The following is a 57,671-nucleotide window of genomic DNA, read 5'->3' as shown; positions in this document are numbered from 1 at the left end:
AAGATGGGTTTGGTACAATGATGCAAAGTTTTTTGGCAGATATGTATAAAGGGAAACGCATTAAAATGTCCTGCTATTTAAAAACGGAAAAAGTAAATAAATGTGGTGCTTGGTGTCGTGTTGATAATGGTTCAGGAGATGTGATTCAATTTGATAATATGGATAACCGTTCCATTATAGGAACATCTGACTGGAACTATTATTCCATTGTACTAGATGTACCTCCTGAGAGTGCTTCTATTCATTTTGGCGTACTTTTAGCAGGTCAAGGAAAAGTATGGGCAGATGGTTTTAAATTTGAAGAGGTCGATGAATCTGTACCAACAACAAATATGTTAGGGTTGGAAACATTACCACAGCAACCGATTAATTTAGGGTTTGATGAATAGTATTTTTAGAAAAGTGTCACGTAATATTACTACTATTTTAGGTACCCTGAGTAAAAGTTATCTAGTTAACAATTTTAAATGATTAGATATAACACGCCTGTATGTGGAAAGCTCAAATACAGGCGTATTGATTTTGTATGAAAGCCACAATCGATTAGTTTAACCCCGCAATAAAGCTTTCAATCTCTTCCTGCGTCTTACGATCCTTACTAACAAAACGGCCAATTTCTTCGCCTTTTTTATATGCAACGAAGCTTGGAATACCAAATACATCTAGCTCTATACAAAGATCGATAAATGCATCACGGTCCACTTTCACAAACGTATAGTTTGTAAATTTTTCTTCTACTTCTGGCATAAATGGATCGATAAAACGGCAATCTCCACACCAATCGGCTGAAAAGACAAATAGCGTGGCATCCCCATTTTTTAATTGTTGAAACTGCTCTACTGACTGTAAATTCTCCATTATAACACCTCCTCCATCGCTGTATTTTTTATCATATCATATTGCATCATCATGAATAGCATACTTTAAATTCAAAGCCTTGTAAACTTATATGGATTTATGTATTATGAATCAATAAAGACTCGAAAATAACGACATTCAAATGAGGAAGTGACGGGAATGGCCAATAAAATATATCAGTCAATTTTAGAGCTTGTAGGTAATACACCGATTGTGAAACTGAATCAGCTTGTTGATGAACAGTGTGCAGAAGTGCTAGTGAAACTAGAGTATTTTAATCCTAGTGGCAGTGTCAAAGATCGTGCGGCGTATTCTTTAGTGGAAGTTGCTGAAAAACAGGGGTTAATCAAGCAAGGCGCAACCATTATTGAGCCAACGAGTGGGAATACAGGGATCGGATTAGCTATGAATGCCGCAGCGAAAGGATATAAAGCGATTTTTGTTATGCCTGACAATATGACAAAGGAACGTATTGCCATATTAAAAGCGTATGGTGCACAAGTTGTATTAACACCGGCTGCAGAAAAAATGCCTGGTGCGGTGAAAAAAGCGCTTGAACTGCAAAGTCAGATTGCCAATAGCTTTATTCCACAGCAATTTGAGAATCTAGCCAATCCATCTATTCATCGAGTGACGACGGCTCCTGAGATTTTGGCGCAAACAGAAGGAAGATTAGATGTCTTTGTTGCTACGGCAGGAACGGGTGGTACGATTACAGGCACAGGTGAGGTATTAAAAGAACATTTACCGAATTTAGAAGTCATTGTTGTGGAACCGAAAGGCTCTCCTGTACTTTCAGGGGGACAACCCGGTCCTCATAAACTGGTAGGCACGAGTCCGGGGTTTGTGCCAGCTATTTTAAATACAGCCATTTATGATGAAATTGTTCAAGTAGAGGACGAAAATGCGTTACAAACAACGCGAGATTTAGCGAGGTTGGAAGGGATTTTGGTAGGCCCATCATCCGGTGCTGCGGTATGGACAGCGATTCAAAAAGCACGAGCATTAGGACCAGGTAAACGTGTTCTATGTATCGCACCAGATAACGGCGAGCGTTATTTAAGTATGGAAGGGCTGTTTGGAGAATAAGGATAGGCTGCTATGCATTCGGCTCAGGGGTTCAGCAGAATGCATAGCATATAAATTTATAATCCCGCTATCATCATTTCTGGATCATCTGTAAAGATTGCTTCTACCCCAAGTGATCGTAGTTCTTTTGCAATAGCTATATCGTTCACTGTAAATGTGCGTATCGTTGATCCGTTTGCGATGGCTGCTTGGATGATGTGACGGTATGCATGGAAGTAATAGATATGAAGTGCATCACTACGTAGTGCTTTTACATAGTCTTCAATATTTGTCACAAGCGAAGCAAATAGCACCCCTGTTTGAATTGATGGCTGCAATTGATGGAAGCGCTGAATACTTTCATGATTAAAGGAAGAAACAATCACCCTGTCATGCATCCCGAAAGCATCGATTTCATCTGCAATGAGCTGCTCAATCCCTTCATACTCAAAAATATCGGATTTTATCTCAATATTTAATACGTGATGTGTATGTTGAAAAAGCGTTAATACTTCTCTCAACGTCGGTATGTTCTCTCCAGCAAATTGCTCTCCAAACCATTTTCCGTAATCATATTGCTTTAGCTGTGCCAGTGTCATCTCTTTTACAAATCCTGTTCCAGTAGATGTACGATCAATCGTTTCATCATGAATGACGACTAATTGCTTGTCAGCTGTTAAATGAACATCAAACTCTACACCAAAAACAGGTAGTGCAGCTGCCTTTTGAAAAGCGATACACGTATTTTCTGGGTACTGCTTACTGCATCCTCTATGTGCAAATATCTTCATGTTCCTTTTCCTACTTTCCTCTAAAAGTTAGTAAAAAATCTACATTAATAAGAATATATATAATTAAATGCATAAACAACACAATTTACAGTAAATTGACAATAGGTTAACGATATCTTGAAAGTTGGCTTTTATAATGACAGTACAGCATATTGTTAGCCACTCATAAAGGAGGGAGCTGAACGTGCATGCAACGAGTACGATTGGAAAACATTAAGAAATCTTACGACAAACAGACAGAAGTATTAAGCGAGATAACTATTGAAATAGAGCCTGGTGAATTTTTTGTGTTAGTTGGCCCATCTGGTTGTGGGAAAAGCACTATGTTACGAATTATAGCTGGACTAGAAAATATTACATCAGGTAACTTGATTTTTGGTGAGGATGTTGTGAATGACATTCATCCGAGTAAGCGTGGGATTACGATGGTGTTTCAAAACTATGCATTATACCCACATATGAGTGTAGAGGAAAATATCGGCTTTGGCTTACAAGTGAAAAAATTAGAGAAGGGCGTTCGAAAACAAAAAATTGAAGAAGTAGCTGCGATGCTTGGTTTAAGTGATTACTTAAAACGAAAACCGCGTCAGCTATCAGGTGGTCAGCGTCAGCGTGTAGCACTTGCTCGCGCGATTGTAAATGAACAACCTATTTGTTTAATGGATGAGCCATTGTCTAACTTAGATGCTAAATTACGCGCCCATATGCGGTCAGAGCTACGCCGTTTACAAAAGAAGTTAGGCTTTACGATGATTTATGTGACACATGATCAAGTAGAGGCGATGACGATGGGAGACCGCATGATGATTTTAGATAAAGGCTATGCACAGCAAATTGGTACACCGATGGATATTTACAATTATCCTGAAAATATATTCGTTGCGACATTTATTGGTTCTCCGCCGATGAACTTAAAGCAAGCATCTGTTCACGTAGCTGAGTGTTCTATTCAGCTAAGTTCAGCATTATCTATTGCCATTAGTGAAACCATGTCTAAAAAAATACCGAGTAGTGTCATCTTTGGCATTCGCCCAGAGCATTTAATACAGCCCGTAGAAGGGGGGACAATCTATAAGGCACCGATTGTAAATGTAGCACTATTAGGAAATGAAACACTTATTTCGATTGATGTAGACAGTGAAGAATGGATTTGTAAGTGGGGAGGTCAATGGAATTATAAAATTGGACAGTTACTTGAATTTTCTATTAACGAAGAGGAAGTTTGCTTGTTTGATACGGAGACAGAGAAAATCGTCCAAAAAGGGCTAATAGAGCGTAAGGTGGTGGAATAAATGAACCTATGGAAACGTTCTATTAATGTCAGAGTAGGGCTGCTTTATTTACTTCCATCCATTGTACTTTTTGGCATGTTCGTCTACTATCCAATGGCAAAAACCATTTACTTAAGCTTTTTCTTAACAAATCAAAATGGTGTGCCGGTGTATTTTAATGGCATTGAAAATTACACGTACATTTTTACGTCAGATGAATTTCGAAATAGTATGAAGGCAACGTTATTATTTGTTGCTTATACAGTACCAGTAAGTGTAGTACTCGCGCTAATCATGGCGGTTTTAGCAAATGAAAAATTAAAAGGAATCGGCCTTTACCGAACGATTTTCTCATCAACTATGGGCATTTCTGTCGCAGCATCTGCGGTTGTTTGGCTCTTTTTATTTCATCCTTCAGTCGGTGCCTTTAACAACATTTTAAAAGCGATGCATTTACCGACTGTTCAGTGGTTACTTGATCCAGATCGGGCGTTGTTATCGGTTTCACTGACGACGATCTGGATGAACTTAGGCTTTAACTTTTTAGTTATTTTAGGTGGTTTACAAAATATCGATGACAGCTTGTATGAAAGTGCAACAATCGATGGAGCGGGCTACTTTACAAAACTACGTCGCATCACCATTCCGCTTTTATCTCCCACATTATTTTTTATCATTACCATTTCGTTAATTAATGCATTCCAAAGCTTTGGTCAAATCGATATTTTAACAAAAGGTGGACCAATCCAATCAACAAATTTAGTCGTGTACTCCATTTATAAAGAAGCGTTCGTAAACTATCAATTTGGCACAGCTAGTGCACAAGCGATTGTATTATTTATCGTTGTACTCATTGTGACGATCCTACAGTTTAAGTTTGGAGAGAGGAAGGTACATTACCAATGAGCATGCCTCTTTCTCAAAAAATATTATTTTACATTTTACTAACGATTTTTGCGGTAATGGTGTTCTTTCCTGTGGGGTATGCGTTTTTAATTTCCTTTATGACGCCGCAAGAAGTGTTAACAGGCAGCATTTTCCCAAATAGTTTTTCATTTAGTAATTATGAACAAGCATTTCAACGATTACCGTTAATCAAATATTTACTAAACAGCTTTGTCGTGTCGACGCTTGTGATGATTGGACAAATTTTAGTTTGTGCAATGGCAGCCTACGTGTTTGTATTTATCCCGTTTCGAGGGAGTAATGTGATCTTCTTTCTATTTATTTCAACAATGATGATTCCATGGGAAGCGACGATGATTCCGAACTTTTTAATGATTCAAGGGTTTGGTTGGACAAATACGTATATGGCATTAACATTTCCGTTCTTTGCTTCTGCATTTGGCACGTTTTTATTGAGGCAACATTTTAAGACAATCCCGTATGAACTGTATGAGGCAGCACAAATTGGCGGAGTGGGGAAGCTGAAATTTTTCTGGAAAGTTGTCTTGCCGATGTCCAAAACAAGTGTTGTGACATTAGGGGCGTATAGCTTTTTGACAACGTGGAATATGTATTTATGGCCATTACTGACAACGACAAATGACAAAGTACGAACCGTGCAAATCGGTATTCGTCAATTGCAATCCAATGAAAGTGCAACGGATTGGGGCGTGGTCATGGCAGGCGTCATGATTATTATTTTACCTACGCTAATCCTACTGTTTTTAGGACAAAAGCAATTACAAAAAGGATTAACGCAAGGTGCCATTAAATAATAAAAGGGGTTTAGGTGAATGTTCAATATGAAAAAGTGGTTCTTACTAGGATTCATGTTCCTATTTGTACTCATTATTAGTGCATGTAGTAACGATGAGACAACAACAGGAGAAGAGGATACAGCAGACACAACGGAGACTACAAACAATGATGCTACGGTAAGCGATGAAAAAGTGAAAATTGAATTTTGGCATGCGATGAGCGGGGCCAACCAGGCGGCTATTGACAAGGCAGTAGCAGACTACAATGCTTCACAAAATCAATATGAAGTTGAGGCGTTATTCCAAGGTTCTTATGAAGAGTCTTTAACAAAATTACGCAGTGTCGGTGGGACATCTGATGCGCCAGCGATTATGCAAGTATTTGAAGTCGGGACAAAATATATGATTGAAAGTGGCTACATTGAGCCAGTACAAACATTTATTGATCAAGACAACTACGATGTTAGTCAATTAGAAGAAAATATTTTAAATTACTACACGGTAGATGGTCAATTATATTCCATGCCATTTAACTCATCAACACCAGTCATGTTGTATAACAAAGATGCATTTAAAAAAGCTGGCTTAGATCCAGAAAATCCACCGCAAACATTTGAAGAAGTTATTGCAGCAGCTAGCAAATTATCAAATGGTGATATGAAGGGCTTTGCGATTTTGTTATACGGTTGGTTCTTTGAGGAGATGCTTGCAACACAAGATGGCTTATATGTAGATGCTGACAATGGTCGTACAGGTCAAGCAACACAGGCGCTCTTTAATGGGGAAGAAGGTTTACGTGTATTTGAATTTTTAAAAGAAATGAACGATGCGGGTACGTTAGGAAACTTTGGTTCTGTATGGGATGATATTCGTACAGCATTCGTTTCAGGTCAAGTAGCGATGTATTTAGATTCATCAGCAGGAATTGCCGATATCGCAAAAAATGCACCGTTTGAAGTAGGGGCAGCGTATATTCCGTATTCAGAGAAAGCGGACCGTAACGGGGTAATTATCGGTGGTGCTTCATTATGGATGATGAACGGTATTTCGAAAGAAGAACAAGCGGGTGCGTGGGACTTTATGAAATTTTTACAAACACCAGAAGTGCAAGCGCAGTGGCATGTATCAACAGGGTATTTTGCTATCAACCCAGCAGCATATGAGCAGGATATTGTAAAAGAGCGTTGGACAGAGTATCCTCAACTTCAAGTAACAGTGAATCAATTACAAGATACAAAGCCTTCAACGGCAACACAAGGTGCGCTCATCTCTGTATTCCCAGAGTCACGTGAGCATGTTGTCACAGCGATTGAAGAATTATATCAAGGCGGCGACCCACAAGCGGTTTTAGATAAGGCAGCTGAATCAACAAATCGTGCCATTGAAATTGCCAATAAAACAAGTGGGAACTAATAAGTAAGGAATAAAAACGACAGCAGCTTCACGCTGTCGTTTTTATTCTTATTTCATCAAAAGGGGTGGTTGGATCAATAAAAATCTTGTACCCTGTAAAAATCCTCCAAATTAATGAACCAGAACTGCTTTATTTTAAATAGACGGATAATTTTATGTTCTAATCGTCAACGATTGATCAATACTGTAATGAAGCATTGTGATTTTGATAGTAAGGAGTGGATGACATGAGCTATGCTTCGTCGTTAAAAAGAAATGAAGTATTCAACCTATTAAAAAGTAAAACATTCGATGTACTCATTATCGGTGGTGGCATTACCGGAGTCGGGATTGCATTGGATGCGGCTAGTCGAGGGCTACAAGTAGCATTAATTGAAATGTGCGATTTGGCAAGTGGTACTTCAAGTCGTTCGACAAAATTAGTACACGGCGGATTGCGTTATTTGAAGCAATTCGAAATAAAAGAAGTAGCGGATTTAGGCAAAGAGCGGGCAATCGTTTATGAAATTGGTCCACATGTTACAACGCCTGTTCGTATGCTGCTTCCTTTTCATAAAGGGGGGACATTTGGGAAATGGTCCACGTCTCTTGGGTTACAAGTATATGATTTCTTAGCGGGTGTGAAAAAATCAGAGCGCCGAAAAATGTTAACGGTGCAAGAAACATTACAAAACGAGCCACTTATTAAAAAAGAAGGCTTACTTGGCGGTGGCATGTATGTGGAGTATCGGACAGATGATGCACGTCTTACGATCGAAGTAGCAAAAAAAGCAATAGAACAGGGAGCCGTGATAGCAACCTACACAAAAGTAACAGACTTTTTATATGATGCCCACCAAAAAATTTGTGGCATTGTAACGCAAAATACGCTAGCTAATGAATCCCTTCATATTAGAGCAAAAGTGGTAATCAATGCGACTGGTCCATGGGTAGATACGATTCGTCAATTAGAACAGCAACCTTTACATAAGCATTTAGTACAATCAAAGGGTGTCCACATTGTGTTCGATGAGTCTGTCTTTCCGCTCAAGCAAGCTGTTTACTTTGATACGCAGGATGGACGAATGGTTTTTGCCATTCCGCGAGAGGGCAAAACGTATGTTGGGACAACGGATACGTTTTATGATGGTGATTTAAGCAATATTACGATTGACCAAGCAGACCGAGCTTATTTAATGAAAGCAATTCGTTATATGTTTCCCGCTTTACAAATAACAGAGGGTGATATTGAATCGAGCTGGGCAGGAGTGAGACCGCTAATTCACGAGGAAGGAAAAAAGCCATCCGAAATTTCTCGAAAAGATGAAGTTTGGGTATCGCCAAGCGGGCTACTCACCATTGCAGGGGGGAAGCTGACAGGGTACCGAAAAATGGCTGAAATGATTGTCGATCAAGTTGTTACGAAAATAACGGATAAAAAGCTACGACCGTGTGTAACGAAAAAGCTGCCGATTTCTGGTGGAGAAGTGGGCGGTTCTAAGTACTTTGAACAGTATGCTGCGAATAAGGCAAAAATAGGTGCTGCATACGGCCTTTCACTTGAAGAAAGTATGAAGCTAGCGCGGCATTACGGCTCCAATGTAGAACGAGTATATGCTTATTTACAAATAGAACATAAGATTTTACCACGCCTGCTTTACGCTCAATTACACTACGGGATCGAGCATGAACTTGTCGTGCACCCGCTAGATTTTTTTATGCGCCGCACGTCCTATTTATTTTTTGATATCGATACGGTTAAGACGTATAAGAAAGCAATCTTAGATGAAATGGAAAGACTATTGCATTGGTCAGCTGAAGCACGTGCTCTTTATGAAAAAGAGCTACATGCTGAAATAACACGCGCTACGACTGGAAAATAAGCCACATTAATATAGCAGTTCATATAAAACATCTGGGCGGTCTGTAATAATACCGTCTATTTGTTGCTCGATTAATTTTTTCATATGGCGCGGATTGTTGACCGTGTAGACATGTACTTTTAGCTGTTCTGCATGTGCTAAGTGAATAAGAGCTTCTGTGACCGCTTGTTGGTGAATGATAATACCATTTGCATATTGTCGTACTTGCTGCAACTTTTCGCGTGTCAGTTCATGCGTTCCTTCCTTTGTGAATAGTTGGAACAGCTGAATTGAGTGGTTTTGCTCCCGTAATAACCGTAAGCTTTTTGCTGAAAAAGACTGAATGATTAATGATTTATCGTGGAGGCGTCCTGCTGCTTGCAATTCTTTTAAAAGCATCTCCTCCACACCATCACGTCGATTTTTTGTTTCGATATACAGTGGTGTTGTCGGATAGTGGGTGAGTACCTCTTGCAATGTCAAAATAGAAGAGCTCCCCAGTTCATTCGCTCGTTTTAGTTGTTTTAGCTCCGTTGCGGTATAATCTGGAATGGTCCGCCCATCGCCGTATGAAGGAACTTTATCATGTTCGATGACTAATACATGATCTTTTGTCATTTGCGTATCAAATTCTAAATAATCTGCCCCCTGTGTTAAGGCTAAATCATATGCCTCAAAGCTATGCTCAGGTGCATAATAAGATGCTCCGCGATGTGCAATAATGAAAGGCTTATGTGTCGAGGAGTCTCCGAAATTTAAAGTAAAAAGCGTTGTAGCAATGATTACTGCTAAAAGAACATACCATCTTTTCATCTTTTCATCTCCCTTTCTATTAGCTTACCCTGAAACGATCATTTGTTAAATTGCTGTTTAAATCGGCTATAATAAATAACGTGAAGGAGGCATTCAGTATGATTACTATTGGATTAACTGGTTGGGGAGACCATCCGATGCTGTATTCAGATGTGACATCTGCTCAGGATAAATTATTTGATTATAGCGGACATTTTCCAATTGTTGAAGTCGATACATCATTTTATGCGATTCCAAATAACCGACACGTAGAAAAGTGGTGTAGTGAGACACCGCATAATTTTCAGTTTGTTTTAAAAGCATATCAAGGGATGACAGGGCATCAGCGCGACGATTTGCCATATGAAACACGTAATGATATGTTTAACGCTTTTATAGAATGTGCACAATGCTTCCAAAAGCACGGTAAACTGGCGGTGGTACTTGTTCAATTTCCCCCATGGTTTGATTGTACAGCAAAAAATGTGCAATACATGCGTTATGTAAAGCAACAATTGGTGCATTTACCAATTGCCGTCGAATTTCGCAATCAAACGTGGTACGCTAAAGATATGAAGCATAAAACACTTCAGTTTTTACGTGAGAACGCATTCATTCATACAGTTTGTGATGAGCCACAAGCAGGAGCGGGTTCTGTCCCCCTTGTACCAATCGCAACAGCAGATAAAGCACTTCTTCGTATACATGGTCGGAATATTCATGGTTGGCGCAATGCTGGAAATGCACAAAATTGGCGTAAAGTCCGCTTTTTGTATGATTACAACGAGGAAGAGCTGCAAGGCTTAGCGGCCCATATTCGAGCGCTACAGCAGCAAGCAAAAGACGTCTATGTGTTGTTCAATAATAACTCGGGTGGTCATGCGGCAATGAATGCGAAGCGACTGCAAGAGCTGCTGAGTATTGAATTTGAAGGTTTAGCACCGAAACAAATGAACATGTTTGAAGGAGAGTTTTAATGGAATTTTTATTGCTATTTGTCATCGCCACGGTTTCAGGGGTTATTGGTGCACTAGTAGGACTTGGCGGCGGTGTTATATTAGTTCCTGCTACATTATTCGTTGGCATGAATCTCGGGCTCATTCCAAATATTACACCACAAACGGTTGTAGGTCTTTCTGTCATTATGATGATTTTTATCGGAATGGCTTCCACTATGTCGTATATGAAATCCGGGACAGTCGATTTTAAAACGGGATTCATCTTTTTTGCGGGAAGTATCCCGGGAACCATTTTAGGAGCATGGGTTAATAAAGGGCTTGATTTGCCTTCATTTAATTTATATTTTGGTATTTTGCTTATTATTATCGCTACCATTTTAATTTTTCGTGATAAATTAAAACCAGTTAAATGGTTCGTGGAGCATGGGACAAAGTTTGAGTATATTGACGCGCAAGGCGAAAAACATATATATGGATATCCGATTTGGTTTGCACTTGTTTTAACTTTTGCCGTTGGGTTTATGTCAGGCTTATTTGGTATTGGTGGCGGTTCCATGATTGTACCAGCCATGCTCATTTTATTTTTGTTTCCCCCACATGTGGCGGTATCAACAAGTATGTTTTTAGTGTTCCTAACTGCCTTAGTGAACTCGGCTAGTCATATTGCGCTCGGCAATGTGCCGTGGCTGTATACACTCGCAGTCATTCCAGGTGGATACATAGGTGCCAAAATAGGTGCTACATTAAATAAAAAATTAAAATCAGAGCAATTGGTGTTTTCATTGCGGATCGTTTTATTATTACTTGGCATTCGTTCTATTTTAGATGCATTACTGTAGAAAGAGGTGATGGTGGTGCTCGAAAAGATTCATATTTTTCATACGAACGATTTACATAGCCATTTTGAATATTGGTTACGTATGCAGACCTTTATAAAAGAGCAGCGTCAGCTTCTAGCAAGCAAGGGTGAGGTTAGCTTTTTAGTGGACATTGGGGATCATCTGGATCGTTCGAATATTTATACAGAGGCAACGCTTGGGAAAGGCAATATTCAGCTTTTAAATGAGGCAGAGTACGATGTTGTGACCATCGGCAATAATGAGGGGATTACGCTGTCATTTGAGGAGTTATCGGCTCTTTATGAGACAGCTCAATTTGATGTTGTAGTGGCGAATCTTAACGCCATCAGAGGGGACAATCCTGATTGGTTAAAGCCCTATAGCATTTTAACGACTGTTTACGGTACTAAAATTGCTGTGATTGGTGCTACAGCGCAATTTGATGTATTTTATCGTACATTGAATTGGGAAGTAACAGAGCCACGTAAGGCGCTTATTTTACTCGTGCAACAGTTAAGAAAAGAAGTTGATATCATTGTATGCTTATCACATTTAGGGATTACAGATGACGAATTGCTTGCGAAAGAATGTCCAGATTTTGATGTCATTTTTGGTGCACATACACATCATGTTTTTCCACAAGGAAAGCATGTCAATGGTGTGTTATTAACAGGTGGAGGAAAGTTCGGTCAGTATACAGGACATTTAACAATTTTGTATGACCACGATAAGAAGCACATTGAATCGATGGAGGAAGAGTTAATTGAGAACGGACAACTGACGATGGTGCCAGGAGAAGCTGAATTTTTATATAGTTTAGTAAAAAAGGGAGAAGCATTATTGTCGGAACCTGTTACGCAATTATCAAAAACATACTATAAAGAATGGTTCCATCATTCGTCCTTATCTCGGTTATTTGCCGAAGCGGTTTTTGATTATACAGATGCAGATTGTGTCATGTTTAATGCAGGGATTTTTGTTGAAGATTTGAAAAAAGGGTACGTTAGTACATTTGATATGCATAAAATTTTGCCACATCCGATTAACCTTTGCTTAATGGAATTAACAGGAGCGGAATTAAAGGAAATGTATATGCAGGCGCAAAATGAAGAATGGCCACAATTACAGTTAAAAGGTCTCGGTTTTCGCGGGGTTGTGTTCGGAAAATTATTGATGTATAACATCAGTATGAATAAGCGCAGAAAATTATTTATTGCGGGTCAACAAGTAGAACCAACCAAAACGTACAAACTCGCAACGCTTGATTTATTTACATTTGGCTACTTCTTCCCTACATTTAAATACGCTAAAAAACATTATTATTTACCCACTTTCCTACGTGACATTTTTTTGTCTTATTTACAAAACAAAAAATAACATGTTTTCAGCTACTTTCCTATTTATAGAAAGGGTATTATAATTTAGTTAACGTAATTACAAAGATGGGAGTTTATCAAGTTAATGCGATTAATATCAATCAATGTACTCAGATCTGGGATGATTGTCGGTAGAACGATTTGGAACGAAGCAGGTCACCCATTGCTCCAAAAGGGAGTGGTCGTAACAGATCGAATTCTACTTCGATTAAAACAATTGAATATAAAATATGTTTATATTGAAGATAGCATATCATACGGTATTGAAATTGAAGAAACGGTAAGACCAGCTGTACGCAATAAAGTTGTCAATCAAATTACACAGTCATTCCAGTCTGTAAAAGGAGCAAAACGCGAGCAAGCTTCTTTTGTATTAGAGCAACAATCAAAAGCGATTGGTACAATTGTGGAAGATTTATTAAGCTCCATCTTAGATAGTGAAGAAATTTTAACGGTTTTAACAGATGCTTACTTGTATGATGAATACTTATATCAACACTCATTTCAAGTCACGTTATATTCATTAGCCATAGCGAAAGAAATGGGTTATTCTTATGAGGATTTACGCTTAATCGGTATTGGGGCGATGTTGCATGATGTAGGGAAGCTGTTAATTCCGACTGATGTTTTATTGAAGCCGGGTCGCCTCACAAATGAAGAATTTGAAGTGATGAAAAATCACGCGCGTTATGGCTTTGATTTACTACGAAATTTGCATTCTGTTTCGTTGCTTGTTGCGCACTGTGCATTCCAGCATCACGAACGAATTGACGGTAGCGGCTATCCGCGTGGCCTTGTTGATTTTGAGATTCATCCATTTGCGAAAATTATAGGGGTAGCAGATGTATTTGATGCAGTAACATCGAATCGTGTGTACCGAGAGAAATTATTACCTTCTCAAGGGATGGCTATCATTGAAGCTGGAAGTGGAACTATTTTCAGCCCACGTGTAGTAGAAGCATTGCGCAAGAGCGTAGTCCATTATCCAAATGGCACGATTTTGCTATTAGCAGATGGTCGACGTGGTGTAGTATTTAAGCAAAATACAGAGCAACCAGACCGTCCGTTTATACGTATTTTTGAAGAAGACGATGAGATTTTGAATGCAACATATGAAATCAATTTAGCTGAAATGCCAAGTCTCTTAATTGATAAAGTAGAGATGGATTACATAACACCTGTCGAATAGTCATTTCTCCCTTCTCATATTGTAGAGGAGGGGGATTTTTTTGTTTGCTAAACGGCGTAAGATGAAATTTAAGAGGAGAAAAAAAGCTTCTGCCAAACTAACGATGCTATTTGTCAGTTTAGTTGTAATGGTCATTATGTCTTTGTATTATTTAAATAGTCGCATTATGCCGACGTATTTACAATATGCCGAGGTACAAACAGAAAAGGTTGCTTCTTATGTTGTCAGCAAAGCGATTAATTCTCGCACTTCAAGTGTACTCGATGTAAATGATATTATTGTAGATCTTCCACCGGGTACAAGCGATAGTATGGTTACGACTAAGCTTAACACAGATATTATCAATCAAGTGCGAGCTGAGACGACAGCGCTTGTGAAAGAGTATTTAGAGCAAGCGGAGAACGGTGATTTATCACGTTTACCAAGCCTTGAAAATGTAGAGTATGATGTGGGGAGAATGGAAGCGGGGGATGGAATCGTATTTTTCGTGCCGATGGGGCAAGCGCTGAATTTACCCCTCCTCGGGAATTTAGGCCCGACTATTCCAATTCGCTTTCATATCATTGGCAATGTGCATAGTGGTGTAGAATCAACAATTCGCGAATTTGGGATTAATAATGCCTATGTAGAGGTTAGTATACATTTAGAAGTAAATGTACAGATTATTATTCCGTTCGCCAGTAAATCCACTAGGGTAGAACAATATATTCCAGTTGCAATTGGTTTAATACGGGGGACAGTGCCACATATTTATACAGATGGAGGGGAAGGCGTACAGCCATCTTTAGAGGTTCCTATACCGTATGATTAATATGGAAATAGTAGGATTATTTGAAAAGCTGGTTGTTGGGTGAGGTCATATATGTTACATTGACATCAGTAATGCAATATACAAAAATTTTGGGATATCAATAAGGGGCGGAAGTTCATGACATCTTGTAAACCAACGAACAACAAAGAAGAGCACTTACGAAAGCCAGAGTGGTTAAAGATAAAATTAAATACAAACGATGAATATAAAGCGCTGAAAAAGTTAATGCGTGAAAATAATCTGCATACGGTGTGCGAGGAAGCACGTTGCCCAAATATTCATGAATGCTGGGGAGAGCGCCGTACAGCAACGATGATGATTTTAGGTTCTGTTTGTACACGTGCATGCCGTTTCTGTGCAGTCAAAACAGGATTACCAACAGAATTAGATTTAGCAGAACCAGAACGTGTAGCCGATTCGGTTGCCATTATGAATTTAAAACATGTTGTCATTACAATGGTAGCACGCGATGATTTAAAGGATGGCGGATCAGGTGTACTTGCCGAAACTATTCGTGCCATTCGCCGAAAATCACCATTGACATCGATCGAAGTACTTCCGTCTGATTTAGGTGGCGTAGAGGAAAACTTACAACTACTAATGGATGCGAAACCAGATATTTTAAATCATAATATTGAAACGGTTCGTCGTTTAACACCGAGAGTACGTGCAAAAGCAAAATATGACCGTTCACTTGAGTTTTTACGTAAAGCAAAGGAAATGCAACCAGATATTCCAACAAAATCTTCTCTAATGATTGGCCTTGGTGAAACATGGGATGAAATCATTGAAGTAATGGATGATTTACGTGCAAATAATGTAGATATTATGACGATTGGTCAATATTTACAGCCGACCAAAAAGCATTTACCGGTAAAAAAATATTACTCGCCGCTTGAATTTGGTAAGCTACGTAAGATTGCGATGTCTAAAGGGTTCTCACATTGTGAGGCAGGACCATTAGTGCGTAGTAGCTATCATGCGGATGAACAAGTAAACGCAGCAGCGAAAGAGCGTCTACTACACGATTCGCAAACGAGTTGATTTCAAGCTGTACTTTGCTTTAACATGGTAATAGATTGGTGGTGTATTCATGATACTAGCAGAAGGCTATGCATATGAACTCATTGAAAATGTACGAGAGGGCTTTAAAGAAGAGGTTTTTATAGAGCGTTACTCGGATATTTTAGTGAAATATGATTATATCGTAGGTGATTGGGGATATGGTCAACTTCGACTAAAAGGATTCTTTGATGATAAAAATCAAAAAGCAACATTTGATACAAAAATTAGTACGCTTCAAGATTATTTATTTGAATACTGTAATTTTGGCTGTGCCTATTTTATCGTGAAAAAAGTAGGGAAGGCACCAAATGTTATGCCTACACAGGAAGAAGTAAATCAGCCTATCGAATAATCGAATCGAAAAGTGTACGTTTCGATTCGTAAAGAAAAGACACATCTCGACCACAATAGGTTGAGATGTGTCTTTTTAACTTAATAATTCACGTAAGTAGTCTCGTAAATCTGACGCTTCTTCTTCAGTTCGATTGTACACATGTTCTAAGTAACCAGGTTCTTCGACATCGTCTGGTCCAATAATGGCAAAGCGACCAAATTGAATATCAAGTACAAGCACTTTTCCGAAGAAACGGCTACTTTGTAAAATCGCTAAATCATAGCGTTGCGTTTTGCCCGTAAAGCTCACAAAGCGCGTTTTTGTATCTTCAACATCATCATATAAGAAAAATCGTTCCATATTCGCGAAAGCTCCTTCCAATCCTCTATAATATGGTACTATATATAGGAAAACAGTATCAACATATATTGATTGGAGGCTGTACTTTATGTACTTCGTAGATCGCAACAAAATTACGTTAAATTTACAACATATGAATGAATTAATCACGGTGTTAGAAGCAAACACGGATTGGTTAGATTCAACTGTCAATAAATTAGCGCTACAACGAATCGGTCATAATTTAATGGAATCCATGATGGACGTCGGTAATTTAATGATTGATGGTTTCATTATGCGCGACCCAGGTAGCTATGAGGATATTATCGACATTTTAGTCGATGAAAAAGTCATTACACCTGAAATGGATGCTCCGTTAAAAGTAGTAGTTGGCTTACGCAAAATGCTAGTACGTGAATTCATTCAAGTGAATGACGCGGAAGTACTACATGTTTTAACAACAAACTTACCAGCTATTAAAGCGTTCCCAGGTAAAGTGCAAGACTACTTAACAAATGAGCTAGGGCCTGTTTCTGCCTTTTTACCAGAGGACAAGTAAGATGAAACGTTTTTGCTTTGACCTAGATGGCACAGTGTACCGAGGGAAAACAGGTATTCCTACTGCGGTAACTTTTATAAAAGCATTACAAGCAGAAGGCAATGAGCCATTTTATGTCACAAATAATTCTTCCAAAACACGTGAGCAGCTACAACAAGCATTACATGCAATCGGTGTAGATGTGCCTGTTTCGAATATTTATTCGAGTGCCTTATCAACAGCCAAGTACGTGGCTAAACATTACAGTGAAGCAAAGGTGCGCGTAATTGGTGCAGATGGTATTCGTGCAGCACTTGAAGGCGAAGGAATTATGGTAACAGACGAAGGCGAAGTAGACGTGCTGGTGATGGGGATTGATCGGACAATTGATTATAAACGTCTTGCTGAAGCTTGCTTAACCGTGCAGCGAGGGGCAAAACTCATCGGTACAAATGAAGACATTCGTTTTCCGACAGAAGATGGTTTTGTACCAGGAAACGGCTCGTTTGTACGTATGGTTGCAAATGTATGCGGGGTGGAGCCGTTATTTATCGGGAAGCCGTCACCTGTCATGCTCGAAATGATTGCAGAAGAGCACGATATTACACGCCATGATTTTGTCATGGTCGGCGATAATTATGATACGGATATTTTATGTGGTATTAACTACGGTTGTATTACCGTACATGTGGCAACGGGTGTCACAGCGCCAGAAGTGGTCAAATCAATGCCTGCACAGCCAACGTATATTGTAGAGGATTTAACTAAGCTACCGCGTTTATAAAAGACGTGGTTCAGACTGTTGACAAACGCTTTCATCCTGCGTTGCTTGCCTCGCTCGTCCGCTCATGAACTTATGTTCTATTCGTGTCTTCGCTCGGCTACGCGCCTTGTCTGTCAAGCGTTTTCAAGACAGTCTGCAGATTTTGCTGTTTTTCAGTTTTATCTAAAAATATTTGTAGACAAAGTCAAACTTCGACTTTGTCTATACTGTAACCGCGTCTATAAAAGACGCGGTTTTTAATTGTTTTTTTGAAAAAATCGAGAAACAAAGCTTCGTATTCATGCATAAGAAAATAAAAAAGAGGGCATTTATAAGTTTAATCTAACGACATAACAAATTAGCCGTTTACCACATCGGATTTTCTTCGATATATGCATAAATTTTTTGAGTTAATTCATCAGCTGTATGTGCTTCGACTATGTCGCCATTTACGACTGCATATAAGGAATTCGCGCATTTCGTACAATAACTTAAACAACCGTATTCTAACACATCAATATTTGGATCTTTTTCAAGTGCTTCGAATGTTTTTTGGGCACCATTTGCTAAATTGCTAATACAAAACTCTACCAATGGATTCATGTTGTGTCACCTCACTGTAAGTATGCTACTTGGATTTGGATTTTTCGTCAATTCGTACAACTTGTGAAAAACTTCACAAAAATACAATAATATATTGTGAAACATCTCACAATCGGCTATACTCATTTATGGATACTTTGTGAACATATTAGAATGGTAGAGTGTATAAAGGAGAACAAGCATGAAAAAATTAGTTTTATTAGGTGGCGGATACGGTAATATGCGTGTATTACTACGCTTATTACCAAATAATTTACCTCTTGATACGGAAATTACGTTAATAGATCGTGCACCTTTCCATAGTCTAAAAACAGAATTTTACGCATTAGCAGCTGGTACTTCAACGGATAAGGAAGTACGTGTAGCATTTCCAGAACATGACCGATTAAAGAAGGTATATGGAGAAGTCGTACGAGTGGACCGTGAAGAAAAGGTCGTTTATTTAGAAGATGGCCATGTTGTAGAATATGATGATCTAGTCATTGGTTTAGGTTGTGAAGATAAGTATCACGGGGTACCTGGCGCGGCGGAGAACACATATAGTATTCAGACAATTGCTAAATCTCGCAGTACATTTGAAAAGTTATGTGGTTTAGCACCAGGTTCAACTGTAGCGATTGTAGGCGCAGGACTATCAGGTATTGAGCTTGCAAGTGAATTACGTGAAAGTCGAGCAGATTTAAACATTAAGCTATTCGACCGTTCACATCGTATTTTGCGCGATTTCCCAGAAAAATTAAGTAACTATATTAAATCTTGGTTTGAAAAACATGATGTTGACGTGATTGCACAGTCGAACATTACACGTGTTGAACCGAATCTTTTATATAATCATGATCAAGTGATTGAGGCAGATGCGATTGTTTGGACAGCAGGTGTTCAACCTGTAAAAATTGTACGTGAGATGGAAGTAGAAAAAGATAAATTTGATCGTCCTATTGTCACACAATACTTCAACTTACTAGATGACGAGCATATTTATGTCATTGGTGACTGTGCTTCATCGGAGTTACCACCGACAGCACAATTGGCAGAAGAACAAGCAGAGCGCGTTGTGAAAGTATTAAAAATGCGTTGGAGTGGTGGAACATTGCCAGAAACAATGCCAGACATTAAGCTAAAAGGCTTTATGGGCTCTTTAGGTAAAAAACAAGGATTTGTATACTTAGCAGATACGACTGTTACAGGGCGTATCGCACGTTTAATGAAATCGGGTTTACTATGGATGTATAAGTATCAAAACCATAATTCATAATAATAAAAGGTGTCTCATAAAACAATGAGACACCTTTGTATTATGATATGGAAATATAACCTAGCTTCTCTAAAGCGGTAAATACAGGTTTAATTTGCACATACCCTTCACCCACTACTTCCTCATTAATTAATACAAGTGGGTAAAAAAATTCATCTTCATGAATCCGATTTGCGTAATCCAGATCACGTGCATCTGTGAGTTCACTTTCTATGTCTATGTAACGGATTGTGTATGGTTGGTTGGGGAACTTACGATCAATTGCTGCTTGTAACCATTCGTATGTATCTTTAGAGGATGGGGCGTTTACACAGCTCGCACATTGTATATCCGCACCATATACTTCAATCATCGCTTTTGTTTGTTCCATCAGTATACCGACCTTTCATCATTCAACATTGGATTTTTTCGTTTCTTCACATTATAATGATTTTAGTGAAAGGAGTCGAGAGAAATGACAGAAACAGAACAAAAAGAACTAGTACAAGAAGTTTTAGATAAATTACGTCCGTTTTTACTTCGCGATGGAGGGGACTGTGAACTTGTAGATATCGAGGATGGTATCGTAAAATTACGCCTTTTAGGTGCATGTGGCAGCTGCCCAAGTTCTACAATTACATTAAAAGCAGGTATTGAGCGTGCACTTCTAGAGGAAGTACCAGGCATTATCGAAGTAGAGCAAGTATTCTAAAATTATATCTCTTTTAAACTATTAAAGGTGCCGTCTTACGTTCAGACGGCACCCTTTTCTTTGATTTTCCTCACTTATGTTCGATTGGCCCGCATTAATTCCCACTGCTCTTTTGCCATTTCAACAAGCTTTGCCTCCCCGCCTGTCCGTTGGTTTTCAATGACTTTTGAGAAGAAGCGTGTGGCATTTTCGTTATCCCCCAGTCGACGAGAAAGCTCTGCAATCATATACATAATACGTACACCAGACATCTGTGTACTGGCATAATCTTCCGTGGAAAAAGATTCCATATATTGATCGCGTGCAATTTTTAAAAATCGTTGTTCCTGCCCAGCATTTTTTAATGAGCGATAAAGCCATCCTAAACGTAACGCAAGGCCAGCTTTCGCTACCGATTTTTCTTTCTTAATATCCGCACAAAGTAAAGCCAGTTTATATGCTTGAATGGCTTGAAATACAGTTCGCTCTCCGTTGAAGTCGTGATGCACCCATTTTTTTGTGATTTGCTCATCAATTTGTTCTTTTATACCTGGGGCAAAATATTTCGTAAAGTCTTCGGTAAAAGAAAATCCGCAATGTTCACAAACGAACACATTATAGTACAATGCTTGTACATTTTCATCAGCGTAAATAGGTTGAAAGTCGCTGTCTGAGGAAGCAACTTTTATGAATTTCGAACGTACTTTTAATGTGGGAAAGCTTTTCTTACAGTTCAAACAGTCCATTTTCTTTTCATAATAAGGTGATAGTTCCATTTCTCTAAACCCCTTAATCTATTATTCGTAAGACTATTATAACAGTATTTAGTAATGTGTCTGAATGATTTTTATTAATATTTTTTGAAACGCTTTTGTTGTCACAAGTTCAACACACTTGATATGATAAAAAAGAAGGAAGGTGACACGAATGACAAATGAAAAACAGGTAATTATTTTAACGGAAGCGGCCTCGTTTCAAGTAAAGGAAATGATGAAACATAACGAGGAGGAAGGTTCGTATTTACGTGTCGCTGTTAAGGGCGGCGGTTGTAGCGGACTTTCTTATGGCATGGCCTTTGATACAACAATTAACGAAGACGATTATTTAGATATGCAACATGGGTTACAAATTGTTGTAAGCCGTGAAGATGCACCTATTTTACAAGGTACGGAAGTGGACTTTAAACAATCACTCATGGGTGGCGGCTTTACAATCGAAAATCCGAATGCGATTGCTTCCTGTGGATGTGGCACAAGCTTTAAAGCAGCCCAGCGTGAAGGAACACCAGGGGATTGTGAATAACAGTAGAAAATAGGTAAACAAAGGGAGCTGTCCTAAAGATAGGATGGCTCTTTTGAGTATCAAAAATAGAATGATCATCGCAAAAGTTTAAGTGAGAAATATCCAAACACATATCGTAAACAAAAGTATCATTAATAAAAGAGGGACAAATGCCCTTCTTATTTCTTCTTCAGTGTCCGCTTTTTTCACTTTTCTTCTATAATCAAACCAACTACTCATTAATGCGATGGCAGTTATAATAACATACGGCAACTCAGTCAAAAGCCTCTCTCTCCTTTTATGTCCGACTTCATATACGCCTTTATTGTGTCAGGGGAATAATGTTATACATTCCTCTTTTCATCACTATACAAGTTGAGCGTATGATAACACAGTAATGTAAAAATTGGTATATAAATGGAAGAAACAACTTCTTATCGAGATGCTCAGAACAACTCGAGAGCAAGTGAGTATTCATTTGGCTATTCTATCGGTCATACATAGATGGGCAAAAGCGGGAATTCATAAGTCGATGTATGTATTATGTATTACAGAGCTTCTACTTTAACATGAGAGGTAGGAAAGAATTAGTTAAGAGATTAATTGCCGTATGTGTCCTATGTGCCAAAGCCGCTACTCATTGTATATAATTTACTTGAAAAAGGTTAATTCTGATGATGTTACTAGTAATTAGTGACTTACTTTGAATTATTGGAGCGTTTGCTTTATCATAAGGCTATGGTAAAGGGTGAGGAGGTTGTCTAATGGATATGCTAGAAGTATTAGATAAGTTAGACCAAATAGAAATATTATATGAGCCAATTTATAGTGCAGATGAACATAGCATTGTTGCGTATGAAGTAATTGGGCGCATTGTAGATAAAGAAAAAGTAATCGATATTGAAAAATTTACATATAGTGACGAAGTACCCGAAGAGATTAGAGCAGAAGTAGAGCAAATGGTTGTACGTCAAGCCATTGAATCTGCCTTACATGAAATTGACCAAATTGATCTATATATTCCATGTAATCCAAACTTATTAATGACTGATTTTGGCGAAAGTTATTTTTCCTTATTAAAAGAACTCATTCCTGAGCACAAACTGCATCATATTACACTGACGATGAATGAGCATCTGTTTAAAGGAGATATTAGACATGTACACCATGTCATTAAATACATTAAAACATATGGTGTGAAAATTGGTTTAGCGAATATTGGTGCACATAGCCAACTCAATGCGATTTTAATGTTAGAGCCGAGTGTACTAAGTATTAATGTAAGTGAGCTTAACTATAATAAGTGGGGCAGTCAAAATTATGTATTTACAACACTGCGCACACTTGCGTTGAAAATGGGTGCATCGCTTATGGTCAATGATATTGATAACATTTACCAATTACAGCACGGTTGGAAAAATGGTGCCCGCTATTATAAAGGGGCCTATTTACAAAAGCCAGCGTCATCCTTTATCCCACGCGATACACTAAAACCACGTTTTCGTGATGAATGTGAGCAATTTATAGCGACGGAAAAAAAGCTACTGAAGCATAAATTAGAGGAATTAAAAAAACTCGAGAAAAAAATTACGTCAAGCGTTGAACAAATTGGTCCAACGAGTGATCATGTAGAGAAATTAAAAGAGCTGGCACAACAATTACAAGAGTATACATTCCGTTTATATATTTGTAATGGTGAAGGATTCCAAACGACACCGAATATTACATGGAAGCACAATCAGTGGATGCTTGAAGAAGAGGCGCTCGGCAAAAATTGGAGCTGGCGACCATATTTCTTGCAGAATTTATTGAAAATGCGCCAAGATCAGGTAGCCAATCTATCATCTGCTTACTCAGATATTGAAACAGGAGAATTAACACGAACATTTAGTATGGCTTTACCTAATAATCAATATCTATTTATCGATATTTCCTACAATTATTTATATGAACACAATATTGTGAATTAATTTTTAAAAAGCCGCCATTCTATAAAGAAAGGGCGGCTTCAGTTGCATAAAAGTTTGAGTTGAGTTACATTTCCTAAAGTCATAATAATTCTTTATTCAGTAACTGTAACGGATATACGTGTTGAAATTTTTATAGTATGCATTAATGTATTGAAATTACGGTGGAAAAGGGCTATTATAGTATAATAGTTAGGAATTAATGTCGAAAAATATGTCGACCTAGCGTAACAAACTACTGAAGTATATATTTTGTACTTCTTTTTTGTTTGTCTTGCGCTAGTACAATAAAATTAAAGGGGTTTTGATTCCAGTGAAAAGACCAACAATTTTAGTATTAGGCGCAGGATATGGCGGATTGACTACTGTTGTTAATTTACAAAAGATGATCAGCGGTGATCAAGCAGAAATCATTTTAATTAATAAAAATGATTATCACTATGAAACGACTTGGTTACATGAAGTTGGAGCTGGTACTATTTCTCCAGACAAAGCCCGTTATCCAATTTCAAGCGTAATTAACCAAAACGTCCGTTTCGTACAAGCAACAGTTCAAGGTCTTGATGTAAATACGAAAAAAGTTGATACATCTGCGGGTGAATTCACATATGACTATTTAGTAATAGGTCTTGGTTTTGAAGGTGAGACTTTCGGTATTCCAGGCTTAAAAGAGTATGCACTTTCTTTAGCAAACTTAAACGCTGCTCGTCAAATTCGTGAGCATATCGAATATCAATTCGCTTCTTGGTCATTAGATGAAGAAAAAGATGACAGCAAACTGACAATCATTGTAGGTGGTGCAGGCTTTACTGGTATTGAGTTACTAGGTGAGCTTGGTAACCGTGTGCCAGAACTTTGTAAAGAATTTGATATTCCACAAGAAAAAGTACGTGTACTTTGTGTAGAAGCAGCACCAATGGTATTACCAGGTTTTGATCCACAGCTTGTAGAATATGCAAAAACGCAATTGTCTAAAAAAGGAATTGAGTTTTCAATCGGCACACCAGTTGTAGAAGCAACTGAAGAGGGCGTTAAAATTAAAAAAGGTGAAGACGAGTTCGAATTCATCAAAGCAGGTACAGTGATCTGGGCTGCAGGAGTACGTGGTAACGCTTTAGTAGAAACTTCAGGTATCGAAAACAACCGTGCTCGTATCGCTGTTCGTGAAGATATGCGTGCACCAGGTTTTGATGATGTATTCGTAGTAGGTGATTGTGCATTCCTTCTAAACAAAGAAGCGAACCGTCCGTACCCACCAACAGCTCAAATTGCTATGCAACAAGCCGTAAACATCGCGAAAAACATCAAACACTTAATGAATGGCGAAGACACAGAAACATTCGTATATTCTGATAAAGGTGCAGTGTGCTCTTTAGGCCATGAAGATGCAATTGGTGACGCATTAGGTCGCAAATATACGGGTAAAACAGCTTCTGCGCTGAAAAAAGTAGTTGACGACCGCGCATTATTCTTAGTAGGTGGCGTAGGTTTAACGCTGAAAAAAGGGAAGTTCAAATTCTTCTAATGTAATGCCTATGTAGCATTAAAAAGACAAAGCCACATTGATGGCTTTGTCTTTTTTTTGAAAGATAAGAAAGTATAAAATTTTTCTAGTTTAAAGAGTGTCTAGTGCAAGCGGACCAGCCCCTCGTGACATTTCGAAAGTCTCTTCGTGTGGCAAGCACACTGTGAGCCTTTCTCCAACGCATGTCGGGGCTAGAGAGGGCGTTTGCGCTTTTCTTAGTTCAATACCTAAACATCATCTTAAAAAGGATGGTGTTTTTCTTTATATGTACTACTACTACCCGCTATAATAGGTAGTAATTTATGTAAAGGGTTGATACAGGCATGAAAAAAGACCGAGGAAAAGTATGGCTAGGGGCATGTGGCATCGTTGAAAATAGCAAGGGCGAATGGCTTGTCGTCAAAAAATGCTATAGCGGGCTAAAAGGGCGTTGGTCACTGCCTGCTGGGTTTGTTCAAGAAGGAGAAACGATTGATGATGCAGCTGTTCGTGAAGTAAAAGAAGAGACAGGCATTGATTGTATCGTCAAAGGGTTAGTTGGCTTTAGGACAGGGGTTATTCGTGGTGAAATCAGTGATAATATGGCGATTCTTTACTGCACTCTTGTAGACGATACGCAACCTATTATCGTGCAGGAGGGTGAAATTTCAGAGGCGGGTTGGATGACGCCAGCGCAATTAGCCGTTGATGAACAAGCTAATCAAATGCTAAAGGAAGTAGCACAGAGTCAAGTAGAGCATCATATGTTAGACAATATGGATCATATCGTTCCGGAAGAAGTTTTCGGTTATACGAAATACAATTTATTTATCAAAAAATAGACATGTGACAATAGAGGGACAAACTAAACAGGAACATTGAAAGCCTTCAATTTATCATGTAAACTTATGAAAGGAAAATTGGAGGGTTTACATAGATGAGTGGTTCTGTTTCTTTAGTTCAATTAATCATTTCAGTCGTGCTATTTTTCGTGATGTTTTTTGGTATTGGTTTTTTATTAAACATGCTACTTCGCATGACATGGCTTATGGCAATTGTGTATCCAGTTGTTGTTGTATTGATCGTAGATGAAGTCAGCTTCCTTGATTATATTTTTAAGGCAGGAACAGCATTTCCCGCACTAATGGATAAACTGCAAGCACTGCAAATTGTAGATATTGCTATTTTGTCTGGTGGATTTGCGGGAGCTATCGTTGCGGGAATTGTTATGATTTACTTACGAAAAGCAGGATATAGAATGTTTTAACATGCATCATTTCGGTGCATGTTTTTTCTTATGTATTACAGCGCAAATAAAGTCTAATGGAAAAGCGTGTCTCACACATGGAGACACGCTTTTTAAATCAATATATAGACGGTACAACTTAAGACCATTCCTGCTAAAGCACCTATCAATACTTCACTTCTTTTGTGACCTAATAATGTTTTCAACTCCTGATTTTTTTCTTCTTCATTCATTTTAGGCCAACGTTTAATATCGCGAAAAAAGATTTGTAAATCACGGCGAATCTCATTTAAGGCAGCTGCATGCTGTCCCGCTTGATAACGAATGCCACGAGCGTCATACATGACAATCATAGCTAGCATGGCTGCCACAGCAAAGGTAGGAGAATCAAAGCCCGTTTCAAACCCGACGGCCGTTGCTACACTTGTCACAGCAGCTGAATGCGAACTCGGCATCCCTCCTGTAGACGTTAATAGTGACCAGTCTACTTTTTTTGTCACAATAAAATAAATAGGGACTTTTAAAAATTGTACAACAAGTATTGCCAGTAATCCTAGGACTAGAGGAGTGTTTTGAAGGAGTGCCATCACATCATCCCTTTCAAAAGAAGTTGTCACCATCATATCATATTTTCTAAAAAGTGAAAAAAATAAACTTCGCTAACCGAAATAATCAGGAAAGCGTTATAATAAAGTAGAAATGAATATTGAAGGGGGACTTTTATATGACGATTATTGCCCAAAGTAAAACATTTTCATCTATAACGGCAGAAACGATAATTATTGGGGTGCAAAAACACCGTGAACAAATGAAAAATTGGTCGGCTTTTAGTGAATTTTTCGATAGCACATTAGATACATGGATTCGTGTAGGGGAAATTAGCTCGGATCGTAAAAAAATCATGAAGTTTCCTGTCACTACAGCAAATACCAATATAAAACGTGTAGTATTTGTTGGCTTAGGAGAAGGAAAAACAGTGACAAAGGAAAACTTACGTGAAACATTTGGTTTAGTAGGGAAAGAGCTAAAAGCGTTAAAAGTAAATGACTATGCCATTTGGTTAGATTCATTTGTCACACCAGCAATGGCAGAAACAGACGTGGCGTTCCTTGCAGCAGAAGGCATTCATATGGGCTTTTATACTGTACCAAATTATAAAACATCATCAAATGAACCGGACACATATCTTGATGGCGTAGAATTTGTCACAACAGCTCATATGGAAGAAATGGTAGCTAGCTTTAACGAAGGGCGGATTTATGCAGAAGCGGTGAATGAAGCGCGAAGTTTAGTGAACTTACCACCTAATATGTTAACCGCGACAGACTTAGCGAATTATGCAGTAGAGCTAGCGAAGCAATATGAGTTTGAAGTAGAGATTTTAGATAAAGCACAGCTTGAACAATTAGGGATGGGCGGCATTTTAAGTGTCAACCAAGGCTCAGCGGAAGAACCCCGTTTAATTACGCTAAAATATCAGGCAAAAGATCAATGGGAAGATGTTATTGGCTTTGTCGGAAAAGGGGTCACATATGATACAGGTGGCTATTCATTAAAGCCACGGGAGTCAATGGTCGGTATGAAAGGCGATATGGGTGGTGCAGCGGCTGTTCTTGGTGCGATGAAAATTATTGGTGAAATACGTCCGAAGCGCAATGTTGTCGCGGTTATTGGGGCAACAGATAACATGGTGTCAGGTACTGCCTTTAAGCCAGATGATGTCATTACAACATACAGTGGGAAGACCGTAGAAGTGTTAAATACAGACGCTGAAGGGCGCTTAGTATTAGCTGATGCTGTTACGTATGCCAAACAGCAAGGAGCCGACTACTTAATTGATGTGGCTACATTAACAGGTGGTGTCATTGTCGCACTTGGTATGGACAAAACAGGTGCTTTAACAAATAACGAGGAATTCTTTGAAAGCTTTATGGAGGCAGCGGTAGAAACAGATGAATTCGTGTGGCGCTTACCTCTCACTGAGAAAGATAAAAAACGTATTCGCAAATCGGATATGGCGGATTTAAACAACTCACCAGGTCGTGACGGGCATATGATTTTTGGCGGTGGATTTGTTGGTGAGTTTGCAGAAGATACACCTTGGATTCATTTAGATATCGCCGGGACGTCGGATGCCAATGCGGCCCATGACCTTGGTCCAAAAGGCGGTACAGGTGTGATGGTGCGTACATTGGCGACGTTTGTTAGGCAGGTAAAATAAAATCAAGATAATGAGTTAAAATGTATTGAAAGGTATCCTATCGCTTCAGTTAGGTGATAGCTTGCTTTTTCTGTTTGAAATTTTGTAGTTAGTGTACCATATAGGCGTATATCGAGTGTATCTCTAGTCTTTTATCATACTTTAATGATAGAGGAGGGATGTAATGTCACGCTTTTACGGAGGATATCGCCATAACAGAGGACCAGGGCGCGGATTTTATGGCAGACCTGGTTTTGGGGGAGGTTTTTTCCCATTTGGCGGCCCATTTTTAGGCGGATTTTTAGGTAGCTTTTTAGGAAATGCCATCTATCCACCATATCCAAGATATCCGTCATACCCACCATATCCGTCATATGGACCGTATCCACCATACGGACCATACCCATCATATCCATACTACTAATGCTGACTATTTTCAACAGGTGAAAAAGCACACAAAGCGTAAGCTTTGTGTGCTTTAACTATTGAATCCCTTGTTCTTTTTTCATTCGTTCAATTTCTTCTTTTAAATCATCATGCCCGGTACCTTTCCAAGGTTTGACACCGGCGATATACGATGAACGGCTCATAATATGTCCGCCAACAGGACCTGTAATGAAAATAAATAAAATCCCAAGTAGAATACGAGCATTGAAATGATTTTCAATGAGCCAAAAGTGGAAGAATACACCGAGTAAAATACACATAACACCAAGTGTTGCACTTTTTGAGGCAGCGTGGGCACGCGTATATAAGTCAGGCAGTCGGTATAAGCCGATTGCTGTGACAATGATAAATAATACACCGATCGCGATAAAAGTGATAATTAAAATATTAGCGAGAGTTGTCACGTTCGATAATATCTCCTTTCTCTATAAATTTAGAGAAAGCAACTGTACCGATAAACGATAAAATCGCTAACAATAAAATAATTTCCAAGAAGAAACTTGTATCTACCATGATTGAAAACAAGCCGACTAATGAAATTAAGCAGACGCCAATTGTATCCAGTGCAATGACACGGTCAGAGGCATCGGGTCCCTTCACGAGCCGATAAATAATAACAATCATCGAAAGCGTAATGAGGACAATGGAGCTCCAAATAAATATTGTCATAAGCGGCTCACCTCCAAAATAGCTTTTTCAAATGAATTACGAATGGATGCAATTGTGTCATCAATATCTGCCGAGTCAATCGCATGAATGTATAAGTATTTATTATCATCCGAAATATGCACGACGACTGTACCAGGCGTTAATGTAATTAAGCTTGAGAGTAGTGTTAGTTCCCATTCTTTTGTTAATGCTGTTTCGTATTTAAAAAATGCTGGCTGCATATCCAATTTTGGTCTTAATACAACCTTTAATACGGCTATATTAGCCAGGACAAGCTCTTTTAGAAATAGTAGCGTTAATTTCATAACGGACCAAACACGTTCCAGATACAGGCGCCCTGTAAAGAAGCGGCGCATAATGACAAGGGAAAGTGCTCCTAAAAGAAAGCCGATTAAAAAGCCGTTTGCTGTAAAGTGATCCGATAAAAACATCCATAAAAATGCTAAGGAGAAGTTAAGTAAAATTTGCAAGGCCATGTTATTCTCCTCCTTTCATCACGGCATCGACATAAATCGTTGGATCGACAAGTATTTTTGCAGTATTGTCCATAAATGGTGTGACCCATTCTGCCCCAACACCGTATGCAATGGATATGATCACAAGAATAGCTGTCGGATAAAACATACGATTGTAGCGATGTTTCTCTATCGTCACACGCTCACCGTCACTCCCCCAAAACGCATAAATGAAAATGCGAATAACGGAAAGTAATACGATTAAACTAGAGGCTAAAATAAAAATACTACTCCAAATATTTCCTGCTTCGAAACCACCTTGTACAATTAATAGCTTTCCAACGAATCCGCTAAGTGGTGGAATACCAGCTAAACCGAATGCAGCAATTAAATAAAACCAACCGAGTGCGGGATATGTTTTCATCAGGCCGCCCATTTTTCGCAAGTTAGCCGTGCCAGAGATATAAATAATCATCCCTACAAGCATAAATAGCACAGCTTTAATGATCATATCGTGTACTAAGTAAAACATTGCGCCTTCTAAGCCAATTTCATTCATTTGGGCAACACCAAATAAAATAACCCCAACGGCAATGACGATATTATAGATGATAATTTGTGTTGCATTGAATGTCGCAAGTGCACCGATGCAACCAGCTACAATTGTTAGAACCGCTAGGATTAATAGTAACTCATGCGTATACGCTACATCGTGTACAAAGAACAGTGTATATGTACGCATAATCGCGTAAACACCTACTTTTGTCAGTAATGCACCGAATAGCGCAAGCACTGGAATGGGTGCTGCACCGTATGAGCTAGGTAACCAAAAGTAAAGCGGGAAGATCGCTGCTTTTAAGCCAAAAACCATTAAGAACAACACAGCAATCGTTGTAATAATACCTGGTTGACCGATTTCAGCAATTTTCACTGAAATGTCTGCCATACTTAACGTGCCAACAACTGAATATAAATAGGCGACTGCAATGACAAATAAAGCAGATGAAATGACATTCACTAAAATATATTTAATCGATTCGCGGAGTTGTCTTTTTTCTCCACCGAGCACAATCAATAGGTAAGAAGACATTAACAACACTTCGAAGAATACAAATAAGTTGAAAATATCGCCTGTTGTAAATGCCCCTGTTACCCCAGTTAAAATAAATAATAAGCCAGGGTAGTAGAAGAATTGTTCTCGCTCACGTCCAATTGTTTCAAAGCTATACCAAGCAATGAAGAACGCGAGAACGAATGTTGTAAACACTAATAATGTAGACATGCCATCAGCGACCATTGTAATCCCGAATGGTACAGGCCAGTTCCCGAATGTAACGGATTGAATACCATCCGTCTTTACTTTCAACATGACAAGGAACGAAATGGACGAAGCACAAAATAGTGTAAGTAACGTTAAAATACGCTGTAGTCGTATATTGTTTTGTAAAAACATTAATACCATCCCCATAAAAAATGGAATGATAATCGGAATTAATAGGAAGTTAATCATCATCTTCGCTTCCTTTCATCTTAGTCGTATCGTCTGTGCCAAGTTCTTGATAGGAACGATAAGCGAGTACGAGGAAGAATGCCGTAACCCCAAACGAAATAACAATCGCTGTTAAAATAAGCGCTTGTGGAAGCGGGTCAACATAGTTTGTGACGCCATCTGCTAATACAGGTGGATGGTCACCACCAAAGCCACCCATTGTTAAAATGAGTAAGTGTGCCCCGTGACTGAGTAAACCTGTTCCAATAATAATGCGCAAAAGGGAACGCGATAAAATTAAATAAATCGCAGCCATAAATAAGAAGCCGCATACAAAAGCCATTACAATTTCCATTATTCATCCTCCCCAATCGTTTGAATAATGGTCATTGTCACACCGACAACAACTAAAAATACACCAAGATCAAACAATGCTGCTGTATGAAGCGACGTCTTTCCGATTAACGGTAAGTTAAAGTAATCATAAGAATGTGTAAAGAAGGGCTTGTTTAGGAACATCGGAAATGCGGCAGTTCCTAATGCTAAAATGAGCCCCGTCGCTGTCATATACATGTAATTTAGCGGCAAAATCGCTTGCACGGTTTTTAAATCATAAGCGACCACAAGTAAAACAATGGCACTCGCCATTAAAAGGCCACCGACGAAACCGCCACCGGGTGTATAGTGTCCTGCAAAGAAAATATGCACAGCAAAGAAGAAAATCATAAAGAACACAATTTTAGACGTAAATTGCAAGATTAAATTATTGGTTCTCATTTGCTTTCTCCTTTCTGTTTAAACGTAATTTAATCATGGCGTAAATACCCATACCTGCAATACCAAGTACGGCAATTTCAAATAATGTATCAAAGCCACGATAGTCTACTAATATAACGTTAACGATATTGCCCCCACCTGCAAGGGAGTATACCGTTTCCTTATAATACGCTGAGATGGATGCAATCAATTTCTGTGAGTGAGCGGATAAGGCAAGTAGTGTGACCATTGCTCCCACGGCAATCGCGATAATTGCTCGTCCAATTTGGAAGCGCATACGTTCTTCGACACGCTCAAGTTTAGGTAAGTGATAAAATACCATTAAAAATAACGCAACAGAAATCGTTTCAATTACAAGCTGTGTTAATGCTAAGTCAGGTGCATTGAAAATAACGAAGAACAGCGCGACTGTATAGCCGACTGCCCCAAGACCGACAATCGCTGTAATACGAGTTTTGGCTAATAGTGTTGTCAGTGTTCCAATGACCAGGACAACGATTAGTATGATGTCATAAATCGCGATTGGTGAAACGTTTTCAAATGATATGACAAAAGCATCTGTAATAAACAAAGTACCAATAACAATCACTGCAATGGCTGCAAACATATACGTTAAATATTTGCGGATGGAACCAGTCATATAAAGTTTAGAGAAGCTCTCCATTCCTTGTTCTAATACACTATTCATGACGAAATCATACAAATTATTGAATGATAGCTTATTTGGCCATACATAGTATGCTTTTTGCCATTTGGCAAGCGATACAAATAGCAGTAAACCGATAATGACTACACCGATCGTCATCAGTAATTCTGTTGTAATATACCCGTGCCATGCCTGTACATGTACATCTATTTGCTCAGGTGATGTATAAAGGAATGGCTGTATAGCTGCCACAGCGGGCTTCACAAAATAAGTCCCAATAATATTCGGGATGAAGAAAATCGCCACAACAAAGCTTGCTAAAATGACAGGTGAAACTAACATGCCGATTGGTGCTTCATGTGGTTTCTTTGGTAGTTTTTCTAGTTGTAATTTACCTGTAAAGGTTTTAAACACAAAGTAGAAGCTATACACAAATGTAAATACACTTGCTACCCAAGCAATAATCGGGAATAGTACACCAAATGTCTCAAAATTGAATAAGTTGAAATCTTGAACCGAAAGCATGGCTGTTAAAAACATTTCTTTACTCAAGAAACCGTTAAATGGAGGAAGTCCCGCCATCGAGAAACTACCAATTAATGCAACAGTAAAGCTGACAGGCATTAAGCTCATTAAGCCGCCGAGTTTGCGAATATCACGTGTACCTGTTTCATGATCCACAATCCCAGCAATCATGAATAAGCTTCCTTTAAATGTCGCATGGTTAATCAAATGGAAAATCGCTGCGAACCCAGCATATTTAAACATATTGCTTGCTGCATCTTCTACATGGAAGGCCATTGCACTGACACCTAATAAGGACATAATCAGACCAAGCTGACTCACTGTTGAGAAAGCTAAAATACCTTTTAAGTCCGTTTGTTTTGCGCCAAATAAAGAGCCCCACAATAATGTTAATAACCCGATTCCCGCAACAAGCCAAATCCATACTTCCGACACCGCGAAAATAGGCGTAAAGCGTGCAACTAAGTAAATGCCCGCTTTCACCATTGTAGCAGAGTGAAGATATGCTGACACAGGTGTAGGCGCTTCCATTGCATCTGGTAACCAGATATAGAATGGGAACTGTGCGGACTTTGTAAATGCCCCAAGTAAGATGAGTACTAACGCTAATGTGAAATATTCTCCGTTAGCAATAGTACTAGCATTGGCAATCAACTCACGAATAGAGAAGGAATCCCCCATGATGGACAGTAAAACGAAGCCCCCAAGCATCATTAAACCACCAGCAACCGTAATCATCATCGACTTTAAGGCACCGAAGCGAGATTTATCTCGATTAAACCAGTAGCCAATAAGCAAGAACGATGAAATCGATGTTAACTCCCAAAATAAATAAAGTGTAATGACATGGTCAGATTGTACGACCCCGAGCATCGCAGTCATAAACATTAATAGATAAATATAGAAGTTATGCAGTTGTTCCTTCGTTTTATCTAAATAAAAGATCGAATACAGCACCACTAATGAGCCAATTCCTGTAATTAAAATAGAAAAAAGTATGCTCAATCCGTCTAAATAAGAAGTGAAAGCAATATTTAATGACGGAATCCACTCGAATGTAGAGATAGCGGTATCTCCATTCATCGTTGTTTTAACAAATGGAATATAGTAGCCTAGTAAAGCGAGTGGCACTAGCAGTACAAACCATCCCGTGTGTATCGCTCGAACTTTTTTAAATAGTAAAGGTAACAAAAGTGCTGCAATTATCGGAATGAATATGGCAAGTACTTGCATTGCAATGCCTCCTTTCAAATGTGTTTTATATCAATAAGCCAATTATAGCGTAAAGTTCGTATCGTTGCATGCCAACTATTACCTTCTGTTGTTGCGAGGAGCGATATTTATTGGGTATTATTAAATATGAAGGAACAATAAAAAAATGGGGTTAAAATTTTATGAAAAATCCATATTTATATGGTTATTTACCGTTATTTACGATTTTACTTTTTAGTTTAACATTTGGTATTTATGCTGTTTCAGAATCGATGAACTTATTTCAAGCAATTGGTGTATATGCAGGCATGCGAGAGTTTTTATCGGATATGGAGCTAAAAGTATTTTTACTTATACTGTTTGCGCTCTGTTTTTTTATGCTTTTTTCAGCGCTCAAGCTTATAGGAGAAACCATTCATGAACTGGGCATGTTATTTTTCTCGAAGGATCAAAACGGAGAAACGATGAGTGTAGCACGTGGAGGTTACGTCATTTTATTTTTTGGGGCGTTACTATCAGCAGCGGGTATCCAGTCACTAGCCTTATTAATTAGTATTTTTGTTGTAACAGTAGCCACTTATTTTGTGTACACAGTATATAAAATGAGTCATTTTATGAGCTTAACGGGACTGATTGGATTAATCTTTTTTGAAATTTTATTTTGGACGCTATTTAGTACAGTGATTGTATACATCGTCATCAAGTTATACAATGGAGTAATTGCTAGTTTACCGTTTGTATAGAGAGATGAAAGAAAGCATTTATAACGTCATATAGACGTTATAAATGCTTTTTCTTTTTTTTTTTGAAATTAAAATTATTTCACAAAAAATATTGTATTTTTAGAAAATTAAGTATATTCTAGGGGAGGTTGGACCATTAGAGTTTACTTATGATGTAAACAGGCGTTTAAGTTTTAATATTTTACAATGTTCAATCTTTTTTGAGTAAATTGGTTGGACCTATTATGGTGGGGTGGAAAGAAAATGAGTTACATCGAACAATTAAAAGCGATTCTTCCAACTGATCAAGTCACAACGAATGAAGTCATGTTGGAACAACACAGTAAGGATGAGTCGTATCACAAGCCACATTTACCGGATGTGGTAGTGTTTCCGAGGACAACAGAAGAGGTTAGTAAAATATTACAGTTTGCGAATGAACGCAAAATTCCAGTAGTACCATTTGGTCTTGGGACGAGCTTAGAAGGACATGTTATTCCGTATAATGGTGGAATATCGCTTGATATGTCTTTAATGAATGAAGTATTGGAAATTCGCAACGATGACTTTTTAGTACGTGTTCAGCCTGGGATTACGCGAACACAGCTGAATAAACAATTAAAGAAATTTGGTTTATTTTTCTCTGTAGATCCAGGGGCAGATGCGACACTCGGAGGAATGGCTGCGACAAATGCAAGTGGTACAACCTCTGTTAAATATGGCATTATGCGTGATCAAGTACGTGATTTAGAAGTTGTACTAGCAGATGGACGCATTATTCGTACAGGCGGTTTAGCAGCAAAATCTTCATCAGGTATTCATTTAAATGGGTTAATGGTCGGTTCAGAGGGGACATTAGGGGTTATTACAGAATTGGTCTTACGTGTTTATGGAATTCCAGAAAAAATTATGGCGGCTCGTGCTACATTCCCAACAGTACAGCAAGCAGTTGATGCTGTCGTTGCCATTACAGCGGCGGGTATTCCGATGGCGCGTATGGAACTTGTAGATCAGCGCAGTATCCAATTAGTGAATGCTCATTCGGACGTTTCATTTGAAGAAGCACCAACATTATTTTTAGAATTCCATGGTAATGAAGCGGGGCTAAATGCAGATATTGCATTTGCACAAGAAATTTTGCAAGATATCGGCTGCCTGAATTTTGCCTTCGAACAAGATGAAAAAGCCCGCAATCATTTATGGGAATTACGTCATAATCTTGCCTATACGTATATTCACTCTTCACCTAGAAAGAAATTGATGACAACAGATGTAGTTGTACCAATAAACTCATTACCGGAGGCGATTGAAAATACACGTGCCAAAATTGATAGCATGCAAATGGAAGCAGGAATTGTTGGGCACGTAGGGGATGGCAATTACCATGTACTATTAATGATTGATTTATCCAGTGAAGAAGAGATTCAATTAGCAAAAGAGTTGAATGAACATATAGTAGAGTTTGCCTTATCTAAAGGGGGAACATGTACAGGTGAGCATGGTGTGGGTGTAGGTAAAGCTAAATACCAGTCAGCTGAACATGGCGTAGCTTATGGGTTGATGAAACAAATTAAACATACATTTGATCCAAATAATATTTTGAATCCAGGAAAAATCTTTATCGACTAAGGGGAGGAAGAAGATGAGAAAGTTTCTATTAGGGGTATTGTTGTTATGTATAACGGTAATTGTAGCAGCTTGTGGCGGAGAGGATAATACGACTGCTAGTGATAGCGGTGACGGAGAAACATTCGTATTACAAGCGGGACATTCATTAGCTGAAGATCATCCATTTGAGCTAGCTATGCAAGAACTAGCGAAAAATGTGGAAGAAAAATCTGATGGTCGTTTAAAAATTGAAACGTTTCCACTAAGCCAGCTTGGAGCGGAGCGAGAGTTAATTGAAGGCTTAACATTAGGTTCAGTTGATTTAGTTGTTTCTACATCTGGCCCAATTATTAACTTTGTATCAGATTTTGGTGTATTAGATTTACCATTTTTATTTAACGACCGTGATGCGGCGGTAAAAGTATTAGAAGGTGACATTGGAAATGAGTTATTTGCTCAATTAGAAGGTGTTGGAATTATCCCGCTTTCTTGGGGGGAGAATGGTTTCCGTCATATGACAAACAGTGTTCGTCCTATACAAACACCAGATGATCTAAAAGGATTGAAATTCCGTACGCAAGAAAATAAGGTGTTTATTTCAGCATTTGAAAAGTTAGGTGCAAGTGCATCACCAATGGCATGGACAGAAGCATTAACAGCATTGCAATCAGGTGTAGTAGATGGACAGGAAAATCCTATTTTAGTTATTGATAGCTACAAATTATATGATGCAAATCAAAAGTATATGACATTAACAAGTCATGCTTATTCTTCTGCTGTCTTTATGTTAAGTGAGTCTACATACAATAAGTTACCTGATGACTTACGTGAGATTTTAATGGAAGAAGGCAAAAAAATCGGGGCTTATGAGCGACAATTAGTAATTGATAATGAAACAGAGGCTTTAGCCCGTTTAAAAGAAAATGGCATGGAAATTATTGAAGAGGTAAATGTGGAAGAATTCCGAAGCAAGATTGAAGCGCTTTACAATGAAACATCAAATAAAGAGTTGCTAGATCGCATTTTAGAACAGCAACAATAAACTTTTACACAAAATTAGATAAAAACGAGGAGAATATCTTCTCGTTTTTATTTGTCGTTTTTAGTGGGGAAGGATGGAAATATGATCAGTATTAAATAAATAAGAATGGAACAGGAGGGGTTGCGTAGTGAGAAAATTAATAGATAGCATGAATGCTGTCGTACATATTTTTTTAGTTTTATTAATGGCAGAGCTAGTCATTACAGTATTATGTCAAATTTTATTCCGCTTAGTATTAAATCAGCCTTTAGCGTGGACTGAGGAATTGTCTCGTTATTCGTTAATTTGGATTACATTTTTAGGGGCAGCTTATGCACTATCTAAGCGAGCACATATTGGCATGGAGTTACTTGTCGAAAGAGTAAGAGGGATGCTGAAAACCATCATGATTGTATTAGCGGGGATTATTTCCATGATGTTTTTCTTTATTATGATTAAAGAAGGGATCACCTTGTCAAATCAAGTCATGAATCAACCTTCGCCCGTCTTACAAATTCCAATGGGGCTAGTCTATGCGGTTGTACCAATCAGTGGAGTTATTTTAATGGTGAATTTATTAGATGTAACTGTTCAACAAATTAAAGAGGAGGCGAAGTAATGGATATTTTATTATTTATCGTATTACTTGTATTATTTATTATTAATGTTCCAATTGCGGTAGCCTTATCGATGACAGCAGTTATTTTTTTTACGATGCAAGGAAATGTACCATTAGTAGCGATTTTACAACGCATGTTTAACTCGGTTGATTCTTTTCCGCTACTAGCGATTCCATTTTTTATTTTAGCGGGAAAGCTGATGGAAAGTGGCGGTATTTCTCAGCGCCTGATTCATTTAGCCGAAGTGATGCTTGGTCGTGTGAAGGGTGGTCTTGCACTTGTATCGATCGTATCTTGTGCGTTTTTTGCAGCGTTATCTGGTTCAGCAGCCGCAACAACAGCAGCCGTGGGAGCGATTATGATTCCAGCAATGGTGAAAAAGGGCTATGATAAAAATTTCTCCACTGCCATTCAAGCTACTGGGGGGACAGTCGGTGTGATTATCCCACCGAGTGTGCCGCTTGTACTATTTGGTGTAACAGCAGGTGTATCCATTAGTGATCTGTTTATTGCTGGCATTATTCCGGGGATTTTTATTGTTATGCTACTCATGATGTTAGTTTATATCATCTCTCTTATGAAAGGTTATGGTGGTGGAGAGAAGCATAGTGTGAAAGAATTATTGATTGCATTAAAGGATTCCATTTTAGCTTTAATGATGCCAGTTATTATTTTAGGTGGGATTTATAGTGGATTCTTTACTGCAACAGAAGCAGCATTAGTAGCAGTAATATATGGGTTAATTGTTGGTGTATTCATTTATCGTGAAATTAAACTCAAAGATTTATTTGAAATCTTTTCATCATCTATGTTAATGAGTGCAACCATTTTGTATATTATTGCGGGTGCTTCTATTTTTGCTTATTATTTAACGCGTGAACGTATTCCTATGGAAATTACGGAAGCACTTCTAAGTTTAACGGATAACTGGATTGTTGCTTTATTAATAATTAACGTCATCTTGCTTGTGGTAGGAACTTTTATGGAAACAGCTGCAGCAATCCTCATTTTAACACCGATATTGGCACCGGTCGCTTCTGCATTAGGTATGGACCTTGTGCATTTTGGGATTATCATGATTGTGAACTTAGCTATTGGTTATATTACCCCACCAGTTGGTTTAAATCTATTTGTTGCTAATAAAATTGCTGGAACAAAATTCGAAGGAGTTATGAAAGCGATTGTACCGTTTGTTTGTGTCATGATTATTGGCGTACTTATTATTTCATTTATTCCGCAATTAAGCTTATTATTAGTAAAATAGTATTATTTTGTAAGGGTGTGACAAGTTGGTTCTAGAAATGAAGCCAAATCAAAAAGTTTATCAAGTGATTTTCAATAAAATAAAGGATTCCATTATGCAAGGGGAGCTTTTACCTGGTGAAAAGTTACCATCTGAGCGAGAGCTAGCAAATCGGTATAATGTGAGCCGCACATCGATTCGAGAGGCATTACGGGTGTTAGAGATGAGTGGTGTTGTGGAGATTAGGCATGGGGACGGCACGTTTATAAAAGCATCCAATGTCAATGCGGTCGTGGAAAGTTTATCAGATGTCATTATGAATACAGAAGATACGCTGATTTATGAAATGTTAGAAACAAGACTTGTATTGGAGTCGGAGTGTGCTTATTTTGCTGCGTTACGAGCGACGAGTCGAGATATTGAAAAAATTGGACGATGTATTGAAGAGATGCGTGTGGCAGATAAAGATACAGAACGCGGTGTACTAGCGGATTTACAATTTCATTATAGTATTGCAGAAGCAGCGCATAATTCCGTTTTGTTAGGGTTAGTTCAAACACTTGGGGGACATATGAAAAAGACCATTCAAGCAACGCGCAATCACCGTTTTGCACGTGATGGGCTATACGAAGAAACATTTAATGAGCATAGAGATTTGTTTTTAGCGATTAGTCGTAGGGATGCTCATGGTGCTAAACAATTAATGATTCAACACATAACAAAAATTCGTCAAGAAATGTCAGAAGTTGCTTTAGAAAATTATCATCAACAACAAGAGTAAAGAAAGGGTGGAGAAAAACGATAATGTTTTTCCCCACTTTTTTTAAAGATTAATATAAACATTTTCAAATTGAAAGCGTGTTTAGGTCTAGCGTCTAGCCCCTCGTGACGTTTTGAAAAGAGGGAGAATATAAAATAAAATAGCAGAGTCGCGTAAAAACCCCCTAACACACAAAAACCACTCTTATGCGTAAGGATGGTCTCATTAAAAGGGTGTCTAGGCATTCGCGCCAAAATTTATTTTGCGACGAAATCGTAAGCGGGCGCTTGCGCTTTTCTTAATCCATAATAGCATTGAACAGTTTAAAGTGAATTTTATCATTTTCAAGCGACTGCATATTACGTGGTTCATCGTAGCCGATCCAAATGGCGGTTGTATAATTTTCCGTCAGTCCAGCTAACCAAAAGTCTTTGAAATCATTTGTTGTACCTGTTTTGGCGCCTATATACGAAGTATTAGTATATAGTCCTTTACCAGTTCCTTTATAGACAACATCTGTTAATAGGCTACGCATATGGCGTACGGTTTTAGCAGACCAAATAGTATCGCGTTCTTTCGGCCATTCATATAACATATTTCCGTCTAAATCTGTAACTTTCCGAATAGCATGTGCTTCACTATAGCTTCCATCTATAAAACTCGTATAAGCATCAGCCATTTCAAGAGAGGTCACCCCGTAAGTTAAACCACCTAGAGCGGCAGCATAGTTACGGTCTTCATCGACAATGGAACGGAAATGAAAGCGGTCAATATAGCTAAATGCTGGCTCAAGACCAACTTGCTTTAATAACCGAAGTGCGCTTGTGTTGTAACTCCAACTAAATGCGGTCGAAAGGGATACATGACCATAAACGCTACCACCATAGTTTTCTGGACAAAAGTTGCCTACACAGTAATGCCCTCCGCTAATGGTAGAAGATGGTGTGTAGCTCAATAGTTCAATCGCAGGTGCATAATCGATTAATGGTTTAAAGGCAGATCCTGGTTGACGCGGTGTTTGGTAGGCACGATGTAAATTATGCTTTTCATAATTGCGTCCAGCGAAAATGCTAATAATCTCTCGCGTTTCATTGTCAATCACGGTGGCACTTGCTTCCATATCATATGGGGATAAAATGTGATTCATTGCTTGTTCATCGGCTGCCTGTTTTTCTGGCTGTAATGCTGTATGAATGATAATGCCGTTTACAAACATGTCATCAATGATAGTATCAAGTTGTGATGAAATGAGCTGACGATCTTCTGCTGTTTTTGCCTTCGTCAGTTGTTCTTCCAATCCTTCGTGATGTGCGACGAGCCAGCGTAATTCTTGTAATACGTATGTGCTATAGGCGGGGTACTGTTGAATTTTCTGTTTTACTTGTAATTCGATCGGCTGCGCTTTGAAGTTTTCGGCTTCACTAGTCGAGAGAATCGCATGTTTCGCTAATGTATCAAGTAAGCGTTCTTGTCGTTCTTTCGTCTTATCAAAATTCTTTAGTGGATCATACAGGCTCGGGTTATTTGGAATGGCTGCGATAAAGGAAATTTCCGCTATTGTTAGTTTAGCTAGTGGGCGCCCAAAATAATAAGTGGCTGCACTTGCCATTCCGTAAACTTGATTACCGAAATACATTTCATTTAAATACATTTCTAAAATTTCATCTTTACTGTACATCTGTTCTAGCTCGTAAGCATAAAACAATTCCATTAGCTTACGTTCATATGTTTTTTCTTCCGATAAATAGCGCATACGGACGAGCTGCTGCGTAATGGTACTGGCCCCTTGTTGAATCGATTGTTCCGCTGAATTCGCCATAACAGCACGGGCAATCGCCGTTACATCAAAGCCAATATGATTAAAGAACTCCGTATCCTCACTATAAACGAAAATATCTTTTACAATTTGCGGAAATTCTTCAAACGGAAGTGGTTCACGCCACTCTACGTATTCCTCGTTAAAAATGTGGTCATTGCGATCTAATAATGTAACGGGCAGTTGTGCCTGTACTTGTGGCAAGTGAATGGATGCCTCCATTTTCTCCTCATGTGTTTTAGCAATCACGATTTCCTTCCATACTTCACTTCCGAAGAGTAATAGTAGTGGAATGGAACAAAGTATAAGGAAATAACCAAAAATTTGTTTCATATTCCTTCCTCCAACAGTTCGCTTCCATGCAAATATAACATATATTTACTATTCGTTATACGTGATTTTTGAGTAAGTCCTCTACATATTGCTTCGGCATTTTTTGGATGAAGTACACAATAAGAAAGGCACTGAAAAAAAGTAGACCGGTTGAATAAAAGACAGTAGGGATACTCCAGATGCCACTAATTACACCACCAAGAATAGGACCTAAAATATTTCCTAGGAAACGAAAGCTTTGGTTATAGCCCATTATTTCACCTTGTACTTCGATGGGTGCTTCACGGCGAATAAGCGCGGATGTGACAGGAATTAAACCACCTGCAACAATACCGAACAGTAGACGAAGTGTCATCAGTTGCCAAAGTGCTGTCACGATTGCTTGCGGCACAATAAACACTACACAAGCAATCAGTAAATACGTTAATACTTTTTCATATCCGATCCGATCACTTAATTTCCCCCAAAATCTTGCAAATAAAATATTTCCAAGTCCAGTTGCACTGAATGTGATCCCCGCAAGTAATGCTACTTCTTCTGTTGCTGTTAAATGTGATACATAAAGGGAAAGCAGTGGTTGAATGCTAAAGTTTCCAATTTGAATAAGCGTCGTAATGAGCATGACATTTAAAAGTAAACGATGATGAAAAATGGCCCAGATGACATTTTTTCGTGAGTAAATGGCCGATTTTTTCTTTTGTTCTACTTTTGGTTCATGCACACCAATCATAATGATCATAGCAGCAATAGCAATGGCAATCGCCGTAAAAATAAAGGTATAGCTAAAGCCAACTGCATCTGCTACCGCACCACCAATTACTGGACCAAAAAGGGTACCTCCAACACTGCCCATTTGCAATGTACCGAGCGTTTTTCCTGCAATTTCTTTTGATGTATGTTTGCTAATAAACGCCATCGATGTAGGAATGAATCCTGTTACAATCCCCATCAATAAACGCAATAAGAAAAACTGCTCGACATTTTGCACGTAACCCATTAAAAAAATACTAATTGCAACCCCGAAGCAGTTTATAATCATAATAGGTTTATAGCCATATTTGTCTGCAATTCTTCCCCAAATAGGTGACATTAAAAAAGCCGTCATAAATGTTGCAGCGAAAATAAGCCCCGCCCATTTTTGTACATAGCTTTCTGTGAAATGACCGAGTGTATTTATATAAAGTGATAAGAACGGCATAATCATCGTGGCAGAGGCAGCTACTATAAAATTGGCAATGAAAATAATCGTAAAATTGTGTTTTCTATTTTGCATCGATTTTGATACTTCCTATCTATTTTGAACGTTCTATTTAGTATAAGTTATTTCGTGAGGCGAATGAAGTAGTTTTTTAATCGGAAAAATTGTGAAGGTATGGTAAACTTAATCGAGGTATGCAACACCTATATTTATTTAAAGGAGAGACAAGCATGTTTCCACAATTATCAAAAGAATTAAATGCTGGCGAAGTACTAGTAGAAATGAAAACAACAATGGGTGATATTAAAATTAAATTATTCCCACAACATGCACCTAAAACGGTTGACAACTTTTTAGGTCATGCTAAATCAGGTTACTATAACGGTATTATCTTCCACCGTGTCATTCCAAAATTCATGATTCAAGGCGGCGACCCAACTGGTACAGGTATGGGCGGTGAATCTATCTGGGGTGGTACATTTGAAGATGAATGTGTACCCGAGTTATTAAATATTCGCGGTGCCTTATCAATGGCAAACGCGGGTCCTGGCACAAATGGTTCTCAATTCTTTATCGTACAAGCGCCTCAAGTAGAAGTGTCAATGTTAAAGCAAATGGAAGTACGTGGCTGGTCTAAAGAAGAGGTAGATGTCTACAAGAAAAACGGTGGTACACCTTGGTTAGATGGCAAACATACAGTATTTGGTCAAGTAATCGAAGGTATGGACGTTGTTGACAATATTACGAACGTTGACCGTGATATGCACGATAAACCAAAAGAAGATGTTAAAATTGAATCGATCACTGTTTTTGAATAATAACGAAAGAAGTGTGAGATGATGGATCAATTCATCCTCAATTGGGGTTTCCTATATTTCCCAGAAGATAAGTCCACTTATCTTCCAGCTGCCATTGAAATGATGTTGCTATTTGTAGTCGTGTTTTTAATATTTAAATGGCTACGTAAAAATTCAGCAAAACAAGCGGCAGAAGCAAAAAAGCTTGAAGAACGTGCATTAGAAGAGCGTGATAAGCGTATGGAAAAGGAAAAAGAAAAAGAAAATGCCTAGAAAAAAGCTTCCGAAGCTTATGCTGCTTTGGAAGCTTTTTTATTTGAGAGCCTTAATTTTGAAGTGCCTTTTTAAATCGTTCTACACCGTCTTGGATTGTTTCAAACGGAGCAGCGACATTCATACGTAAGAAACCGCGACCTGCCTCACTATATTTTGTCCCTGGATCTAGCGCCAGTTTCCCAATTGTTAGCAGTCGATGCATCATATCTTTTTCTTCGATACCTGTCTCTCGGTAATCAATCCAAATGAGATAGGTTGCTTGTGGTTTCTGAATGTGAATGCCTGGAATTTTTGTGAGCTCTTCTATAACATAATCCATATTTTTTGATAAATAAGTGCGTAATTCATCTAGCCAAGCATCACCTTCTGTATAGGCTGCTTCTATTGCTGTTGAAACGAACGCATTTAATTCGAAAAGACCATGTGCGACACCGTACTGCTCCAATGTGTGTTTTAATTGCATATTAGATGAAACCGTCATCGCTGCTTGAATCCCTGCGATATTAAATGTTTTCGTAGGGGCAATACATGTAATAATGTTCGCTTCATTTGCTCGTGCGACCGTGAGTAATGGAATATGCTTGTTGTCATCAATGAGCAAATCCGCATGAATTTCATCAGATAAAATGAACACATCATGTTGAATCGCAAGCTCTACAATTTTTTCAAGGTCTTGCTGTGACCATGTCATACCGCCAGGATTATGTGGGTTACATAAAATATACATTTTTGCTTCTTTAAAGGCCGCTTCTAACGTCTCAAAATTAAAGCGATATGTGCCGTTTTCTTCATGTAAATCACACATGATTAAATCGCGTTTTTGGTTTTTCGGTACGTTAAAGAATGGTGGGTAAATCGGTGTGGAGACAACAATTTTATCATTCGGCTCTGTAAAGGCACTGACGATATTAGCAATTGCTGGTACGACACCGCTATGGAAAAGCATTAAATTTGGATCAACTGTCCAATTATGACGACGCTCAAACCAAGAGACAATGGCATTTTTACAATGATCATCGACAAGTGAATAACCGAAAATAGGATGTTCTAGTCTTTTATGTAAAGCGTCTATTACAGCTTGAGGGGGAGCAAAATCCATATCAGCTACCCACATCGCTAATAGTTCGGAAGTATCGTCCATATTGTAAACCTTCTCCATTTTATCCCACTTTAGCGAACGTGTATTTCTACGTGGATAAATTTGATTAAAAACTGACATACTATCACTCTTTTCTTTTTGTTAGTCTTACATATATGTTATCATACGAAATAGTAGAAAGAGTAGTCAGGGGAGTTATTGTGGAAAATATTGAAATGAATAAAAAGGCAGTTTGGATGCTTCTGCATTGGGACCCTTTTAAAATAGGTAAAGATGGTTATGATACAGAGACAGCGGATGTAGTAGCAGCATTACAGGGAATAGATAATCCGAGCGATTTAGCGAAGGTGATTCAAAATGTTTACGAACATTCATTTGAACAGTGGATTCCGTTTGAAGAATGTGTCGAAATGGCTCGTAAACTAATTGCGGTAAAATTTGAAGCCAAATGTATCATTTAGAAAGATACGATTTGAATAAGGTAGTTGAGATAAGGGCGTATTTTTGATGCGATTCATATGAACAGATACTCGGTGATTTAGGGGGTGTCTCGAAAGTTTTTACTTTCGGGACATCCCCTTCACTTCTGAATAAATATCTACTAAAAACATTGTTCCTTCGGTGTCTTCGTTATAAGCCGTCCATTAAGTTAGAAGCAGGTACTTCTAAGACATTTGATAATTTTAAAATTGTTTGTACCGAAGGCGTTAACTCACCGTTCTCATACATGGCTAATTTTTCAACCCCAACTTGCGTTTTTTTAGATAAATCTTCTAACGACCAATTGCGTTCTTCGCGTAGCTGTTTTAATAAATCATGTAATTTCATCGTCATAAAGCGAGCACATCCTTTCGATTTCAGTTTGTTATAGTTATTATAATACGAGCTGATTTATAAATAGCTTTCACATTTTGTCTAAAAATTGAAAATTAAAAGTCGTCTTCATAAAACGATATGAAGACGACTTTTAACTTATGCGAATGCCTGGCGAACCAATATAACGATGATTGCAATTGGTGCAATATAACGAACGATTAGTAGCCACGTTTTAAAAAGGAATGGGGAAGATTGGAATTCTTCCTGTGAGATTTTCTTTGAGTAATGGAAGCCAGCAAATAGTGAAATAAGTAATGCACCAATCGGCATCATAATACTATTTGTTAAATAATCAGCAAAGTCAAAGAAGTTTTTACCCATAATGGTAAAGTCACTCATAATACCATATGATAAGGCACTTGGAATTCCGACAATAAAAATAATTGTGGCGAAAAGCCATGAAGCACGTTTGCGCGCCTGTGTTTTCTTACCCACACCAATTGATACAACAACCTCTAATAATGCAATAGATGAAGTAATTGTTGCAAATAACAGTAAAATGAAGAAGATGATTAAAAATAAACCGCCCATCGGCAATTGTTCAAATACAGCAGGAATCATAATAAATACAAGTCCAGGTCCTTGCTCAGGCGAATAACCAAGTGCGAAAACCGCTGGGAAAATAACAAGTCCAGCTAAAATCGAAATCGCAATATTCATAATCGCTACATTACGTGCAGAGCTCACAATATTTTCTGTACGTGGTAAATAGGAAGAATACGTAATCATGGCCGATACACCGACACTTAAAGAGAAAAATGCTTGGCCAAGTGCAAGTAACAATGTTTTCGCATTTAAGTATGACCAATCGGGTACAAACATAAATTTAATACCTTCCATTGCACCATCTAATGTAATCGAGCGAATGAACAATAGAATAAAGAAGATAAACAGTAAAGGCATCATCCATTTACTTGCTACTTCAATACCACCTTTAATACCAGCTTGTACAATTAATAGTGTCAACAACATAAACGCGCCTTGTGCCATTAATACTTCTACTGGGTTTGAAATAATTTCACCAAATAAGGCAGCGAAATCTAAACCTTGCCCTGTTAAACTCATCGAAATCGCACGGAATAAATAACTTAAAATCCAGCCACCTACAACACTGTAGAACGATAAAATTAAACCACACGCTACTAGACCTAACCAACCAATCATATACCAAGGTTTACTTGGTGCTTGCGCTTTAAATGAATTAATCGGATCGAGTTGACCGCGTCGACCAATCATGAACTCTGCAATTAAAATGGGAAGACCAATAAATACAGTACATAAAATGAAAAGAAAGATAAAAACACTTCCCCCATTTGTACCAGCCATATACGGGAATTTCCAAATCGCTCCGAGACCGATTGCACTACCAGCAGCTGCTAATATAAATCCAATCTTAGAGGCGAATTGATCTCTAGATGACAAACATAAAACCTCCTTAAAAATCAAAAACAGTATTCATTCTATCGTACTTTATAATGAAAACAAAGTCATTTTTCTAAAAAATTTTAAAATTTTTTAGAATATTTCGTAGTGTGTAAAAAATTATTGTAAAAAAGTAAAAAAAGAGAACATGTAGGTACGTGTAGGACATTCTTTGTGAGGAATGTTTTGATATGTTATAATTTAACATGACGATTTCGTAGATAAAGTATAGAGAAAGTAGGAACAAAGCTATGGCAAAAAAATATGAAGTAGGTGAAGTGTTAACTGGTAAAGTAACGGGAATCCAACCGTACGGTGCATTTGTTGCGTTAGATGAAAATACGCAGGGACTTGTTCATATCTCAGAAATTACGTATGGGTTTGTAAAGGATGTACATGATTATTTAAACGTCGGGGATGAAATTACTGTAAAAGTACTTGAAGTAGATGATGATGCCAAGAAAATAAGTTTATCCATTCGAGTGCTACATGAAGCACCACAACAAAGAAAGCGTGAACAAGTACCGCGTAGATCGCTTCAAGACCGTGTAGATGAGGCCGATGCAAATGGATTTCAGTTATTAAAAAGTAAATTACAAGATTGGATTAGTCAGTCAGGTGAATGATGTCAAAGAATGTGCTTATCATAAAGGATTAGCACATTCTTTTTAGTACTCGCAATGAGCAAAAATGCATCTTAAAAATACCAGTTAAATAGTAAAAGAATATGCATCATAGCCTCCGCGCTTTGCCACAGCCTACACAGGAGCTAAAACAGGCGCGGCCTGTTTGGATCTCCTGTTCCTGCTCCTGACGCTGCGCTTTCGTCGCAAAGAAAATCTTGGCTCCTGCGGCTATGGCGCGCTACGGCAAAAGTGAATACTTCTCAATATGCTAGAAAAATAGTTTTCTTCTCTAAAAGAAATCATTTTCTTTCCATTTGCATGTATAATTGCCCAGTATTTACTGTAATGAATGTGAATCTTTCATTATTTTTAGGCAACCGTTTTTTTATGAAACAATAGTTGCTTGTAGCGCAGGCGCGAGAGTGTAGCTGACGGCATGCGCCTTTCGCTACAGAGCAAAGCTTCCTACGGGAAAAGCGAGACAATCAAGACCCCGCAGGAGCGAAGGATGAGCGACGAGGAGGCTTGATCTCGCCCGTGGAAAGCGAGTGCCGGAGCGGAAAGCAATGGTTACTTAAATGGTAATATATGTTTTTAAATTTACTCGTTATGAGTTAGTAGATAAGAAAGTATGGAATTTAAGGAAATCCACATAAGCAAGAACATCATCTTGACCTATTTTGGTCGAGATGTGTCTTTCTAATTTTAACGATTAGTCAAGCATACATCTATAAAAGACGTTAGTAGTATGATGTGTTGTAAAAGGGGCTATTTTTTCTTCGTCATGCTACATAAGCGATAATGTCGTTAAAGGAGCGATGAGCAATGATTCCATATAAGCATGAACCATTTACTGATTTTTCAATGGAGACTAATCGTGCGGCGTATGCAAAGGGGCTCGATCTAGTCGAAGGATATTTAGGGAAGGAATATCCACTGATTATTGGTGGGGAACGTATTCTAACAAAAGAAAAAATTAGGTCGTATAATCCAGCGAAAAAAACGGAAGTAGTGGGGATTGTTTCGAAGGCGACAACAGCATATGCAGAACAGGCGATACAAGTAGCAGAAGAAACATTCAAAACGTGGAAAAAGGTAAATCCGAATGTTCGCGCTGATATTTTATTTAAGGCAGCTGCGATTATTCGTCGCCGAAAATTTGAGTTTTCGGCACTATTAACGAAAGAAGCAGGAAAGCCATGGCATGAAGCGGATGCAGATACAGCAGAGGCGATTGATTTTTTAGAATATTACGGTCGACAGATGTTACGTCTGAAAGAAGGGCAAACCGTTGAAAGTCGACCGGGTGAGTTTAATCGTTATGATTATATCCCGTTAGGTGTGGGCATTATTATTTCGCCATGGAATTTTCCGTTAGCGATTATGGCAGGTACAACAGCAGCTGCCATTGTAACAGGGAATACAGTGCTATTGAAACCGGCATCGACTACTCCAGTCATTGCTTATAAGTTTGCAGAAGTTTTAGAAGAAGCAGGACTGCCACCTGGGGTATTGAATTTTGTGCCAGGAAGTGGTGCAGAAGTAGGCGATTATTTAATTGATCATCCGAAAACACGTTTTATTAGCTTTACAGGTTCTCGTGATATAGGGCTTCGCATTAATGAACGTGCAGCTAAACCGGCACAAGGACAAATTTGGCTCAAGCGTGTGATTGCGGAGATGGGTGGTAAAGATACCATTATCGTTGATAGTGATGCAGATTTAGAATTAGCCGCACAATCCATTGTAAAGTCTGCGTTTGGTTTTTCAGGCCAGAAATGTTCTGCATGTTCACGTGTTGTTATTGTAGGAAATGTCTATAATAAGGTGATAGAGCGTGTCGTTGATTTAACAAAAGAGCTTAAAATAGGTGACCCTGTTAATCCAGAACACTTTATGGCAAGTGTGATTGATGAAAAGGCGTTTCAAAAAATTACGGAGTATATTGAAATTGGAAAAGCGGAAGGAAAGCTCATGGTGGGTGGCGGTAGTGATGATTCGGTAGGGTATTTTATTGAACCAACTGTGTTCGTTGATGTTGATCCAACTGCACGGATTATGAAGGAAGAAATTTTTGGTCCTGTAGTAGCCATTACACAGGCAAACGATTTTACAGAGGCTATTGCGATTGCGAATGATACGGAGTATGGGTTAACGGGTGCGGTTATTTCGAATAATCGGATGCATATCGAGCAAGCCCGTGAGGATTTTCATGTCGGGAATTTATATTTTAATCGAGGCTGTACAGGTGCTATTGTAGGGTATCAACCATTTGGCGGATTTAATATGTCCGGTACGGATTCAAAAGCAGGTGGTCCCGATTACTTACAACTTCATATGCAAGCAAAAACAACGTCGGAAATGCTTTAAAATTCTTTGAAATGTAATGAATTTTGTATGATAGGATGAAAAAATATAGATCGAAAGTCACGTGTAGTGGTTTTTTTATTAGGATAAAATGTAAGTAAAACATGACAAAATAAATAATTTATAAAAAGTGTTCAAAATGTGACGAAATAGTAGCCAAATCTTGTATCAAGTATGTTACAATGTTGGCGATAATCAAATCACTATTAAATTTTAAAGAGGCGAAACTAATGGCTGAAAATTTAAACCTATTTACTTCAACACAGGATGTTATTAAAGATGCGCTAGGCAAGTTAGGGTACGACGAAGGGATGTATGAATTATTAAAAGAACCACTTCGTTTATTAACAGTTCGTATTCCTGTAAAAATGGACGACGGTACAACAAAAGTGTTCACTGGTTACCGTGCACAACACTCTGATGCTGTAGGACCAACAAAAGGTGGCGTACGCTTCCATCCAATGGTGAGCGAAGAAGAAGTAAAAGCACTTTCTATGTGGATGACGTTAAAATGCGGTATTGTAGATCTTCCATATGGTGGTGGTAAGGGTGGTATTATTTGTGACCCACGCCAAATGTCAATGGGTGAACTAGAACGTTTAAGTCGCGGATATGTACGTGCAGTGAGCCAAATCGTCGGACCAACGAAAGATATTCCGGCTCCAGACGTATTTACAAATGCACAAATTATGGCATGGATGATGGATGAGTATAGTCGCATGGATGAATTTAACTCACCAGGTTTTATTACAGGTAAACCAATCGTACTAGGTGGTTCGCAAGGTCGTGACCGTGCAACAGCTGAAGGGGTAACAATTGTTATTCAAGAGGCAGCAAAAAAACGCGGTATCGATATTCAAGGAGCACGTGTCGTGATTCAAGGCTTCGGTAACGCGGGTAGCTTCTTAGCGAAATTTATGAGTGATTTAGGTGCGAAAGTAATCGGTATTTCAGATGCTTACGGTGCACTACATGATCCAAACGGCTTAGATATTGACTATTTACTTGATCGTCGCGATTCGTTTGGTACAGTGACAACGTTATTTGAAAATACAATTTCAAACAAAGAGCTTTTAGAGCTTGATTGTGATATTTTAGTGCCAGCTGCCATTGAAAACCAAATTACTGCAGAAAATGCACATAATATTAAAGCAAGCATCGTAGTTGAGGCAGCGAATGGTCCAACAACAGCAGAAGCTACAAAAATTTTAACAGAGCGTGACATTCTGTTAGTACCGGATGTATTGGCGTCAGCTGGTGGTGTAACAGTATCTTACTTTGAATGGGTACAAAACAACCAAGGCTACTACTGGACAGAAGAAGAAGTGCGCGAAAAGTTATATCGTAAAATGGTAGATGCATTCGAAAACGTCTACACAACAGCAACAAATCGTAACATTAACATGCGCTTAGCGGCATATATGGTTGGTGTGCGTCGTACAGCAGAAGCATCTCGCTTCCGTGGATGGGTTTAATTATTATATAATAGAGAAGGGGCCGTCTGAAAAGACATTTTCAGACACCCCCTTTTTTACCTTAACGAGCAGTTAGAGAAATATTTGTAATTATCGTATGTTGTTGTTTATGTATTTTGTTGAACCGATGCATTCAAGAGAAATAAATCAAAAATACTTCATTTTAGTTGAAAAATAAAAGAAAAATGTGCAGTAGTGATAATGTAGATCCCGCTTCAAAGTACATATACGCATAATCGATAGTTCTTATGTTAATATGGAAAATGAGCATGTATATGGAAGGAGAGAAAAAATGAACACATTTTCGTTTTGGAATCCGGTGAAATTACACTTTGGCAAAGGGAGTATCGAACAATTAGCGAAAGAAGTAGCATCTTATGAAAAAATACTTGTTGTATATGGCGGTGGCAGCATTAAGCAAAATGGGGTTTATGAGGATGTCATGAACGCTTTAACGGGTAAGCAAGTATTTGAATTGTCAGGTGTTGAACCCAACCCGCGCGTGTCGACTGCTAGAAAAGGTGTTGCCATATGTAAGGAACAAGAAATAGATTTAGTATTAGCTGTCGGTGGTGGTTCGGTAATCGACTGCGCTAAGTTAATTGTAGCTGGGGCGAAGTCTGATGCGGATGCATGGGATCTCGTGATTCGCAAGGCGCCTGCAAACGAGGCATTACCATTTGGTACTGTGTTAACACTTGCAGCAACAGGCTCAGAGATGAACTCAGGTTCTGTTATTACAAATTTAGAAACAAAAGAGAAGTTTGGTTGGGGTAGTCCAGCGGTATTCCCGAAATTCTCTATTTTAGACCCAACCTATACTTTTACAGTACCGAAAGATCAACTCGTCAATGGTGTAGTAGATACGATGTCGCATATCTTCGAGCAATATTTTAATAATGCAACAAATACACCGCTTACAGATGAAATGAGTGAAGGAATTTTACGTACAATTATCGATGTGACACCAAAAGCGTTAACAGAGCCTGACAATTATGAGCATCGTGAAACATTAATGTTATCAAGTACGTTTGGTTTAAATAATTTCCTTTCCATGGGCTCACGTGGTGATTGGGCAACACATAATATTGAACATGCCATTTCTGCATACTATGATATTCCACATGCAGGGGGACTAGCTATCCTTTTCCCACATTGGATGCGTCATACTCTGCATGTAAATCCAGCGCGATTTGCAAGGCTTGCTGAAAAAGTATTTGGGGTGGAGCGTGGCCATCTCAAAGATGAGGAAATGGCGCTTGAAGGGATTAATCGTTTAAGTGCGTTTTGGAAGTCCATTGGTGCACCAAGCCGCCTAGCAGATTATAATATTGATGATCGTGATTTTGAAGGGATTATTGCACATACAGTATTAAATGGTCCTTTTGGGAACTTCAATAAATTAAATAGTGAAGATGTACGTGCTATACTTGTAGCGTCTTTATAGAAAAAAGCTCGGCGTTTTATGTGAAATGCCGAGCTTTAATTTATTCAGTTGGTTCGTGCTTCCACTGTGTAATACCATCTTCTTCGTCAAAAGAGAGTGTTACCTTTGTTACTCCTTTTTGTGCGAGAATCAGTTCGACTAAATGGTCACGTACATCGTCTAAGTAATCCAGTGATAAACTTTTATCTGTCTCAGCCACAACCTCGACATGTAAAAATTCCCCTTCTTTAATGACTTCGATCCGCGCGATATCAGATACATGGCGGTCTTCCATCACGAGATTCCCGATATGAATCATCATTTCTTCATCTGTTTCACCAATAGCGCCCCTTGCATTATCTAAAAATACACGACCGACTACATAGAACATCATTAGACCTATAATAATCGAAACTAGTCCCTCCAGACGATAAAAGCCTGTGAAGTAAGCGATCACGATGGCGGCGAAGGCAAGAACATTTCCGCTTGTTGCGACTAAATCTTCCATCCATACAAGCTTTGTGGCAGGTTTTGCGCGATTTAAATATTGTGCAGATTGCGGTATGGCCATCATTCCGGCTTTTTCTACTCCTACTTCATGTAGCACTTCTTTAGCGGCTTTGTGCAATACGAAGCCTTCCAAAATGATCCCGATTGAAAGAACCCCTAAAGCGATGAATATTCCGTGTGATTCAGTTGCTGGGTGTATAAAGTGATGCCACCCTTCTTTAATTGTTTCATATGAAAGAATAGCAACAATTAATACGGCTCCTAAGCAAACGAGATTGACCACTCGCCCGTAGCCGTTTGGAAACTTTGGGGTTGGTGCTTTCTTCGATAATGCAGAGCCGATATAAACGAAAAATTGGTTTGCTGCATCACCAAATGAGTGCATCATTTCTGCGAACATAGCTACATTTCCGGTAAAGAAAAATGCTGCTCCTTTAATAATCCCTAAAAATGTGTTGACGAATGCTGCGGCAAGTGAAGGTTTATTGCCGTTTTTTAACAACGAGAATAGTTCTCCCATACTGAGCCTCCATTAAGCTAAAAATTCGATTTCTACTGTTTCGATATACTCAAGTATGTGCAGTGTATTGTAAATCCAAAGCGTGTCTTTCGAAATAAGTGTAGACAGTCGTATATTTACCTCGTGTAAACGGTTGTTATGCCGATCAACTGAATCACGAATCCCTACATGTTCGATTGTCATATTATGTGCTCTCATTTGTTCTAATAATGTTGGTAATTGATTAATGTCCTTAATAACAACCCTTAATGACACTTCGCGCATACGTAATCGTCTTGGCCCTATTTTAATAAGAAATGGTGCAATTACTTCAATTCCGATAACAACAATAACGACTGTAACAAATGCTTGAAAATAAAACCCTGCACCAACTGCAATGCCAATCCCTGCTGCACCCCAAATCATCGCAGCGGTCGTTAAGCCCGTAATACTATCATTTCCTTTTCGTAAAATGACACCTGCGCCTAAAAATCCAATGCCACTCACGACTTGGGCAGCTAGACGTAGTGGATCCATTGTGATATTAATATCATCTCTTGCAGGTGTAGTATATGCTGTTTCGATTGAGATAATCGTCAATAAGCAACTAAAGGTAGCAATAACTAAGCTTGTTTTTAATCCGACTGGTTTCTTTTTTAGTTCTCTTTCAATCCCGATAATTAAACTTAAAGTCCCGGCAATCGTTAATTTTATTAAAATTTCCAGCGAAAGCGTATCATTTAATAAGAAATGCATGGGTGATCATCCTCTCTGTTATTTCGTGTTGCGAATCAATATACTTTATGTACAATAAGGTATAAGGTAGGTGTGGCATAAATGCTTAATAAAACAACGAAATCAATGAAACCGTATTTGGCGATTATAATAGGCGTTATTTCAGTTTCGTTGTCAGCAATCTTTGTAAAATTGGCGAGTGCAGAATCAGGGGTGATTGCTTTTTATCGTATGTTGTTTTCGGTTCTAATTATGAGTCCGTTATTTCTTATAAAGTATCGCCATGAGTTAAAGTTGCTAGAGAAAAGGGAGTGGCTGTTTTCTTCCATTGCAGGCATTTTTTTAGCATTCCATTTTATCCTCTGGTTTGAATCATTGAATTACACTTCTGTGGCAAGTTCTACAGTATTGGTGACGCTACAACCGCTATTTGCATTTATTGGGACATATATCTTTTTTAAAGAAAGAGCATCTTTTCAATCTATTGTAGCAGTTAGCGTAGCACTTGTTGGGAGTTTATTGATTGGCTGGGGAGATTTTCGGACCAGTGGTACTGCGCTTTATGGAGATATATTAGCGTTGATAGCCTGTGCACTAATTACAGGGTATCTACTATTTGGACAAGCTGTTCGTAATCGATTATCTTTGATGACCTATACAATGGTTGTTTATAGTGTAAGTACGATATGTCTTTTCATTTATGTATTATGCATGGGACAATCATTCGGGCCTTATGAAAAGACAGATTGGTTTTGGTTTGTTATGTTGGCAATTGTACCAAACTTACTAGGGCATACGTTATTTAATTGGTCATTGAAATGGGTGAGTACAAATACGATATCCATAGCAATCTTATTTGAGCCAGTAGGTGCTGCAATTTTAGCTTTATTTATTTTTAACGAAAAACTAATGGTCTCTCAAGTTGTTGGAGGTAGTATTATAATGGTTGGTATAGCGATGTTTGTAACAGATATAAAAAAAGTGAAAAGTTTTTTTGAGAAAAGTATTGCATAGGGCAGAAATATATTATATAGTATTACTTGTCCTTAACGAGACGCCAACACAAAAATTCAAGAGTGAATAAAATAGGTTGACAACAACTTGAGGATAAGTTATTCTATAAAAGTCGCTGCAGTTGAGTAGCGACAAACTGAACTTTGAAAACTGAACAAGCAAAACGTTAACAATAAATGTTTCTGAATAAGAAACAAAATTTTGGACATCGAACATGATGCCAGCAAATTTGAGCTTACTCAAATTCTTTTATGGAGAGTTTGATCCTGGCTCAGGACGAACGCTGGCGGCGTGCCTAATACATGCAAGTCGAGCGGACTTTCATTTGATGC

At 38.4% G+C, this 57,671-nt stretch carries 60 protein-coding genes, 1 rRNA gene and 1 pseudogene (1 of these 62 running past the window's edge); 40 read left to right on the top strand and 22 right to left on the bottom strand.

Features of this window, described 5'->3' with window-relative positions:
• A protein-coding gene (locus AAGS61_RS14450; protein ID WP_391373266.1) for a helix-turn-helix transcriptional regulator crosses the window boundary here: on the top strand, positions 1-389 show its 3' end. It extends 484 nt beyond the left edge of the window; 389 of the gene's 873 nt are visible here — the last part of the coding sequence; the start codon falls outside the window, past its left edge; the stop codon is at positions 387-389.
• 154 nt (positions 390-543) lie between these two features.
• Here AAGS61_RS14450 and AAGS61_RS14445 read toward each other — a convergent pair whose 3' ends face one another.
• The gene (locus tag AAGS61_RS14445; protein WP_391373264.1) at positions 544-858 is read right to left on the bottom strand and encodes a thioredoxin family protein; all 315 of its coding nucleotides are present in this window, start codon (positions 856-858) and stop codon (positions 544-546) included.
• Positions 859-1,017: 159 nt separating this feature from the next.
• Here AAGS61_RS14445 and cysK point away from each other — a divergent pair, with 159 nt between their 5' ends.
• On the top strand, positions 1,018-1,947 hold the full coding sequence (cysK, locus tag AAGS61_RS14440; RefSeq protein ID WP_391373261.1) for a cysteine synthase A: 930 nt from the start codon (positions 1,018-1,020) through the stop codon (positions 1,945-1,947).
• Positions 1,948-2,003: 56 nt separating this feature from the next.
• Here cysK and AAGS61_RS14435 read toward each other — a convergent pair whose 3' ends face one another.
• Positions 2,004-2,717 (bottom strand): glycerophosphodiester phosphodiesterase, encoded by a 714-nt coding sequence (locus tag AAGS61_RS14435; protein ID WP_391373259.1) that lies wholly within the window; start codon positions 2,715-2,717, stop codon positions 2,004-2,006.
• A 188-nt stretch (positions 2,718-2,905) separates the two neighbouring features.
• Between AAGS61_RS14435 and AAGS61_RS14430 the strand changes: the two genes are divergently transcribed.
• The 5 genes from AAGS61_RS14430 (at position 2,906) to AAGS61_RS14410 (ending at position 8,966) form a co-directional block, all read left to right on the top strand.
• Positions 2,906-4,009 carry an ABC transporter ATP-binding protein gene (locus AAGS61_RS14430; RefSeq protein WP_391373257.1) on the top strand — a complete coding sequence of 368 codons (1,104 nt, stop codon included), beginning with the start codon at positions 2,906-2,908 and terminating at the stop codon, positions 4,007-4,009.
• On the top strand, positions 4,010-4,894 hold the full coding sequence (locus AAGS61_RS14425; RefSeq protein ID WP_391373254.1) for a carbohydrate ABC transporter permease: 885 nt from the start codon (positions 4,010-4,012) through the stop codon (positions 4,892-4,894).
• Between the two features lie 2 nt (positions 4,895-4,896).
• Positions 4,897-5,709: a carbohydrate ABC transporter permease gene (locus tag AAGS61_RS14420; RefSeq protein ID WP_391373506.1), complete on the top strand. Its 813-nt coding sequence runs from the start codon at positions 4,897-4,899 to the stop codon at positions 5,707-5,709.
• 27 nt (positions 5,710-5,736) lie between these two features.
• Positions 5,737-7,104 carry an ABC transporter substrate-binding protein gene (locus AAGS61_RS14415; RefSeq protein ID WP_391373251.1) on the top strand — a complete coding sequence of 456 codons (1,368 nt, stop codon included), beginning with the start codon at positions 5,737-5,739 and terminating at the stop codon, positions 7,102-7,104.
• A gap of 227 nt (positions 7,105-7,331) precedes the next feature.
• Positions 7,332-8,966, top strand: a complete 1,635-nt coding sequence (locus AAGS61_RS14410; RefSeq protein WP_391373248.1) for a glycerol-3-phosphate dehydrogenase/oxidase — start codon at positions 7,332-7,334, stop codon at positions 8,964-8,966.
• A 6-nt stretch (positions 8,967-8,972) separates the two neighbouring features.
• Here the strand turns inward: AAGS61_RS14410 and AAGS61_RS14405 are convergent, their stop codons facing one another.
• A complete protein-coding gene (locus tag AAGS61_RS14405; protein WP_391373246.1) occupies positions 8,973-9,758 on the bottom strand; it encodes a glycerophosphodiester phosphodiesterase in 786 nt (261 codons plus the stop codon).
• 98 nt (positions 9,759-9,856) lie between these two features.
• Here AAGS61_RS14405 and AAGS61_RS14400 point away from each other — a divergent pair, with 98 nt between their 5' ends.
• The 7 genes from AAGS61_RS14400 to AAGS61_RS14370 all read left to right on the top strand — a co-directional run bounded on the left by AAGS61_RS14400 (position 9,857) and on the right by AAGS61_RS14370 (position 16,328).
• A complete protein-coding gene (locus AAGS61_RS14400; RefSeq protein WP_391373243.1) occupies positions 9,857-10,714 on the top strand; it encodes a DUF72 domain-containing protein in 858 nt (285 codons plus the stop codon).
• Positions 10,714-11,535: a sulfite exporter TauE/SafE family protein gene (locus tag AAGS61_RS14395; RefSeq protein WP_391373241.1), complete on the top strand. Its 822-nt coding sequence runs from the start codon at positions 10,714-10,716 to the stop codon at positions 11,533-11,535. Before AAGS61_RS14400 ends, AAGS61_RS14395 begins: the two co-directional genes overlap by 1 nt.
• A 15-nt stretch (positions 11,536-11,550) precedes the next feature.
• Positions 11,551-12,912 carry a bifunctional metallophosphatase/5'-nucleotidase gene (locus AAGS61_RS14390; RefSeq protein WP_391373239.1) on the top strand — a complete coding sequence of 454 codons (1,362 nt, stop codon included), beginning with the start codon at positions 11,551-11,553 and terminating at the stop codon, positions 12,910-12,912.
• Between the two features lie 84 nt (positions 12,913-12,996).
• The gene (locus AAGS61_RS14385; RefSeq protein ID WP_391373236.1) at positions 12,997-14,100 is read left to right on the top strand and encodes an HD-GYP domain-containing protein; all 1,104 of its coding nucleotides are present in this window, start codon (positions 12,997-12,999) and stop codon (positions 14,098-14,100) included.
• Between the two features lie 61 nt (positions 14,101-14,161).
• On the top strand, positions 14,162-14,911 hold the full coding sequence (gene yunB, locus AAGS61_RS14380; protein WP_391373503.1) for a sporulation protein YunB: 750 nt from the start codon (positions 14,162-14,164) through the stop codon (positions 14,909-14,911).
• 117 nt (positions 14,912-15,028) lie between these two features.
• The gene (gene lipA, locus AAGS61_RS14375) at positions 15,029-15,955 is read left to right on the top strand and encodes a lipoyl synthase (RefSeq protein WP_391373233.1); all 927 of its coding nucleotides are present in this window, start codon (positions 15,029-15,031) and stop codon (positions 15,953-15,955) included.
• Positions 15,956-16,004: 49 nt separating this feature from the next.
• On the top strand, positions 16,005-16,328 hold the full coding sequence (locus AAGS61_RS14370; RefSeq protein WP_391373231.1) for a YutD family protein: 324 nt from the start codon (positions 16,005-16,007) through the stop codon (positions 16,326-16,328).
• 75 nt (positions 16,329-16,403) lie between these two features.
• Here AAGS61_RS14370 and AAGS61_RS14365 read toward each other — a convergent pair whose 3' ends face one another.
• Complete coding sequence (locus AAGS61_RS14365; protein ID WP_391373228.1) at positions 16,404-16,670, bottom strand: DUF3055 domain-containing protein; 267 nt, start codon at positions 16,668-16,670, stop codon at positions 16,404-16,406.
• Positions 16,671-16,758: 88 nt separating this feature from the next.
• On the opposite strand from AAGS61_RS14365, the gene AAGS61_RS14360 reads away from it, so the two are divergent.
• The gene (locus AAGS61_RS14360) at positions 16,759-17,208 is read left to right on the top strand and encodes a DUF86 domain-containing protein (RefSeq protein WP_391373225.1); all 450 of its coding nucleotides are present in this window, start codon (positions 16,759-16,761) and stop codon (positions 17,206-17,208) included.
• Between the two features lies 1 nt (position 17,209).
• Positions 17,210-17,971, top strand: coding sequence for a TIGR01457 family HAD-type hydrolase (locus tag AAGS61_RS14355; RefSeq protein ID WP_391373222.1), 762 nt, complete (start codon positions 17,210-17,212; stop codon positions 17,969-17,971).
• Between the two features lie 345 nt (positions 17,972-18,316).
• Here AAGS61_RS14355 and AAGS61_RS14350 read toward each other — a convergent pair whose 3' ends face one another.
• Positions 18,317-18,553 carry a YuzB family protein gene (locus AAGS61_RS14350; protein WP_391373220.1) on the bottom strand — a complete coding sequence of 79 codons (237 nt, stop codon included), beginning with the start codon at positions 18,551-18,553 and terminating at the stop codon, positions 18,317-18,319.
• Between the two features lie 181 nt (positions 18,554-18,734).
• Here AAGS61_RS14350 and AAGS61_RS14345 point away from each other — a divergent pair, with 181 nt between their 5' ends.
• Positions 18,735-19,808 carry an NAD(P)/FAD-dependent oxidoreductase gene (locus tag AAGS61_RS14345; RefSeq protein ID WP_391373218.1) on the top strand — a complete coding sequence of 358 codons (1,074 nt, stop codon included), beginning with the start codon at positions 18,735-18,737 and terminating at the stop codon, positions 19,806-19,808.
• A 40-nt stretch (positions 19,809-19,848) separates the two neighbouring features.
• On the opposite strand, the gene AAGS61_RS14340 is transcribed toward AAGS61_RS14345, so the two are convergent.
• Positions 19,849-20,178, bottom strand: coding sequence for a YuzD family protein (locus tag AAGS61_RS14340; protein ID WP_391373215.1), 330 nt, complete (start codon positions 20,176-20,178; stop codon positions 19,849-19,851).
• On the opposite strand from AAGS61_RS14340, the pseudogene AAGS61_RS14335 reads away from it, so the two are divergent.
• Positions 20,177-20,499, top strand: a pseudogene (locus tag AAGS61_RS14335) (NifU family protein). The gene AAGS61_RS14340 and the pseudogene AAGS61_RS14335 overlap by 2 nt on opposite strands.
• Before the next feature lie 74 nt (positions 20,500-20,573).
• Here the strand turns inward: AAGS61_RS14335 and AAGS61_RS14330 are convergent.
• The gene (locus AAGS61_RS14330) at positions 20,574-21,254 is read right to left on the bottom strand and encodes a DUF2225 domain-containing protein (RefSeq protein WP_391373212.1); all 681 of its coding nucleotides are present in this window, start codon (positions 21,252-21,254) and stop codon (positions 20,574-20,576) included.
• Positions 21,255-21,405: 151 nt separating this feature from the next.
• On the opposite strand from AAGS61_RS14330, the gene AAGS61_RS14325 reads away from it, so the two are divergent.
• The 5 genes from AAGS61_RS14325 (at position 21,406) to AAGS61_RS14305 (ending at position 26,497) form a co-directional block, all read left to right on the top strand.
• Positions 21,406-21,780 carry a HesB/IscA family protein gene (locus AAGS61_RS14325; RefSeq protein WP_391373209.1) on the top strand — a complete coding sequence of 125 codons (375 nt, stop codon included), beginning with the start codon at positions 21,406-21,408 and terminating at the stop codon, positions 21,778-21,780.
• Between the two features lie 743 nt (positions 21,781-22,523).
• Entirely contained in the window at positions 22,524-23,729 is a 1,206-nt protein-coding gene (locus AAGS61_RS14320; protein WP_391373206.1) for an EAL-associated domain-containing protein, read from the top strand.
• 310 nt (positions 23,730-24,039) lie between these two features.
• A complete protein-coding gene (locus AAGS61_RS14315; protein ID WP_391373203.1) occupies positions 24,040-25,251 on the top strand; it encodes an NAD(P)/FAD-dependent oxidoreductase in 1,212 nt (403 codons plus the stop codon).
• A gap of 323 nt (positions 25,252-25,574) precedes the next feature.
• Positions 25,575-26,072 carry an NUDIX domain-containing protein gene (locus tag AAGS61_RS14310; RefSeq protein WP_391373201.1) on the top strand — a complete coding sequence of 166 codons (498 nt, stop codon included), beginning with the start codon at positions 25,575-25,577 and terminating at the stop codon, positions 26,070-26,072.
• Positions 26,073-26,167: 95 nt separating this feature from the next.
• Complete coding sequence (locus AAGS61_RS14305; protein WP_391373198.1) at positions 26,168-26,497, top strand: YuiB family protein; 330 nt, start codon at positions 26,168-26,170, stop codon at positions 26,495-26,497.
• A 92-nt stretch (positions 26,498-26,589) separates the two neighbouring features.
• Here AAGS61_RS14305 and AAGS61_RS14300 read toward each other — a convergent pair whose 3' ends face one another.
• Positions 26,590-27,063: a divergent PAP2 family protein gene (locus AAGS61_RS14300; RefSeq protein WP_391373196.1), complete on the bottom strand. Its 474-nt coding sequence runs from the start codon at positions 27,061-27,063 to the stop codon at positions 26,590-26,592.
• 137 nt (positions 27,064-27,200) lie between these two features.
• Here AAGS61_RS14300 and AAGS61_RS14295 point away from each other — a divergent pair, with 137 nt between their 5' ends.
• Positions 27,201-28,697 (top strand): leucyl aminopeptidase, encoded by a 1,497-nt coding sequence (locus AAGS61_RS14295; RefSeq protein ID WP_391373193.1) that lies wholly within the window; start codon positions 27,201-27,203, stop codon positions 28,695-28,697.
• Positions 28,698-28,860: 163 nt separating this feature from the next.
• Entirely contained in the window at positions 28,861-29,100 is a 240-nt protein-coding gene (locus tag AAGS61_RS14290) for a hypothetical protein (protein WP_391373191.1), read from the top strand.
• 58 nt (positions 29,101-29,158) lie between these two features.
• On the opposite strand, the gene mnhG is transcribed toward AAGS61_RS14290, so the two are convergent.
• The 7 genes from mnhG to AAGS61_RS14255 are packed head-to-tail and all read right to left on the bottom strand — an operon-like array spanning position 29,159 to position 34,917.
• Entirely contained in the window at positions 29,159-29,527 is a 369-nt protein-coding gene (mnhG, locus tag AAGS61_RS14285) for a monovalent cation/H(+) antiporter subunit G (protein ID WP_391373188.1), read from the bottom strand.
• The gene (locus tag AAGS61_RS14280) at positions 29,511-29,792 is read right to left on the bottom strand and encodes a Na(+)/H(+) antiporter subunit F1 (protein WP_391373185.1); all 282 of its coding nucleotides are present in this window, start codon (positions 29,790-29,792) and stop codon (positions 29,511-29,513) included. The genes mnhG and AAGS61_RS14280 overlap by 17 nt, the downstream gene beginning before the upstream one ends.
• Positions 29,789-30,268, bottom strand: a complete 480-nt coding sequence (locus tag AAGS61_RS14275; RefSeq protein WP_391373183.1) for a Na+/H+ antiporter subunit E — start codon at positions 30,266-30,268, stop codon at positions 29,789-29,791. Before AAGS61_RS14275 ends, AAGS61_RS14280 begins: the two co-directional genes overlap by 4 nt.
• A gap of 1 nt (position 30,269) precedes the next feature.
• Complete coding sequence (locus tag AAGS61_RS14270) at positions 30,270-31,757, bottom strand: Na+/H+ antiporter subunit D (protein ID WP_391373500.1); 1,488 nt, start codon at positions 31,755-31,757, stop codon at positions 30,270-30,272.
• Positions 31,750-32,091 (bottom strand): Na(+)/H(+) antiporter subunit C, encoded by a 342-nt coding sequence (locus AAGS61_RS14265; protein WP_391373180.1) that lies wholly within the window; start codon positions 32,089-32,091, stop codon positions 31,750-31,752. The genes AAGS61_RS14270 and AAGS61_RS14265 overlap by 8 nt, the downstream gene beginning before the upstream one ends.
• Positions 32,091-32,513, bottom strand: a complete 423-nt coding sequence (locus AAGS61_RS14260) for a Na(+)/H(+) antiporter subunit B (protein ID WP_391373177.1) — start codon at positions 32,511-32,513, stop codon at positions 32,091-32,093. Before AAGS61_RS14260 ends, AAGS61_RS14265 begins: the two co-directional genes overlap by 1 nt.
• On the bottom strand, positions 32,500-34,917 hold the full coding sequence (locus AAGS61_RS14255) for a Na+/H+ antiporter subunit A (protein ID WP_391373174.1): 2,418 nt from the start codon (positions 34,915-34,917) through the stop codon (positions 32,500-32,502). Before AAGS61_RS14255 ends, AAGS61_RS14260 begins: the two co-directional genes overlap by 14 nt.
• A gap of 161 nt (positions 34,918-35,078) precedes the next feature.
• On the opposite strand from AAGS61_RS14255, the gene AAGS61_RS14250 reads away from it, so the two are divergent.
• The 6 genes from AAGS61_RS14250 (at position 35,079) to AAGS61_RS14225 (ending at position 40,891) form a co-directional block, all read left to right on the top strand.
• A complete protein-coding gene (locus tag AAGS61_RS14250) occupies positions 35,079-35,639 on the top strand; it encodes a YufK family protein (protein WP_391373171.1) in 561 nt (186 codons plus the stop codon).
• A 243-nt stretch (positions 35,640-35,882) separates the two neighbouring features.
• Complete coding sequence (locus AAGS61_RS14245) at positions 35,883-37,247, top strand: FAD-binding oxidoreductase (protein ID WP_391373168.1); 1,365 nt, start codon at positions 35,883-35,885, stop codon at positions 37,245-37,247.
• Positions 37,248-37,260: 13 nt separating this feature from the next.
• Positions 37,261-38,268, top strand: a complete 1,008-nt coding sequence (locus AAGS61_RS14240; protein WP_391373167.1) for a TRAP transporter substrate-binding protein — start codon at positions 37,261-37,263, stop codon at positions 38,266-38,268.
• 127 nt (positions 38,269-38,395) lie between these two features.
• Entirely contained in the window at positions 38,396-38,866 is a 471-nt protein-coding gene (locus tag AAGS61_RS14235) for a TRAP transporter small permease (protein WP_391373164.1), read from the top strand.
• Positions 38,866-40,131: a TRAP transporter large permease gene (locus AAGS61_RS14230; protein ID WP_391373161.1), complete on the top strand. Its 1,266-nt coding sequence runs from the start codon at positions 38,866-38,868 to the stop codon at positions 40,129-40,131. The genes AAGS61_RS14235 and AAGS61_RS14230 overlap by 1 nt, the downstream gene beginning before the upstream one ends.
• A 37-nt stretch (positions 40,132-40,168) precedes the next feature.
• Entirely contained in the window at positions 40,169-40,891 is a 723-nt protein-coding gene (locus tag AAGS61_RS14225) for a FadR/GntR family transcriptional regulator (RefSeq protein WP_391373159.1), read from the top strand.
• Between the two features lie 277 nt (positions 40,892-41,168).
• On the opposite strand, the gene AAGS61_RS14220 is transcribed toward AAGS61_RS14225, so the two are convergent.
• Entirely contained in the window at positions 41,169-43,019 is a 1,851-nt protein-coding gene (locus AAGS61_RS14220) for a transglycosylase domain-containing protein (protein ID WP_391373156.1), read from the bottom strand.
• A 55-nt stretch (positions 43,020-43,074) separates the two neighbouring features.
• Positions 43,075-44,292, bottom strand: a complete 1,218-nt coding sequence (locus tag AAGS61_RS14215) for an MFS transporter (protein ID WP_391373153.1) — start codon at positions 44,290-44,292, stop codon at positions 43,075-43,077.
• Between the two features lie 155 nt (positions 44,293-44,447).
• Between AAGS61_RS14215 and AAGS61_RS14210 the strand changes: the two genes are divergently transcribed.
• Positions 44,448-45,035: a peptidylprolyl isomerase gene (locus AAGS61_RS14210; protein WP_391373150.1), complete on the top strand. Its 588-nt coding sequence runs from the start codon at positions 44,448-44,450 to the stop codon at positions 45,033-45,035.
• 21 nt (positions 45,036-45,056) lie between these two features.
• Complete coding sequence (locus tag AAGS61_RS14205) at positions 45,057-45,287, top strand: hypothetical protein (protein WP_391373147.1); 231 nt, start codon at positions 45,057-45,059, stop codon at positions 45,285-45,287.
• A 52-nt stretch (positions 45,288-45,339) separates the two neighbouring features.
• Here the strand turns inward: AAGS61_RS14205 and AAGS61_RS14200 are convergent, their stop codons facing one another.
• Entirely contained in the window at positions 45,340-46,509 is a 1,170-nt protein-coding gene (locus tag AAGS61_RS14200; RefSeq protein ID WP_391373144.1) for a MalY/PatB family protein, read from the bottom strand.
• A gap of 80 nt (positions 46,510-46,589) precedes the next feature.
• Here AAGS61_RS14200 and AAGS61_RS14195 point away from each other — a divergent pair, with 80 nt between their 5' ends.
• The gene (locus tag AAGS61_RS14195; RefSeq protein ID WP_391373141.1) at positions 46,590-46,850 is read left to right on the top strand and encodes a DUF1871 family protein; all 261 of its coding nucleotides are present in this window, start codon (positions 46,590-46,592) and stop codon (positions 46,848-46,850) included.
• 169 nt (positions 46,851-47,019) lie between these two features.
• Here AAGS61_RS14195 and AAGS61_RS14190 read toward each other — a convergent pair whose 3' ends face one another.
• Together AAGS61_RS14190 and AAGS61_RS14185 are read right to left on the bottom strand one after the other, a co-directional pair.
• Complete coding sequence (locus AAGS61_RS14190) at positions 47,020-47,223, bottom strand: helix-turn-helix domain-containing protein (RefSeq protein ID WP_391373138.1); 204 nt, start codon at positions 47,221-47,223, stop codon at positions 47,020-47,022.
• 138 nt (positions 47,224-47,361) lie between these two features.
• Complete coding sequence (locus AAGS61_RS14185) at positions 47,362-48,687, bottom strand: sodium-dependent transporter (RefSeq protein ID WP_391373136.1); 1,326 nt, start codon at positions 48,685-48,687, stop codon at positions 47,362-47,364.
• A gap of 251 nt (positions 48,688-48,938) precedes the next feature.
• Between AAGS61_RS14185 and yugI the strand changes: the two genes are divergently transcribed.
• From yugI to AAGS61_RS14165, 4 genes are all read left to right on the top strand, one after another.
• Positions 48,939-49,313: a S1 domain-containing post-transcriptional regulator GSP13 gene (yugI, locus tag AAGS61_RS14180; RefSeq protein WP_391373133.1), complete on the top strand. Its 375-nt coding sequence runs from the start codon at positions 48,939-48,941 to the stop codon at positions 49,311-49,313.
• Positions 49,314-50,138: 825 nt separating this feature from the next.
• Entirely contained in the window at positions 50,139-51,683 is a 1,545-nt protein-coding gene (gene pruA / locus AAGS61_RS14175; protein ID WP_391373130.1) for an L-glutamate gamma-semialdehyde dehydrogenase, read from the top strand.
• Between the two features lie 227 nt (positions 51,684-51,910).
• Complete coding sequence (locus tag AAGS61_RS14170; protein WP_391373127.1) at positions 51,911-53,155, top strand: Glu/Leu/Phe/Val family dehydrogenase; 1,245 nt, start codon at positions 51,911-51,913, stop codon at positions 53,153-53,155.
• A 292-nt stretch (positions 53,156-53,447) separates the two neighbouring features.
• Complete coding sequence (locus AAGS61_RS14165) at positions 53,448-54,602, top strand: iron-containing alcohol dehydrogenase (protein WP_391373124.1); 1,155 nt, start codon at positions 53,448-53,450, stop codon at positions 54,600-54,602.
• Positions 54,603-54,642: 40 nt separating this feature from the next.
• Here AAGS61_RS14165 and AAGS61_RS14160 read toward each other — a convergent pair whose 3' ends face one another.
• The gene (locus AAGS61_RS14160; protein WP_391373121.1) at positions 54,643-55,611 is read right to left on the bottom strand and encodes a cation diffusion facilitator family transporter; all 969 of its coding nucleotides are present in this window, start codon (positions 55,609-55,611) and stop codon (positions 54,643-54,645) included.
• Between the two features lie 12 nt (positions 55,612-55,623).
• A complete protein-coding gene (locus tag AAGS61_RS14155) occupies positions 55,624-56,346 on the bottom strand; it encodes an MgtC/SapB family protein (protein ID WP_391373118.1) in 723 nt (240 codons plus the stop codon).
• Between the two features lie 81 nt (positions 56,347-56,427).
• Between AAGS61_RS14155 and AAGS61_RS14150 the strand changes: the two genes are divergently transcribed.
• Both AAGS61_RS14150 and AAGS61_RS14145 read left to right on the top strand, forming a co-directional pair.
• Positions 56,428-57,339, top strand: coding sequence for a DMT family transporter (locus tag AAGS61_RS14150; protein ID WP_391373115.1), 912 nt, complete (start codon positions 56,428-56,430; stop codon positions 57,337-57,339).
• Between the two features lie 248 nt (positions 57,340-57,587).
• Positions 57,588-57,671: ribosomal RNA gene (locus tag AAGS61_RS14145) — 16S ribosomal RNA — on the top strand; the annotation flags it as partial.

The sequence above is a fragment of the Lysinibacillus sp. KU-BSD001 genome, from assembly GCF_042920265.1.
In the GTDB taxonomy this organism is placed as follows: Bacteria; Bacillota; Bacilli; order Bacillales_A; family Planococcaceae; genus Lysinibacillus_B.
The sequence above is the reverse complement of the archived record's forward strand: the minus strand, read 5'-3'. Positions and strand labels throughout refer to the sequence as shown.

Excerpts from the sequence above, each read along its gene's own strand:
- AAGS61_RS14445 (WP_391373264.1), bottom strand. The coding sequence starts at position 858 with ATGGAGAATTTACAGTCAGTAGAGCAGTTTCAACAATTAAAAAATGGG.
- cysK (WP_391373261.1), top strand. The coding sequence starts at position 1,018 with ATGGCCAATAAAATATATCAGTCAATTTTAGAGCTTGTAGGTAATACA.
- AAGS61_RS14435 (WP_391373259.1), bottom strand. The coding sequence starts at position 2,717 with ATGAAGATATTTGCACATAGAGGATGCAGTAAGCAGTACCCAGAAAAT.
- AAGS61_RS14430 (WP_391373257.1), top strand. The coding sequence starts at position 2,906 with ATGCAACGAGTACGATTGGAAAACATTAAGAAATCTTACGACAAACAG.
- AAGS61_RS14425 (WP_391373254.1), top strand. The coding sequence starts at position 4,010 with ATGAACCTATGGAAACGTTCTATTAATGTCAGAGTAGGGCTGCTTTAT.
- AAGS61_RS14420 (WP_391373506.1), top strand. The coding sequence starts at position 4,897 with ATGCCTCTTTCTCAAAAAATATTATTTTACATTTTACTAACGATTTTT.
- AAGS61_RS14415 (WP_391373251.1), top strand. The coding sequence starts at position 5,737 with ATGAAAAAGTGGTTCTTACTAGGATTCATGTTCCTATTTGTACTCATT.
- AAGS61_RS14410 (WP_391373248.1), top strand. The coding sequence starts at position 7,332 with ATGAGCTATGCTTCGTCGTTAAAAAGAAATGAAGTATTCAACCTATTA.
- AAGS61_RS14405 (WP_391373246.1), bottom strand. The coding sequence starts at position 9,758 with ATGAAAAGATGGTATGTTCTTTTAGCAGTAATCATTGCTACAACGCTT.
- AAGS61_RS14400 (WP_391373243.1), top strand. The coding sequence starts at position 9,857 with ATGATTACTATTGGATTAACTGGTTGGGGAGACCATCCGATGCTGTAT.
- AAGS61_RS14395 (WP_391373241.1), top strand. The coding sequence starts at position 10,714 with ATGGAATTTTTATTGCTATTTGTCATCGCCACGGTTTCAGGGGTTATT.
- AAGS61_RS14385 (WP_391373236.1), top strand. The coding sequence starts at position 12,997 with ATGCGATTAATATCAATCAATGTACTCAGATCTGGGATGATTGTCGGT.
- yunB (WP_391373503.1), top strand. The coding sequence starts at position 14,162 with ATGAAATTTAAGAGGAGAAAAAAAGCTTCTGCCAAACTAACGATGCTA.
- lipA (WP_391373233.1), top strand. The coding sequence starts at position 15,029 with ATGACATCTTGTAAACCAACGAACAACAAAGAAGAGCACTTACGAAAG.
- AAGS61_RS14370 (WP_391373231.1), top strand. The coding sequence starts at position 16,005 with ATGATACTAGCAGAAGGCTATGCATATGAACTCATTGAAAATGTACGA.
- AAGS61_RS14365 (WP_391373228.1), bottom strand. The coding sequence starts at position 16,670 with ATGGAACGATTTTTCTTATATGATGATGTTGAAGATACAAAAACGCGC.
- AAGS61_RS14360 (WP_391373225.1), top strand. The coding sequence starts at position 16,759 with ATGTACTTCGTAGATCGCAACAAAATTACGTTAAATTTACAACATATG.
- AAGS61_RS14355 (WP_391373222.1), top strand. The coding sequence starts at position 17,210 with ATGAAACGTTTTTGCTTTGACCTAGATGGCACAGTGTACCGAGGGAAA.
- AAGS61_RS14350 (WP_391373220.1), bottom strand. The coding sequence starts at position 18,553 with ATGAATCCATTGGTAGAGTTTTGTATTAGCAATTTAGCAAATGGTGCC.
- AAGS61_RS14345 (WP_391373218.1), top strand. The coding sequence starts at position 18,735 with ATGAAAAAATTAGTTTTATTAGGTGGCGGATACGGTAATATGCGTGTA.
- AAGS61_RS14340 (WP_391373215.1), bottom strand. The coding sequence starts at position 20,178 with ATGGAACAAACAAAAGCGATGATTGAAGTATATGGTGCGGATATACAA.
- AAGS61_RS14330 (WP_391373212.1), bottom strand. The coding sequence starts at position 21,254 with ATGGAACTATCACCTTATTATGAAAAGAAAATGGACTGTTTGAACTGT.
- AAGS61_RS14325 (WP_391373209.1), top strand. The coding sequence starts at position 21,406 with ATGACAAATGAAAAACAGGTAATTATTTTAACGGAAGCGGCCTCGTTT.
- AAGS61_RS14320 (WP_391373206.1), top strand. The coding sequence starts at position 22,524 with ATGGATATGCTAGAAGTATTAGATAAGTTAGACCAAATAGAAATATTA.
- AAGS61_RS14310 (WP_391373201.1), top strand. The coding sequence starts at position 25,575 with ATGAAAAAAGACCGAGGAAAAGTATGGCTAGGGGCATGTGGCATCGTT.
- AAGS61_RS14305 (WP_391373198.1), top strand. The coding sequence starts at position 26,168 with ATGAGTGGTTCTGTTTCTTTAGTTCAATTAATCATTTCAGTCGTGCTA.
- AAGS61_RS14300 (WP_391373196.1), bottom strand. The coding sequence starts at position 27,063 with ATGGCACTCCTTCAAAACACTCCTCTAGTCCTAGGATTACTGGCAATA.
- AAGS61_RS14295 (WP_391373193.1), top strand. The coding sequence starts at position 27,201 with ATGACGATTATTGCCCAAAGTAAAACATTTTCATCTATAACGGCAGAA.
- AAGS61_RS14290 (WP_391373191.1), top strand. The coding sequence starts at position 28,861 with ATGTCACGCTTTTACGGAGGATATCGCCATAACAGAGGACCAGGGCGC.
- AAGS61_RS14280 (WP_391373185.1), bottom strand. The coding sequence starts at position 29,792 with ATGACAATATTTATTTGGAGCTCCATTGTCCTCATTACGCTTTCGATG.
- AAGS61_RS14275 (WP_391373183.1), bottom strand. The coding sequence starts at position 30,268 with ATGGCCTTGCAAATTTTACTTAACTTCTCCTTAGCATTTTTATGGATG.
- AAGS61_RS14270 (WP_391373500.1), bottom strand. The coding sequence starts at position 31,757 with ATGATTAACTTCCTATTAATTCCGATTATCATTCCATTTTTTATGGGG.
- AAGS61_RS14265 (WP_391373180.1), bottom strand. The coding sequence starts at position 32,091 with ATGGAAATTGTAATGGCTTTTGTATGCGGCTTCTTATTTATGGCTGCG.
- AAGS61_RS14260 (WP_391373177.1), bottom strand. The coding sequence starts at position 32,513 with ATGAGAACCAATAATTTAATCTTGCAATTTACGTCTAAAATTGTGTTC.
- AAGS61_RS14255 (WP_391373174.1), bottom strand. The coding sequence starts at position 34,917 with ATGCAAGTACTTGCCATATTCATTCCGATAATTGCAGCACTTTTGTTA.
- AAGS61_RS14250 (WP_391373171.1), top strand. The coding sequence starts at position 35,079 with ATGAAAAATCCATATTTATATGGTTATTTACCGTTATTTACGATTTTA.
- AAGS61_RS14245 (WP_391373168.1), top strand. The coding sequence starts at position 35,883 with ATGAGTTACATCGAACAATTAAAAGCGATTCTTCCAACTGATCAAGTC.
- AAGS61_RS14240 (WP_391373167.1), top strand. The coding sequence starts at position 37,261 with ATGAGAAAGTTTCTATTAGGGGTATTGTTGTTATGTATAACGGTAATT.
- AAGS61_RS14230 (WP_391373161.1), top strand. The coding sequence starts at position 38,866 with ATGGATATTTTATTATTTATCGTATTACTTGTATTATTTATTATTAAT.
- AAGS61_RS14225 (WP_391373159.1), top strand. The coding sequence starts at position 40,169 with ATGAAGCCAAATCAAAAAGTTTATCAAGTGATTTTCAATAAAATAAAG.
- AAGS61_RS14220 (WP_391373156.1), bottom strand. The coding sequence starts at position 43,019 with ATGAAACAAATTTTTGGTTATTTCCTTATACTTTGTTCCATTCCACTA.
- AAGS61_RS14215 (WP_391373153.1), bottom strand. The coding sequence starts at position 44,292 with ATGCAAAATAGAAAACACAATTTTACGATTATTTTCATTGCCAATTTT.
- AAGS61_RS14210 (WP_391373150.1), top strand. The coding sequence starts at position 44,448 with ATGTTTCCACAATTATCAAAAGAATTAAATGCTGGCGAAGTACTAGTA.
- AAGS61_RS14205 (WP_391373147.1), top strand. The coding sequence starts at position 45,057 with ATGGATCAATTCATCCTCAATTGGGGTTTCCTATATTTCCCAGAAGAT.
- AAGS61_RS14200 (WP_391373144.1), bottom strand. The coding sequence starts at position 46,509 with ATGTCAGTTTTTAATCAAATTTATCCACGTAGAAATACACGTTCGCTA.
- AAGS61_RS14190 (WP_391373138.1), bottom strand. The coding sequence starts at position 47,223 with ATGACGATGAAATTACATGATTTATTAAAACAGCTACGCGAAGAACGC.
- yugI (WP_391373133.1), top strand. The coding sequence starts at position 48,939 with ATGGCAAAAAAATATGAAGTAGGTGAAGTGTTAACTGGTAAAGTAACG.
- pruA (WP_391373130.1), top strand. The coding sequence starts at position 50,139 with ATGATTCCATATAAGCATGAACCATTTACTGATTTTTCAATGGAGACT.
- AAGS61_RS14170 (WP_391373127.1), top strand. The coding sequence starts at position 51,911 with ATGGCTGAAAATTTAAACCTATTTACTTCAACACAGGATGTTATTAAA.
- AAGS61_RS14165 (WP_391373124.1), top strand. The coding sequence starts at position 53,448 with ATGAACACATTTTCGTTTTGGAATCCGGTGAAATTACACTTTGGCAAA.
- AAGS61_RS14160 (WP_391373121.1), bottom strand. The coding sequence starts at position 55,611 with ATGGGAGAACTATTCTCGTTGTTAAAAAACGGCAATAAACCTTCACTT.
- AAGS61_RS14155 (WP_391373118.1), bottom strand. The coding sequence starts at position 56,346 with ATGCATTTCTTATTAAATGATACGCTTTCGCTGGAAATTTTAATAAAA.
- AAGS61_RS14150 (WP_391373115.1), top strand. The coding sequence starts at position 56,428 with ATGCTTAATAAAACAACGAAATCAATGAAACCGTATTTGGCGATTATA.